General features: G+C 58.7%; 57 protein-coding genes (1 of these 57 running past the window's edge). 27 read left to right on the forward strand and 30 right to left on the reverse strand.

Annotated features, from left to right (window positions below):
• Nucleotides 1-3,399 carry a bifunctional proline dehydrogenase/L-glutamate gamma-semialdehyde dehydrogenase PutA gene (gene putA / locus AC2FND_RS03455; RefSeq protein ID WP_496767939.1) on the forward strand — a complete coding sequence of 1,133 codons (3,399 nt, stop codon included), beginning with the start codon at nt 1-3 and terminating at the stop codon, nt 3,397-3,399.
• Between the two features lie 42 nt (nt 3,400-3,441).
• On the forward strand, nt 3,442-4,185 hold the full coding sequence (locus tag AC2FND_RS03460) for a rhomboid family intramembrane serine protease (RefSeq protein WP_480519086.1): 744 nt from the start codon (nt 3,442-3,444) through the stop codon (nt 4,183-4,185).
• Nucleotides 4,186-4,203: 18 nt separating this feature from the next.
• Here the strand turns inward: AC2FND_RS03460 and AC2FND_RS03465 are convergent, their stop codons facing one another.
• Together AC2FND_RS03465 and AC2FND_RS03470 are read right to left on the reverse strand one after the other, a co-directional pair.
• A complete protein-coding gene (locus AC2FND_RS03465; RefSeq protein WP_267364343.1) occupies nt 4,204-4,989 on the reverse strand; it encodes an inositol monophosphatase family protein in 786 nt (261 codons plus the stop codon).
• 97 nt (nt 4,990-5,086) lie between these two features.
• Nucleotides 5,087-5,992, reverse strand: a complete 906-nt coding sequence (locus AC2FND_RS03470) for a LysR family transcriptional regulator (protein WP_209504725.1) — start codon at nt 5,990-5,992, stop codon at nt 5,087-5,089.
• A 94-nt stretch (nt 5,993-6,086) separates the two neighbouring features.
• Here AC2FND_RS03470 and metF point away from each other — a divergent pair, with 94 nt between their 5' ends.
• Nucleotides 6,087-6,953 carry a methylenetetrahydrofolate reductase [NAD(P)H] gene (metF, locus tag AC2FND_RS03475; RefSeq protein ID WP_480482176.1) on the forward strand — a complete coding sequence of 289 codons (867 nt, stop codon included), beginning with the start codon at nt 6,087-6,089 and terminating at the stop codon, nt 6,951-6,953.
• A 229-nt stretch (nt 6,954-7,182) separates the two neighbouring features.
• A complete protein-coding gene (locus tag AC2FND_RS03480; RefSeq protein ID WP_480493651.1) occupies nt 7,183-7,848 on the forward strand; it encodes a DnaJ domain-containing protein in 666 nt (221 codons plus the stop codon).
• Nucleotides 7,849-7,897: 49 nt separating this feature from the next.
• Here AC2FND_RS03480 and AC2FND_RS03485 read toward each other — a convergent pair whose 3' ends face one another.
• Nucleotides 7,898-8,416, reverse strand: coding sequence for a YHS domain-containing (seleno)protein (locus AC2FND_RS03485; RefSeq protein ID WP_480475567.1), 519 nt, complete (start codon nt 8,414-8,416; stop codon nt 7,898-7,900).
• Between the two features lie 248 nt (nt 8,417-8,664).
• On the opposite strand from AC2FND_RS03485, the gene yghU reads away from it, so the two are divergent.
• Nucleotides 8,665-9,543 (forward strand): glutathione-dependent disulfide-bond oxidoreductase, encoded by an 879-nt coding sequence (yghU, locus tag AC2FND_RS03490; protein WP_496767943.1) that lies wholly within the window; start codon nt 8,665-8,667, stop codon nt 9,541-9,543.
• Nucleotides 9,544-9,602: 59 nt separating this feature from the next.
• Here yghU and AC2FND_RS03495 read toward each other — a convergent pair whose 3' ends face one another.
• Both AC2FND_RS03495 and AC2FND_RS03500 read right to left on the reverse strand, forming a co-directional pair.
• Nucleotides 9,603-10,391, reverse strand: a complete 789-nt coding sequence (locus AC2FND_RS03495; RefSeq protein WP_496767944.1) for an SseB family protein — start codon at nt 10,389-10,391, stop codon at nt 9,603-9,605.
• Complete coding sequence (locus AC2FND_RS03500; protein ID WP_496767946.1) at nt 10,384-10,971, reverse strand: uracil-DNA glycosylase family protein; 588 nt, start codon at nt 10,969-10,971, stop codon at nt 10,384-10,386. The genes AC2FND_RS03495 and AC2FND_RS03500 overlap by 8 nt, the downstream gene beginning before the upstream one ends.
• Nucleotides 10,972-11,219: 248 nt before the next feature.
• Between AC2FND_RS03500 and AC2FND_RS03505 the strand changes: the two genes are divergently transcribed.
• The 4 genes from AC2FND_RS03505 to AC2FND_RS03520 are packed head-to-tail and all read left to right on the forward strand — an operon-like array spanning nt 11,220 to nt 15,791.
• Nucleotides 11,220-11,879: an ABC transporter ATP-binding protein gene (locus AC2FND_RS03505; protein ID WP_209504732.1), complete on the forward strand. Its 660-nt coding sequence runs from the start codon at nt 11,220-11,222 to the stop codon at nt 11,877-11,879.
• Nucleotides 11,857-13,440, forward strand: coding sequence for a capsule biosynthesis protein (locus AC2FND_RS03510; RefSeq protein WP_496767948.1), 1,584 nt, complete (start codon nt 11,857-11,859; stop codon nt 13,438-13,440). The genes AC2FND_RS03505 and AC2FND_RS03510 overlap by 23 nt, the downstream gene beginning before the upstream one ends.
• A 5-nt stretch (nt 13,441-13,445) precedes the next feature.
• Nucleotides 13,446-14,279 carry a 3-deoxy-8-phosphooctulonate synthase gene (kdsA, locus tag AC2FND_RS03515; protein WP_480487624.1) on the forward strand — a complete coding sequence of 278 codons (834 nt, stop codon included), beginning with the start codon at nt 13,446-13,448 and terminating at the stop codon, nt 14,277-14,279.
• 15 nt (nt 14,280-14,294) lie between these two features.
• Nucleotides 14,295-15,791 carry a phosphomannomutase/phosphoglucomutase gene (locus tag AC2FND_RS03520; protein ID WP_480505968.1) on the forward strand — a complete coding sequence of 499 codons (1,497 nt, stop codon included), beginning with the start codon at nt 14,295-14,297 and terminating at the stop codon, nt 15,789-15,791.
• A gap of 47 nt (nt 15,792-15,838) precedes the next feature.
• Here the strand turns inward: AC2FND_RS03520 and AC2FND_RS03525 are convergent, their stop codons facing one another.
• A complete protein-coding gene (locus tag AC2FND_RS03525) occupies nt 15,839-17,794 on the reverse strand; it encodes an AsmA family protein (protein ID WP_496767950.1) in 1,956 nt (651 codons plus the stop codon).
• Between the two features lie 95 nt (nt 17,795-17,889).
• Between AC2FND_RS03525 and rimO the strand changes: the two genes are divergently transcribed.
• Nucleotides 17,890-19,278, forward strand: coding sequence for a 30S ribosomal protein S12 methylthiotransferase RimO (rimO, locus tag AC2FND_RS03530; RefSeq protein WP_496767952.1), 1,389 nt, complete (start codon nt 17,890-17,892; stop codon nt 19,276-19,278).
• Nucleotides 19,279-19,415: 137 nt separating this feature from the next.
• Here rimO and AC2FND_RS03535 read toward each other — a convergent pair whose 3' ends face one another.
• Nucleotides 19,416-19,604: a hypothetical protein gene (locus AC2FND_RS03535; protein ID WP_209504738.1), complete on the reverse strand. Its 189-nt coding sequence runs from the start codon at nt 19,602-19,604 to the stop codon at nt 19,416-19,418.
• A 227-nt stretch (nt 19,605-19,831) separates the two neighbouring features.
• Between AC2FND_RS03535 and AC2FND_RS03540 the strand changes: the two genes are divergently transcribed.
• Nucleotides 19,832-20,086: a CDGSH iron-sulfur domain-containing protein gene (locus AC2FND_RS03540; RefSeq protein ID WP_209504739.1), complete on the forward strand. Its 255-nt coding sequence runs from the start codon at nt 19,832-19,834 to the stop codon at nt 20,084-20,086.
• Here the strand turns inward: AC2FND_RS03540 and AC2FND_RS03545 are convergent.
• The 5 genes from AC2FND_RS03545 to AC2FND_RS03565 all read right to left on the reverse strand — a co-directional run bounded on the left by AC2FND_RS03545 (nt 20,075) and on the right by AC2FND_RS03565 (nt 22,011).
• Entirely contained in the window at nt 20,075-20,335 is a 261-nt protein-coding gene (locus tag AC2FND_RS03545) for a DUF6455 family protein (RefSeq protein WP_209504740.1), read from the reverse strand. The genes AC2FND_RS03540 and AC2FND_RS03545 overlap by 12 nt on opposite strands.
• Nucleotides 20,335-20,604 carry a DUF6455 family protein gene (locus AC2FND_RS03550; protein WP_209598012.1) on the reverse strand — a complete coding sequence of 90 codons (270 nt, stop codon included), beginning with the start codon at nt 20,602-20,604 and terminating at the stop codon, nt 20,335-20,337. Before AC2FND_RS03550 ends, AC2FND_RS03545 begins: the two co-directional genes overlap by 1 nt.
• Nucleotides 20,605-20,618: 14 nt before the next feature.
• On the reverse strand, nt 20,619-20,870 hold the full coding sequence (locus tag AC2FND_RS03555; protein ID WP_209504742.1) for a DUF6455 family protein: 252 nt from the start codon (nt 20,868-20,870) through the stop codon (nt 20,619-20,621).
• 68 nt (nt 20,871-20,938) lie between these two features.
• Nucleotides 20,939-21,307, reverse strand: a complete 369-nt coding sequence (locus tag AC2FND_RS03560) for a YigZ family protein (RefSeq protein ID WP_480919174.1) — start codon at nt 21,305-21,307, stop codon at nt 20,939-20,941.
• Nucleotides 21,304-22,011 (reverse strand): M48 family metallopeptidase, encoded by a 708-nt coding sequence (locus AC2FND_RS03565; protein WP_496767954.1) that lies wholly within the window; start codon nt 22,009-22,011, stop codon nt 21,304-21,306. The genes AC2FND_RS03560 and AC2FND_RS03565 overlap by 4 nt, the downstream gene beginning before the upstream one ends.
• 121 nt (nt 22,012-22,132) lie before the next feature.
• Here AC2FND_RS03565 and AC2FND_RS03570 point away from each other — a divergent pair, with 121 nt between their 5' ends.
• Nucleotides 22,133-22,372: a DUF8831 family protein gene (locus AC2FND_RS03570; protein WP_480539288.1), complete on the forward strand. Its 240-nt coding sequence runs from the start codon at nt 22,133-22,135 to the stop codon at nt 22,370-22,372.
• Here the strand turns inward: AC2FND_RS03570 and AC2FND_RS03575 are convergent.
• Nucleotides 22,369-22,644: a DUF167 domain-containing protein gene (locus AC2FND_RS03575; protein ID WP_480482204.1), complete on the reverse strand. Its 276-nt coding sequence runs from the start codon at nt 22,642-22,644 to the stop codon at nt 22,369-22,371. The genes AC2FND_RS03570 and AC2FND_RS03575 overlap by 4 nt on opposite strands.
• A gap of 134 nt (nt 22,645-22,778) precedes the next feature.
• On the opposite strand from AC2FND_RS03575, the gene AC2FND_RS03580 reads away from it, so the two are divergent.
• Both AC2FND_RS03580 and AC2FND_RS03585 read left to right on the forward strand, forming a co-directional pair.
• Nucleotides 22,779-23,357, forward strand: coding sequence for a nitroreductase family protein (locus AC2FND_RS03580; RefSeq protein WP_496767957.1), 579 nt, complete (start codon nt 22,779-22,781; stop codon nt 23,355-23,357).
• Nucleotides 23,354-24,052 (forward strand): EI24 domain-containing protein, encoded by a 699-nt coding sequence (locus AC2FND_RS03585; RefSeq protein ID WP_496767959.1) that lies wholly within the window; start codon nt 23,354-23,356, stop codon nt 24,050-24,052. Before AC2FND_RS03580 ends, AC2FND_RS03585 begins: the two co-directional genes overlap by 4 nt.
• A gap of 6 nt (nt 24,053-24,058) precedes the next feature.
• Here AC2FND_RS03585 and AC2FND_RS03590 read toward each other — a convergent pair whose 3' ends face one another.
• Nucleotides 24,059-24,331, reverse strand: a complete 273-nt coding sequence (locus AC2FND_RS03590) for a DUF1467 family protein (protein ID WP_496767961.1) — start codon at nt 24,329-24,331, stop codon at nt 24,059-24,061.
• A 24-nt stretch (nt 24,332-24,355) separates the two neighbouring features.
• Nucleotides 24,356-24,760, reverse strand: coding sequence for a methylmalonyl-CoA epimerase (mce, locus tag AC2FND_RS03595; RefSeq protein ID WP_496767963.1), 405 nt, complete (start codon nt 24,758-24,760; stop codon nt 24,356-24,358).
• Nucleotides 24,761-24,896: 136 nt separating this feature from the next.
• On the opposite strand from mce, the gene AC2FND_RS03600 reads away from it, so the two are divergent.
• A complete protein-coding gene (locus AC2FND_RS03600) occupies nt 24,897-25,616 on the forward strand; it encodes a response regulator (RefSeq protein WP_496767965.1) in 720 nt (239 codons plus the stop codon).
• A gap of 180 nt (nt 25,617-25,796) precedes the next feature.
• Here the strand turns inward: AC2FND_RS03600 and aspS are convergent, their stop codons facing one another.
• The 4 genes from aspS to AC2FND_RS03620 form a co-directional block, all read right to left on the reverse strand.
• Nucleotides 25,797-27,572 carry an aspartate--tRNA ligase gene (gene aspS, locus AC2FND_RS03605; protein ID WP_496767967.1) on the reverse strand — a complete coding sequence of 592 codons (1,776 nt, stop codon included), beginning with the start codon at nt 27,570-27,572 and terminating at the stop codon, nt 25,797-25,799.
• Nucleotides 27,573-27,651: 79 nt separating this feature from the next.
• The gene (locus AC2FND_RS03610) at nt 27,652-28,323 is read right to left on the reverse strand and encodes a CPBP family intramembrane glutamic endopeptidase (RefSeq protein ID WP_496767969.1); all 672 of its coding nucleotides are present in this window, start codon (nt 28,321-28,323) and stop codon (nt 27,652-27,654) included.
• Complete coding sequence (locus tag AC2FND_RS03615) at nt 28,320-28,967, reverse strand: aminotransferase class IV family protein (protein WP_496767971.1); 648 nt, start codon at nt 28,965-28,967, stop codon at nt 28,320-28,322. The genes AC2FND_RS03610 and AC2FND_RS03615 overlap by 4 nt, the downstream gene beginning before the upstream one ends.
• The gene (locus tag AC2FND_RS03620; protein WP_496767973.1) at nt 28,922-30,049 is read right to left on the reverse strand and encodes an aminodeoxychorismate synthase component I; all 1,128 of its coding nucleotides are present in this window, start codon (nt 30,047-30,049) and stop codon (nt 28,922-28,924) included. The genes AC2FND_RS03615 and AC2FND_RS03620 overlap by 46 nt, the downstream gene beginning before the upstream one ends.
• A 178-nt stretch (nt 30,050-30,227) precedes the next feature.
• On the opposite strand from AC2FND_RS03620, the gene carB reads away from it, so the two are divergent.
• The gene (carB, locus tag AC2FND_RS03625; protein ID WP_480487596.1) at nt 30,228-33,581 is read left to right on the forward strand and encodes a carbamoyl-phosphate synthase large subunit; all 3,354 of its coding nucleotides are present in this window, start codon (nt 30,228-30,230) and stop codon (nt 33,579-33,581) included.
• Nucleotides 33,582-33,646: 65 nt separating this feature from the next.
• Here carB and AC2FND_RS03630 read toward each other — a convergent pair whose 3' ends face one another.
• Genes AC2FND_RS03630 through AC2FND_RS03640 form a run of 3 tightly spaced genes read right to left on the reverse strand, consistent with a single transcriptional unit; the run spans nt 33,647 to nt 38,207 of the window.
• Nucleotides 33,647-36,694 carry an efflux RND transporter permease subunit gene (locus AC2FND_RS03630; protein ID WP_496767975.1) on the reverse strand — a complete coding sequence of 1,016 codons (3,048 nt, stop codon included), beginning with the start codon at nt 36,692-36,694 and terminating at the stop codon, nt 33,647-33,649.
• Between the two features lie 11 nt (nt 36,695-36,705).
• Nucleotides 36,706-37,743 (reverse strand): efflux RND transporter periplasmic adaptor subunit, encoded by a 1,038-nt coding sequence (locus AC2FND_RS03635; protein ID WP_209504756.1) that lies wholly within the window; start codon nt 37,741-37,743, stop codon nt 36,706-36,708.
• Nucleotides 37,740-38,207, reverse strand: a complete 468-nt coding sequence (locus AC2FND_RS03640) for a MarR family winged helix-turn-helix transcriptional regulator (RefSeq protein WP_267364261.1) — start codon at nt 38,205-38,207, stop codon at nt 37,740-37,742. Before AC2FND_RS03640 ends, AC2FND_RS03635 begins: the two co-directional genes overlap by 4 nt.
• Nucleotides 38,208-38,366: 159 nt before the next feature.
• Between AC2FND_RS03640 and AC2FND_RS03645 the strand changes: the two genes are divergently transcribed.
• Nucleotides 38,367-39,491 carry a beta-ketoacyl-ACP synthase III gene (locus AC2FND_RS03645; protein ID WP_480505938.1) on the forward strand — a complete coding sequence of 375 codons (1,125 nt, stop codon included), beginning with the start codon at nt 38,367-38,369 and terminating at the stop codon, nt 39,489-39,491.
• A 26-nt stretch (nt 39,492-39,517) separates the two neighbouring features.
• Here the strand turns inward: AC2FND_RS03645 and AC2FND_RS03650 are convergent, their stop codons facing one another.
• A complete protein-coding gene (locus AC2FND_RS03650) occupies nt 39,518-41,320 on the reverse strand; it encodes a hypothetical protein (RefSeq protein ID WP_496767978.1) in 1,803 nt (600 codons plus the stop codon).
• A gap of 159 nt (nt 41,321-41,479) precedes the next feature.
• Nucleotides 41,480-41,941, reverse strand: coding sequence for a hypothetical protein (locus AC2FND_RS03655; RefSeq protein ID WP_209504760.1), 462 nt, complete (start codon nt 41,939-41,941; stop codon nt 41,480-41,482).
• A 355-nt stretch (nt 41,942-42,296) separates the two neighbouring features.
• Here AC2FND_RS03655 and AC2FND_RS03660 point away from each other — a divergent pair, with 355 nt between their 5' ends.
• Nucleotides 42,297-42,875: a thymidine kinase gene (locus AC2FND_RS03660; RefSeq protein WP_496767980.1), complete on the forward strand. Its 579-nt coding sequence runs from the start codon at nt 42,297-42,299 to the stop codon at nt 42,873-42,875.
• On the opposite strand, the gene AC2FND_RS03665 is transcribed toward AC2FND_RS03660, so the two are convergent.
• From AC2FND_RS03665 to AC2FND_RS03685, 5 genes are all read right to left on the reverse strand, one after another.
• The gene (locus AC2FND_RS03665) at nt 42,872-43,822 is read right to left on the reverse strand and encodes a 2-hydroxyacid dehydrogenase (RefSeq protein ID WP_496767982.1); all 951 of its coding nucleotides are present in this window, start codon (nt 43,820-43,822) and stop codon (nt 42,872-42,874) included. The two genes, AC2FND_RS03660 and AC2FND_RS03665, sit on opposite strands and share 4 nt — an antisense overlap.
• A complete protein-coding gene (locus tag AC2FND_RS03670) occupies nt 43,822-44,160 on the reverse strand; it encodes a tRNA-binding protein (protein ID WP_209504763.1) in 339 nt (112 codons plus the stop codon). Before AC2FND_RS03670 ends, AC2FND_RS03665 begins: the two co-directional genes overlap by 1 nt.
• Nucleotides 44,153-44,968, reverse strand: coding sequence for a pyrroline-5-carboxylate reductase (proC, locus tag AC2FND_RS03675; protein WP_496767984.1), 816 nt, complete (start codon nt 44,966-44,968; stop codon nt 44,153-44,155). The genes AC2FND_RS03670 and proC overlap by 8 nt, the downstream gene beginning before the upstream one ends.
• Nucleotides 44,969-45,007: 39 nt before the next feature.
• The gene (locus AC2FND_RS03680; protein ID WP_209598027.1) at nt 45,008-45,508 is read right to left on the reverse strand and encodes a type III secretion system chaperone family protein; all 501 of its coding nucleotides are present in this window, start codon (nt 45,506-45,508) and stop codon (nt 45,008-45,010) included.
• 321 nt (nt 45,509-45,829) lie between these two features.
• A complete protein-coding gene (locus AC2FND_RS03685) occupies nt 45,830-46,078 on the reverse strand; it encodes an accessory factor UbiK family protein (protein WP_050604795.1) in 249 nt (82 codons plus the stop codon).
• Between the two features lie 97 nt (nt 46,079-46,175).
• Here AC2FND_RS03685 and lgt point away from each other — a divergent pair, with 97 nt between their 5' ends.
• From lgt to AC2FND_RS03710, 5 genes are all read left to right on the forward strand, one after another.
• A complete protein-coding gene (gene lgt, locus AC2FND_RS03690) occupies nt 46,176-47,066 on the forward strand; it encodes a prolipoprotein diacylglyceryl transferase (protein WP_496767986.1) in 891 nt (296 codons plus the stop codon).
• A complete protein-coding gene (locus tag AC2FND_RS03695) occupies nt 47,063-48,130 on the forward strand; it encodes a class I SAM-dependent methyltransferase (protein ID WP_496767988.1) in 1,068 nt (355 codons plus the stop codon). Before lgt ends, AC2FND_RS03695 begins: the two co-directional genes overlap by 4 nt.
• Nucleotides 48,127-48,885, forward strand: coding sequence for a peptidoglycan editing factor PgeF (gene pgeF, locus AC2FND_RS03700; RefSeq protein WP_480475491.1), 759 nt, complete (start codon nt 48,127-48,129; stop codon nt 48,883-48,885). Before AC2FND_RS03695 ends, pgeF begins: the two co-directional genes overlap by 4 nt.
• A 270-nt stretch (nt 48,886-49,155) precedes the next feature.
• Nucleotides 49,156-49,284: a hypothetical protein gene (locus AC2FND_RS03705; protein WP_267362961.1), complete on the forward strand. Its 129-nt coding sequence runs from the start codon at nt 49,156-49,158 to the stop codon at nt 49,282-49,284.
• 331 nt (nt 49,285-49,615) lie between these two features.
• Nucleotides 49,616-50,398, forward strand: a complete 783-nt coding sequence (locus tag AC2FND_RS03710) for a Hint domain-containing protein (protein WP_496767990.1) — start codon at nt 49,616-49,618, stop codon at nt 50,396-50,398.
• A gap of 119 nt (nt 50,399-50,517) precedes the next feature.
• Here the strand turns inward: AC2FND_RS03710 and AC2FND_RS03715 are convergent, their stop codons facing one another.
• Nucleotides 50,518-51,018: an Lrp/AsnC family transcriptional regulator gene (locus AC2FND_RS03715; protein ID WP_209504770.1), complete on the reverse strand. Its 501-nt coding sequence runs from the start codon at nt 51,016-51,018 to the stop codon at nt 50,518-50,520.
• Between the two features lie 227 nt (nt 51,019-51,245).
• Between AC2FND_RS03715 and trxB the strand changes: the two genes are divergently transcribed.
• From trxB to AC2FND_RS03735, 4 genes are all read left to right on the forward strand, one after another.
• Entirely contained in the window at nt 51,246-52,187 is a 942-nt protein-coding gene (gene trxB, locus AC2FND_RS03720; RefSeq protein ID WP_496767992.1) for a thioredoxin-disulfide reductase, read from the forward strand.
• Nucleotides 52,188-52,190: 3 nt separating this feature from the next.
• Nucleotides 52,191-52,640, forward strand: a complete 450-nt coding sequence (locus AC2FND_RS03725) for an RES family NAD+ phosphorylase (RefSeq protein ID WP_496767994.1) — start codon at nt 52,191-52,193, stop codon at nt 52,638-52,640.
• 80 nt (nt 52,641-52,720) lie between these two features.
• Complete coding sequence (locus AC2FND_RS03730) at nt 52,721-54,412, forward strand: adenylate/guanylate cyclase domain-containing protein (RefSeq protein WP_496767995.1); 1,692 nt, start codon at nt 52,721-52,723, stop codon at nt 54,410-54,412.
• 196 nt (nt 54,413-54,608) lie between these two features.
• Nucleotides 54,609-55,469, forward strand: the 5' portion of a protein-coding gene (locus AC2FND_RS03735) for a bifunctional sulfate adenylyltransferase/adenylylsulfate kinase (RefSeq protein WP_267362968.1). It continues 858 nt past the right edge of the window; the window shows 861 of its 1,719 coding nt (coding positions 1-861); its start codon is at nt 54,609-54,611; its stop codon lies off the right edge, out of view.

A 55,469-nucleotide genomic window follows, 5' to 3' on the forward strand; every position in this document is an offset into this window, starting at 1 on the left:
ATGTCTCATTCCCTGCGTACATTAATCGACACCTCAACCTATGCTGACCAGTCGGCGATCCTTGAAACCCTGATCTCTCAGGCCAGCCTGAGCGCTGCGGACCGCAGCGCTATCAGCGCAGCTGCCGCGCAGCTTGTGCGCGACATCCGCTCCAGCACGTCTCCGGGGTTGATGGAGGTGTTTCTTGCCGAATACGGTCTGTCTACCGACGAAGGCGTCGCGCTGATGTGCCTGGCCGAAGCGCTGTTGCGCGTGCCGGATGCAGACACGATTGACGCGTTGATTGAAGACAAAATCGCCCCTTCGGATTGGGGTAAGCATCTTGGGCACTCGTCTTCATCCTTGGTGAACGCCTCGACATGGGCACTGATGCTGACGGGCAAGGTTCTGGACGAAGGCAAGACCTCGCCCGTTGGTGCCCTGCGCGGGGCCATCAAGCGATTGGGTGAACCCGTGATCCGTACCGCTGTGTCGCGGGCGATGAAGGAAATGGGGCGGCAATTCGTGTTGGGTGAATCCATTCACGCCGCGATGGAACGCGCGCGCGGGATGGAAAGCAAGGGGTATACCTACTCCTACGACATGCTGGGAGAAGCAGCCCGGACCGAAGGGGATGCCGCGCGATATCACCTGTCCTACTCACGCGCCATTTCGGCCATCGCTGAGGCCTGTACCCATGATGATATCCGCGTCAACCCCGGCATTTCGGTCAAGTTGTCGGCCCTGCACCCCCGCTATGAACTGGAACAAGAAAAGCGGGTGATGGATGAACTGGTTCCGCGCCTGCGGGCGCTGGCCCTTTTGGCCAAGGCCGCTGGCATGGGGTTGAACGTCGACGCCGAAGAGGCGGATCGCCTGTCTTTGTCATTGCAGGTGATAGAGGCAGTGATGTCCGATCCGGCTCTGGCTGGCTGGGATGGGTTCGGCATCGTGGTTCAGGCTTATGGGCCACGCGCTTCGCTGGTTCTGGACACACTCTATGACATGGCTGAACGCCACGATCGCAAGCTGATGGTGCGTCTGGTCAAAGGCGCCTATTGGGATACCGAGATCAAACGCGCGCAGGTCGAAGGCGTGGATGGCTTTCCCGTCTTCACGCACAAGGCGGTCACCGATGTGTCCTATATCGCCAATGCGCGCAAGTTGCTGGGCATGACAGACCGGATCTACCCACAATTCGCCACCCACAACGCCCATACAGTCAGCGCCATATTGCACATGGCCGAAGGTCAGCCTTTTGAATTCCAGCGCCTGCATGGTATGGGTGAGACATTGCATCAGCTTGTGATGAACAGGCAGAAAACGCGTTGTCGCATCTACGCACCGGTTGGTGCGCATCGTGACCTGCTGGCCTACCTTGTGCGGCGTCTGCTGGAAAACGGCGCAAACTCATCCTTCGTCAACCAGATTGTCGACGAAAACGTCCCGCCGGAAGTGGTTGCCTCGGATCCGTTTGTTACGGTGCTGACACCGCCGCCCCCACTGCCCACCGGGCCCGAACTATTCAAGCCGGAACGCCCCAATTCCAAAGGTTTCGATCTACACCACACCCCGACGCTGGATAAGATTGATGCAGCGCGGGATCAGTTCCGTGCGTATCACTGGTATGCACAGCCGTTGCTGGCTGACGCTGCCAAACCACAGGTGGATGAGCAGGTAATCAACCCGGCGAATCCTGCCGACAAGCCGGGCGCGGTCGCCTCGGCAAGTGAAGCAGATGTGGAACTGGCGCTGTCTTCGGCAAAGCCGTGGCAGGCCCCGGCAGCCGAACGTGCCCGCATCCTGAACTCTGCCGCCGATCTTTATGAAACACACTACGGCGAATTGTTCGCCCTGCTGGCGCGCGAGGCTGGCAAATCGCTACCTGACGCCGTGGCGGAACTGCGTGAAGCGGTGGATTTCCTGCGTTACTACGCCGCCAACATACCTGATGCCGAGCCCGCTGGAGTATTCACCTGCATCAGCCCGTGGAACTTCCCGCTGGCGATCTTCTCAGGGCAAATATCGGCAGCTTTGGCAACCGGGAACGCCGTTTTGGCCAAGCCTGCGCCGCAGACACCCCTGATCGCGCACCGCGCCATTCAATTGCTGCATGAGGCTGGTGTGCCGCGCCACGCGCTGCAATTGCTGCCGGGTGGTCCGACCGTGGGCGCGGCGCTGACATCGGATGCGCGCGTCTCGGGCGTGGCCTTCACCGGCTCGACAACGACCGCTCTCAGAATCCGGTCGGCAATGGCTGGGTCCATGCGCCCCGGCACGCCGCTGATTGCGGAAACTGGTGGCCTGAACGCCATGATCGTTGACAGCACCGCACTTCCCGAACAGGCCGTGCAATCGATCATTGAAAGCGCTTTTCAGTCCGCAGGCCAGCGGTGTTCCGCACTGCGATGCCTGTACCTTCAAGAGGATATCGCAAATGACGTCCTGACCATGCTCAAAGGGGCAATGGATGCCCTGCGCATCGGTGATCCGTGGCTGATCTCTACCGATTGCGGCCCGGTGATCGACGCGCAGGCCCGGCAGGTAATCGCTGATCACGTCGCCACGGCACGGGCCGAAGGGCGTGTTCTGAAAGAGCTGCCGCTACCGCCCGAAGGTATCTTTGTTGCCCCCACGTTGATCGAAATCTCGGGCATTGCCGCGCTGGAGCGCGAAATATTTGGCCCCGTATTGCACGTGGCAAGGTTCAAAGCGCAGGAGATCGACAAGGTCATCGCGGATATCAACGCAACCGGATACGGGCTGACCTTTGGCCTGCAAACCCGGATCGACGACCGAGTGCAGCATGTGACTGAAGCTATCCATGCCGGAAACATCTATGTAAACCGCAATCAGATTGGTGCCATCGTTGGCTCCCAACCTTTTGGCGGTGAAGGGCTGTCAGGCACCGGCCCGAAGGCGGGCGGCCCGAATTACATGGCCAGGTTCTGTGCACCTGATCGGCAAACCACGACAGAAACCTGGGAGCATTTGGCAGACCTACCTGCCCCTCAAGGCCAGCCTGCCCCAATCCAAACCCGTTCTCTGCCCGGCCCAACCGGAGAATCGAACCGGCTGAGCGAATATCCCCGCCCACCACTTCTGTGCATGGGGCCGGGGGAAACGGCGGCGCGCGCGCAGGCTGAAGCCGTACAGGCACTGGGTGGCACGGCCATTCAGGCAACCGGAATGCTTGACCTTCACCGGTTGGAGAACCTGACCGGTATCTCTGGTGTTCTTTGGTGGGGCGATGCTGAAACCGCGCAGCAGATCGAACTGCATCTGGCCCGTCGGGACGGCCCCATTCTTCCCCTGATTCCGGGCAGACCCGACCGCGCGCGTGTGCTGGGTGAGCGCCATGTGTGTGTCGATACGACCGCAGCTGGCGGAAACGCTGCGTTGTTGGGAGGTGCGGCATAAGCTTGCCTTGACGCTGGGCGCGCAAAAGCCCAGCGTCACCTCATGTTTCCGATACGTGACCATAACCCCTCGGGGCGCACGCCTTATGTTGTCTACGTCTTATTGGCGGCCAACATCCTGATCTTCCTCAGCTATGTGGGGATCATGAATGATGCGCCACTTATCAACCGGCTGTTCTTCGATTACGCCATCATCCCGGCGCGGGTCAGCGACGGGGTTGGTCTGGAAACCCTTGTGACATCCATGTTCCTGCATGGGGGCTGGATGCATCTGGCCGGGAACATGCTGTTCTTATGGATATTCGGCGACAATCTGGAAGACGAAATGGGCCATCTGCCCTTTTTGCTGTTCTACCTGGTCGCAGGTATCGGCGCAGGTCTGATCCATGTGGTTACAGGACCGGACTCTCAGGTGCCTACCGTCGGCGCCTCGGGCGCGATTGCGGGTGTCATGGGGGGATACCTACTGCTGTTTCCCAAGGCGCGTGTGGATATTCTGCTGATCCTGGTTGTCTATTTCAGGGTCTTTACCATCCCCGCCTTCATCATGCTGGGCGTATGGCTGGCGATTCAGTTCTTTGGCAGCGTCACCAGCAACCCGGACGAAGGCGGTATCGCCTACTGGGCCCATACCGGCGGGTTTGCCGTGGGGTTGATCTTATGCGTACCATTGTGGCTGCGGCGCGGCGGCGTGCAATTCTGGAACCGCACGCACGGGCATCCGCCCCACCCAGAGACAAAGTACAAGCTGTCGCAGTCTCGTATACCGCGCGTTCCGCGTCGATAAAGCTGGGCTAAGGGGCGATCAGCCCCGGATGACTTTGGCGAATTGATCAAAGATCGGTTCATTCGAACAGATCACTTCACCATCTTCCAGCGCGTTGCCTTCAGGGTTCAGGGCCTGCACGAAGCCGCCCGCCTCTTTCACGATGATGATACCGGCGGCGATATCCCAGGCGTTCAGGCGGCGTTCCCAGAAACCTTCGTACCTGCCCGCAGCCACATATGCCATGTCAAGCGCCGCAGCACCCCAACGGCGCACACCGGCGCAGGCGGGCATCAGACGCGCCAGATCCTGCAGGGTTGCAGGCAGGTCAGATCGACCGCCAAAAGGCAGGCCGGTTGCAAAGATCGATTCAATCATGCGGTGACGCCCCGACACACGAATTCGGGTGTCGTTCATCCACGCACCTTCGCCTTTTTCAGCAAAGAACATCTCATCCTTGGCAGCATCATAGATCACGCCGGCAACGATCTTGCCCTTATGTTCCAGTGCAATCGAAATTGCCCAATGGGGCAGGCCATGCAGAAAATTGGTGGTGCCGTCCAGCGGATCTACGATCCAGCGGCGGGTCGGGTCTTCTCCGTCGATGGAACCGCCCTCTTCGGCCAGCCAGCCATAGGTTGGGCGTGCGCCCAGCAATTCGTCCTTCAGGATGGCTTCGGCCGCGATATCGGCCTTGGAGACAAAATCGCCCGCGCCCTTCATCGACACCTGCAGATTCTCGACTTCACGAAAGTCCTTGACCAAAGAACGCCCCGCCTTGCGCGCGGCCTTGATCATGATGTTGAGATTTGCACTGCCAACCATTGTAAAAGGGCTCCTGTCCGGTCAAGCCGCGCGTATACTGCCGCAAGGCTTCCTTGCCAAGAGGAATGATCGCATAACAGACCCGCAGAAAACGCCTCTACCGGGATTGCAGCTTGCGCGCCTCTTCGCGGGCCAGTTTCACCAGTTCCTGAACATAGGGCTTGTCCAGATCTTCTGATCGGACCGCTGCATAAAGGCGACGCGTGATCCCCTCTTTGGTCAGGGGGCGTGTCACATAGTCCGAGTTGTATTTGACCTCGCGCACGACCCAATCCGGCAAAACCGAGATGCCCCGGTTTGATGCCACCAGAAGCAGGATGACAGCTGTCAATTCCACCTGCCTGATCGAGGCGGGTTCGACGCGTGCAGGGATCAACAATTGACTGAACACATCCAGACGTGTGCGCTCCACCGGGTAGGTTATCAGGGTCTGACCTCGGAAATCCTCAGCCTCGATATAGGCTTTTTCCGCCAGTGGATGGGCTGATGCAGCGACAAAGACGGGATTGTAGTCAAACAGCTCCACAAACTCGACACCCGGCAGATCTTCAGGATCGGATGAGACCACCAGATCAACCTCTTCCTTCTGCAAGGCAGGCAGGGCATCAAAGGCCAGACCGGGTCGGATATCGACATCCACGTCGCCCCAGGATTTCCTGAAGGATTCAAGAACCGGAAACAGCCATTCGAAACACGCGTGGCATTCGATGGCGATATGCATTCGCCCGGTGCGCCCATCCCGCAGCGACGAAAACTCATTTTGTGCCGCCTCGACCTGCGGCAGGATCTGCTCGGCCAACCGCAGCAGGCGCAAACCGGCGGCTGACAGCTTCATCGGCTTAGAACGTCGCAGAAACAGCTCGACCCCGGCCTGATCCTCCAACCCTTTGATCTGATGACTCAATGCGGATTGAGTGATGTTCAACTGGTCGGCAGCGCGTGCCAACCCACCGCATTCATGGATCGCCTTGATGGTACGCAGGTGCCGGAATTCAATGTGCATCTCAAGTATCGTTCATGTTGTTGTTGAATAATATGAGTTTGTCTCACAATGTCCGTCATGGCACAAGATAGTCAGTTGATCCAGTGAGGCAGCCATGTCCAAACCCGAAATTTCATTCGAGTTCTTTCCGCCCAAAACTCTGGAGGCTTCATTCCGCCTTTGGGATACGGTCCAGACATTGGCGCCACTGGAGCCCCGTTTTGTATCAGTCACCTACGGTGCAGGCGGTACGACCCGGGAACTGACGCGCGACGCGGTTGCAACCCTGCATAAATCCTCTGGCCTGAACGTCGCTGCACACCTAACCTGTGTTGACGCCTCGCGGCAGGAAACGCTGGAAATCGCCGACACATTCGCACGTGCGGGCGTGCAGGACATCGTGGCCCTGCGGGGCGACCCGCCGAAAGGGCATGATCGGTTCGTACCGCACCCCGAAGGCTTTAACAGTTCGATTGAGTTGATTGAGGCGCTGGCTGAAACCGAAATGTTCAGCATCCGTGTCGGTGCCTATCCTGACAAGCACCCTGAAGCTGCGGACATGTCAGCAGACGTGGATTGGCTGAAGGCCAAACTTGACGCGGGCGCTGACGAAGCGCTGACGCAATTCTTTTTCGAGGCCGAAACCTTCTTCCGTTTCCGTGACGCCTGCGCCAAGGCAGGTATCGACAAACCGATCGTTCCGGGCATTCTGCCTATTGAAAACTGGGCAGGTGCGCGCAAGTTCGCCAAAAGCTGCGGCACGCATATTCCCGATTGGGTCGAACACGCCTTTGAAAAGGCCGTGCGCGACGGGCGTGAGGATCTGCTGGCAACTGCGATCTGCACCGAGTTGTGCTCGGACCTGATCGAAGGTGGCGTGGACAAGCTGCATTTCTATACCCTGAACCGCCCGGAATTGACGCGCGATGTGTGCTTTGCCCTTGGGATCACGCCGCAGGTCGATCTTCAAAACGTCGCCTGACAACTGAAAAATCCAATGATTCGCCCGGGTTACTAACTTGTCCGGGCGTTTTCCTTTTCTTGTGCGTGACCTGTATCACAGTTACATCCGTGAATTCACGCCTTTGCGGAACAATGGATTCTTCGCATCGCGATTGTTGTCAGCTTCCCTCTCAATCAACAGTGAAATTTGACAAAACCATGCCCTCGGCAACACTAGGGGTGTGTAGTTTTTAATGAGTGTTTTGAGTATGGAACCTGTCGATAAGGTCAGGGCACGCACGGATGCCCTGGCAGATCTGGGCCTGAACCCGTCTGCCAATTCCAGTGAAATACGAGAGGCGTGGCGTCACATCGCCTTTCACACGCATCCTGATCACAAGGAAGGCGACAGTTCCGGGTTTTCACGCGCCAAGGCAGCCTATGATTTTCTGCGCAAAGAAGGGCTGGCGACAAAGGGCGGTGCCGCTGCTGGCCCGCCACAACCACGTCGGGCACGGTTGAAGAAACGAATCATCGAGCTTCCGCAGGAGGATATTGCCGCATGCGAGGCGATGCTGAATCCCGGGCAGGCGCTGTCGCATATGAACAGTCAGACTGGTATTCAACCCAAATGCGGCAGCGATGTCGCTGACCATGTTCCCGACGCGGTCGGATGCTATGGGCGGCACCTGACTTACTTTGTCACGACTCCGGTCAATCAGGGCGCAAATCGTGTGGCTTTGCCAACGACCGTTCTGACCAGTGCGCGGCACACCACAGCGGAAATCCTGAGCTTTCAATCCAGCGACACGGGCGCCGGGGAGGTTGTCATTCCCGATACGATCCGCGAACGCAAATTTCCGGGTGCCAAGAGCGTCAGGATCCGGTTTGACGCCGACCAGACGATACGGGATCAGTTCTGGCTTGCTGGCTGAACGAAAAAGCCCGGCTGGGTAAGCCGGGCTTTGTGCAATTTTGGCCGGGTCAGTTTTTCACCGGACCTTCCGAGGTAAATTTCGGGATCACGCTGGTCGAGGCGTCAGACGGCTCGATACCCGGCCAGTTGCCTTCAGCAAGGTTGATGTTGCCCGGAATGTCTTCTTCGAAGAACCCGACGACCACATCCGTGATGTTGAGATACAGCTTGTCGTCAACGATCCGCCACAAGTTCGGGTTTGCCGGAACCTTGCCACCGCGCGACACGCCATAGGCGCAGTGTCCATCATATTGCGGGGCATAATAGGCCGGGTTTTCCAGAAATTTGTCGCGGTTTTCCTCGGACGAGAATGCCCAGGTTGCACCATTGTATTCGGCAGTAATGCTGGCATTGCCACGCACGCCTTCGTGCTGTGGCTGACCTACCGGTACCTGATCCAGGTTGCGATAGGCGACAACATCATACCCCGAAACGGCAAACCCTGTGCCGTCAATATATTGCGGCCCGGCAAATGCCGGAACGGCCAGGGCCATGGCCGCAGCAAAGGTCAAAGCAAAGCGTTTCATGTAGTTTATCCTTTTCGTTCCAGCGGTATCGGTGACGCCGTGATGGCAGGTCTGGCAAAACAATATGCGATTCCCATTCTGTTCGTAGCCCTCCTCGCGCCGCTGTGACCCCTCTCGAGCAAACGTGAGAGTTTGGTCGCGGATTATTACAAATTATGCCGGAAAAGCTGGGTTGGACTCGGCGGATTGCAACACTACCTGTAAGACTGCATCGAACGCGGCCCGGTCAAAGGCATGAAAGGCAAGAAATGAGCGACCAATCTTCGTATACCCCACCAGCAGTCTGGACATGGGACAGTGAAAGTGGCGGACAGTTCGCCAACATTAACCGACCTATTGCCGGCGCAACCCATGACAAGGACTTGCCGGTTGGACGTCACCCATTGCAGTTGTATTCCCTTGCCACACCCAACGGTGTCAAAGTCACCGTTATGCTGGAAGAGTTGCTGGCATTGGGTCACGAAGGCGCTGAATACAACGCCTGGCTGATCAACATCGGCGAGGGCGACCAGTTCGGTTCAGGGTTTGTCGAGGTCAACCCAAACTCGAAAATCCCAGCCCTTTGGGATCACTCTGGCTACAAGCCGGTTCGGGTGTTTGAAAGTGCCTCGATCCTGTTTCATCTGGCTGAGAAGTTCGGAGAGTTTCTGCCTGCGTCCGGGCCGGAACGGACCGAAGTCATGAACTGGCTATTCTGGCAAATGGGCAGCGCCCCTTATCTGGGTGGCGGGTTTGGCCATTTCTACGCTTACGCGCCTGAAAAGTGGGAATACCCGATCAACCGCTTTGCGATGGAGGCAAAACGCCAGTTGGACGTTCTGGACAGGGAACTGGCGAACAAGACCTATATCGCGGGCGAGGAATATACCATTGCCGACATGGCGATCTGGCCGTGGTACGGTCAACTGGTTCTGGGCCGACTGTACAGCGCGGCAGAGTTCCTTGACGCAGAATCCTACAAGAACGTGGTGCGCTGGGCCAAGGCGATAGACGCGCGGCCTGCGGTTCAGCGTGGCCGTATGGTCAACCGCGCCTTTGGCGAGCCGCACACGCAGCTTCACGAGCGTCACGACGCCAGCGATTTCGAAACACGCACGCAAGACAAACTGGAAGCCGCTGCGGAATAGCAGCGTCCCATCCTAGTACCACGCGGCGCAATATGCGCCGCGTGTTTGCCTTTTGGTCGTTACTTCAGAATTGGCGGTTTCGCGGGATTGCTGCCCGGAACCTCGCGCACCAGATCTGCAACCTGCGGTTCGGGCAGGTCAAAGCGAAGCCCCGTCTTCGCCAGCAGCGCGGCAGCGACGTCTTCTGTGGCAAAGAACCCGACATCCATCGCCCCCGCTTCGATCCCCGAAAACGTCAACGCCTCAGAAGCAGCCTTGGCCAGGGCGGGCTCGCCCCCTTCGACCGCACCGACAAACCCCAGCAAATGACCCTGAGCACCCGCCTCGGATTTCGTGGCGACCAAATAGGCTGCACTGGCAAGCCCACCAGCAGTTGCCAGTTTTGCATCAAGGGCGGTCAACAGGCTGTCCGGCAAACCGGCAGGAGGCATGAACTCGGCCAGCTTTTCCTCGACCTCTTCCGGGCCATGCTGCAACGTTTCGGCCAGCCAGCCCAAGGCCTCGGCAGGCACCAGCATGGATGATGGCGCAGTTTCCAGGTTCAGGCCCAGCCCGATACCCTGCCCTGCCAGCATCCCCGACAACACGCGCCCCGACAGCGCAACATAAGGCACGGGCCGCCCGGCAAACCGCGCCAATCGTTCCTCGCGGTCGAAAGCCAACACAAAGCGCCCATCGGCCACATCGAACACTTCGGGCGAGATGTTTTCGCCCACCGCTTCCTCGGTCAGCATCAAAAACAGCTCGCTATCTGCAAGCCGTTCAAAAAACCGCAGACGGGTGGCATCGTTCTGCGGATCTGCCAGCATCGTGGCATGCGCCGTGTCCAACGCTGTGGTTTCAGTCATTCAGCACCTCTTGAACCCGCGCGCGCAGAACCGGCAGCAGTTCTGCCTCGAACCACGGGTTTTTCTTTACCCATGCCGTATTCCGCCAGGACGGATGAGGCAAGGCAAAGACCCGCGGCGCATGGTCCTGCCAGTTCCGAACGGTATCTGTCACCGACCCGCGCGCGCCCAGATGATATTTATGCGCATGACCGCCGACCAACACCGTCAACGGCACCTGCCCCAGTTCCTGCATCACCCTGTCATGCCAGGTATTGCCGCATATCACGGGCGGAGGAAGGTCCGCACCGCGGGCATCATAACCAGGGAAACAGAATGCCATGGGCACAATCGACACAAGGTCACGATCATAAAAAACAGGTTCATCGACCCCAAGCCAGTGGCGCAGCCTGTCGCCTGACGGGTCTGTAAAGGGCCGTCCTGACTCGTGCACGCGCGCACCCGGTGCCTGCCCCGCGATCAGGATTGGTGTTCCGCGCCGAAACCAGACCACCGGGCGGGGTTCATGAGCAGTTCTCGTTTGCGCGAAAGACGCGGCGCACAGGCGACACGCGCGGATTTCGCCATCTAAATCTTTCATCTGGTTGCGAAACCTCCCAAAGCTGTTTTGCAAAGATCAGGCCTGAAACCACATAATATAGGTGCGGCAGATTACCAGAAGTGCAGCGGAATTGCCGACAACCGATCAGTTGTTTGCGGGTTCGGCAGCAACGCATTGAACATTTGTTTCATAATTCGACATAATGTAGCCAACATGGATCGGTAAAAACCATCCTTTCTGACCGCCAAAACCGCGGCAACACAACGGAAACGAGCAGCAGGCTGCGAATGCTAGAATTCGACAATGTCAGCAAGTCCTTCTGGACCGGGACGCGCCGTAAGGTGATCCTGGACAGGGTCTCATTCCGTGTCGAACTGGGCACGTCGCTGGGCGTTCTGGCCCCGAATGGTACTGGCAAAACCACACTGATCAACATGATGGCCGGTCTGGAAAAACCCGACGAGGGTGTAATCCGCCGCGAATGCCGGGTCTCGTTTCCAATGGGATTCACCGGGGGTGTAACCGGCAAGTTGTCAGCGCTTGAGAACGCGCGATACATCGCCAAGATTTACGGTATGGACCCGGACTATGTTGAGGCGTATTGCAAATGGCTCTGCGGTTTGGGTGAATATTTCGAACAGCCGCTGTCCACCTATTCTTCGGGAATGCGGTCACGATTCACGTTTTCTTTGATGCTAGCGCTGGATTTCGACATGTATCTTGTCGATGAAGGGATGCCAGCATCTACAGATGTTGAATTCAACGAAAAGGCAGGGGCTATCCTGAAGGAAAGGTTGCGCACTACGACATTGGTGATCGTGTCGCACAGCCCGACTGTATTGGAAAAATTCGCGCAGCAGGCCGCCGTTCTGCTGGACGGGCAATTGTACATGTTTGACTCCTTGGAAGAGGCAAAGCAGCTATATGACTACGAAACCCAAGGTTAGAAAGTACACCTGGCGCAGCAATCGCCCGGTGGACGATTCGGCCGAGGCGCGTGCGGATGCAATCTCGCGCATACGAGGCGCGACGCAAGGCCAGGCACCGGCGGCCGAGGCCCAGCCAGGCACGCAAATTGACGACATCAAGCGCGAAGGTCTGACAGGTCGCCAGTTGCGCATTGCGCGAAAACTGGCGCAGAAACACGGACTGGCAGCAACATCGGACTATGATGCGGTGCGCTTGCTGCGCAAGAAAGGCATTGATCCGTTTCAGCGCACGAACCTTCTTGATCTTGCCGCGGCAAAGCCCTCGGCACAGGGCGACAGCTCGAAGGTCAAAGACAAGATCAGCATTCAGTTGCCGCAATCCATAGGCGCAAGCACGCCAAACCTTCCGGGACCCGAGCTCAGCCCGGCTGAGCGGCGCAACCTTGAAATCGGTCAGATTCAGAAGGACATCGCGCGTCGACGCAGGCGTAAGCTGTTTGGCCTTTTCGCGCGTCTGGCCGCCTTTGTGTTCCTACCGACCTTTGTTGTGGGGTTCTATTTCTATCGCATCGCCACCCCGATGTATGCCAGCGATTCCGAGTTTCTGATCCTGCAAGCCGATGGCGGGCCGGGTTCCATCGGCGGGCTGCTTGCCGGGACGCAATTCGCCACCACACAGGATTCAATCTCGGTTCAGTCTTTCCTGGAATCGAAAGAGGCTTTGTTGCTGCTGGATCGGGACGCAGGGTTTTCTGATGTCTTCAAGCAGGAATCGATTGATCCGATTCAAAGGCTATCACCCGACGCCACGCTGGAAGACGCATACAAGCTGTTCAAACGCATGATCACCATCGGGTATGACCCAACCGAAGGGGTCATTCGGATGGAAGTTGTTGCACCAGATGCACAGACATCGACCGAGTTCTCGGAGCGTTTGATCTCTTACGCCGAAGCCCGGGTGAATGCCCTGTCCGGCAAGAAGCGCGAAGACCAGATGCGCGACGCATTGGAAAGCTTTGAAGCGGCGCAGGAGGCGCGGCGGCAGGCGCAGGAGGAATTGATCGAACTTCAGCTTCAAGGGGCAGTGCTGGACCCCGAGAATGTCATTGCCAGCCTGCGCGCACGCATCAACGAGATCGAGATATTGGTGCAGGACAAAGAGCTTGAACTTGCCGCCCTGCAAGACAACCTGCGCCCGAACAAAGCCAAGGTCGACGGCGTCAAGGCTGACATTGCCCGGCTTGAAAAGGTGCTGGAACAACTGAATGCCGAGATGCAGGATGCTTCCGATGGCGAAAATTCGCTGGCGCGGTTGAGTGTGCGCATCCAGATCGCTCAGGCGGATCTGGCGGCGCGGGACATGATGCTGCAAACGGCAATGCAGCAAATGGAATCGACCCGATCCGAAGCCAACCGACAGGTGCGTTACCTGACCGTCTCGGTGAACCCGATACCCAGTCAGGAACCCAGCTATCCGCGCAAGTTCGAAAATACGATTTTGGCATTCCTGTTGTTTGCTGGTATCTACCTCATGATCTCGCTTACCGCGTCGGTCCTTCGTGAACAGGTATCCTCATAAGACTCATGAAACATGTAAAAATCTCCGACCTGACAGTCGGCAACGACCTTCCGCTGACTATCATTGCGGGCCCCTGCCAGCTTGAAACGGCAGACCACGCACAAATGATTGCGGGCAAGATGAAAGAGGCCTGCGATGCAGCCGGTGCGCAATATGTCTTCAAGGCGTCTTATGACAAGGCAAACCGGACCTCACTGTCCGGCAAGCGCGGCATGGGCATTGATGCCGGGTTGCAGGTTCTGGATAGCATCCGCAAGACAATGGGCATTCCGGTCCTGACCGATGTTCATACCGAAGCGCAGTGCGCCATAGCTGCCGAGGCGGTAGACGTCCTGCAAATCCCGGCGTTCTTGTGCCGCCAGACGGATATGCTGCTGGCTGCGGGCAATACGGGCGCTGTGGTCAATGTGAAAAAGGGTCAGTTTCTCGCGCCGTGGGAGATGCCCAATATCGTGTCCAAGATCGAAAGCACGGGGAATCATAATATCCTGCTGACCGAACGTGGCACTTCGTTCGGCTATAACACACTGGTGGCTGATATGCGGTCCCTGCCGCAAATGGCCCAGACCGGGTATCCAGTAGTGATGGATGCGACCCATTCCGTGCAGCAACCGGGCGGAAAAGGTGGCTCCTCGGGTGGGCAACGCGAATTTGCTCCGGTCATGGCGCGCGCCGCCGTGTCGCTGGGTATTGGCGCGGTGTTCATTGAAACACACCAGGATCCGGACAATGCTCCTTCGGACGGGCCCAACATGATTCCGTTGGATCAGATGCCCCAACTCATTGACACTTTGATGCGCTTTGATGCGCTGGCCAAAGCTGATCCTATTCAGATTTAACGACTGAGACTTGTTATGACCAAACCAATTCCCGAGGTAACACCAAATACCTGGAGCTTTCTGCGTGACGCGATGATCAAACCCACCGGGTTTCGCGAATATGACGCCCGCTGGAAATATCCGGAAGAGATCAACCTGCCGGGCATGACGGCGCTTGGCCTTGGACTGGGTACTCAAATGCGCAGGCGCGGGATCGAGCCCGTGATCGCTGTCGGCAATGACTACCGTGATTACTCTTTGGCGATCAAAAACGCCCTGATCCTGGGATTGATGCAGGCCGGTATCCGCGTGAAAGACATTGGCCCTGCGCTTAGCCCAATGGCCTATTTCGCACAGTTTCATCTGGATGTACCGGCCGTGGCGATGGTTACGGCCAGCCACAATCCAAACGGCTGGACCGGTGTAAAAATGGGCTTTGACCGTCCTTTGACACACGGCCCCGACGAGATGTCTGAATTGCGCGACATCGTTCTGAACGGCGAAGGTCAGACGCATGAGGGTGGATCTTGGGAATTCGTCGAGGGCGTGAAAGAAGCCTATATTGACGACCTCGTCGGCGATTTCAAAATGTCCCGCCCGCTAAAGGTTGTCTGCGCAACCGGAAACGGCACCGCTTCGGCCTTTGCGCCCGAAATCTTCGAACGGATGGGGGTTGAAGTCGTCTCCAGCCATAACCGGCTGGATTACACCTTCCCAAACTACAACCCGAACCCCGAAGCGATGGAAATGCTGCATGACATGGCGGCAACGGTAAAATCCAGCGGTGCCGATCTGGCACTTGGGTTTGATGGTGACGGTGATCGCTGCGGCGTCGTCGATGATGAAGGCGAAGAGATCTTTGCCGACAAGGTGGGTGTGATCATGGCCCGCGATCTGGCCAAGCTGCACCCCGGATCGACCTTTGTCGCTGATGTGAAATCCACCGGCCTGTTTGCCAGCGATCCCGAGTTGCAGGCCCTTGGCGTCAAAGCAGATTACTGGAAAACCGGCCACAGCCACATGAAACGGCGCGTCAAGGAAATCGGTGCGCTGGCTGGGTTCGAAAAGTCAGGTCACTACTTTTTAGCCGAACCGGTGGGGCGCGGTTATGACTGCGGAATGCGCGTCGCGGTCGAGATCTGCAAGCTGATGGACCGCAACCCGGATCAAAGCATGTCAGACCTGCGCAAGGCGCTGCCCAAGACCTGGTCGACGCCCACGATGTCACCTTATGCAGCAGATACCGAAAAATACGATATCCTGCAGCGTCTGGTCGACAAGTTGGTTGCCAAAAGCGAGGCTAATGAGACTTTCGCTGGTCGTGCGATCAAAGAGGTCGTTACGGTGAACGGCGCACGTGTCATTCTGGACAATGGCAGCTGGGGGCTGGTGCGGGCTTCATCCAACACACCCAATCTGGTGGTCGTCTGTGAAAGCAGCGAAAGCGAGGCTGAGATGCGGGCGATCTTTGTCGATATCGATGCGGTGATCAGAACCGAACCCGGTGTTGGAGATTACGACCAGACCATCTGAAGAAAACTGCTTGGGGCATATCTGATTGTCCCAAGCGCAACACTTGCTCAGTTTCCGCCAAACAGTTTGAGCAGCCCTTTCTTCGCCTCTTCTTCCAGCTTGTTCTTGAGCGCATCTTCGATCTGATCGCTGTCCGTGATGGTGGTATCCAGCTCGTTTCCAACCTTCTCGAAAACTTTCTGTTTCGCGTCGTTTTCCAGCTCTTTGACCTTCACATCTGCCGCTGCTTCGATGACCTTGGTCAGGTCCGGCTTGATTGATGGGTTGCTCCACGGGCCAACGATGCGCACAGGCACCGAGATGCCCTGCCCCGAATTGGCACGCAAAGCTACGGGCGTGAACAGATAATCGATATTGCGCACACCCAGACCCACGACCCCCTGACCATCGGCGCGGAAATTCTTGAGCGACATGAGCAGATCGTTATTCGTCAACACACCCTGATCGATGGTGAAGCTGGCCGACAGGCTGTTGAACACAGTTGTCCCGCCCGATCCGGTCCCCTGCCCCATAAGTCGATCCAGATCGAAACCGGATATTACCCCCGTCCCGACATCCAGATTTCCCTTACCGCTGAGAGACCGCATGATCTGATCCTCAGACCGACCGACACCCAGAAACTCAATGGTTCCTGCCGCGGTTCCCGACAGGCGTTCGACACCGGCCAGTGTCGACAACGCCTGTTTCAGATCAATCTCACTTGCCGTTACCTTGCCGCCCACGGACAAGCCATTGCGATTGTTGGCAACCACCTGTCCGTTCAACTGACCCGAAAACAACGTCGCCGGATGCATCGCAAGAACCGCCCGCGCGCGATCCAGTGTCAGTGTCAGGTCACTTTTCCCAAACGTCATGCCGGGAACGGCGATTGAGTTGGCCGTCAGGCGAATATTGCCATTTGCCAAAGCCAGAGCGGATGCGTCGATTGGGTCTTTTGACCAGCCTTCTTGCACTGGTGAGGCAGGTTGAGACGCGCCACCCGGCCCGGAGCTGGTTTCGGCTATCTTCGACAGGTCCAGATCGCCCGCATCCAGGCGTGCGACGATCTGAGGAGGATCAGAAATGGTGATATCCGCCTCTCCGACAAACCGGTTGCCATCCAACTGCGCTGTCATGTTCCGCAGGGAAATCCGACCGTCCCGCGTATAGGTCATTCGCGCAGAGATATCGGCAACGTTACCCAATCCCGACGGCACAACCACACCAGCCTGACCGAAGGCCGCCAGCATCTTTTCCGTATCTCGGGTGATGATCTTTGTGGTCCCGTCCATTTCTCCGGCCAGATTGACTTGGCCGTCAAATCCGATCTTGCCGCCCGGCGCAGCCAGAGCCAGTTCAAGCGCGGTTGCGGATCCCGCGGCAAAAGCTGGCAAGTCCGGGATCTTCAGATCGACCTGAACAGCACCTCCGGGTACAGGCATTGATGCCTCCATTACCATCGGTGCAGTGACCTGCGGCCAACTGGCCGACAAGGTTACATCCGGAAAATCCATCTGCGTGGCGCCATCTTCCACATAAATCAACCGCGCGTTCGTAAGCTGCAACTCTTCCAAAGTTACGACCGACGATGCGCCGCCCGGAACCGTCCCCGCAGACGGTGTGGCAGTGGCGGTGGTCACAGGCGCGCTCAGCTCCCAGTTTCCGCGCCCTTGCGAACGCTCCAACCGCAGCACCGGGTTGTCCGCGAAAACGCGTTTGATCCGCAGATCCCCATTCAAAAGCGCAGCAGCATCCACGCCCACGGCAAGGCTATCAGCGCTCAGCATCGGCTCTGGCCCGGCCCAGCTGGCGTTCCCGAAACGCACGGGCCCGGTTTCCATCCCAAGCACCGGCCAGAACGACAGGCGCACATCGCCGCTCAATGTCAGTTCGCGCCCGGTCTGAGCTTTGACCTGCTCGGCCAAAATCGCGCCAAGCTTGTCTCCGGGCATCAGCAATAGCGCGCCGATCACCAGCCCAAACACCGCCACGACAATAAACAGGATGCGTATCAGCCATTTCATGGTCTGCTCTCCGCCTTTTGGCTTGTCTTTGCCGCGATCATTAAAATCACACGTCACATTTGCAAGGGGAAGCTTTCCCCACTATACGCCGCGCCATGACAACGAACCCGCCAAACCTCCGCCCTGACCTGGCTCCGGCTGCCCGGATCACCGAGACACCCCGTTCGAACCAGCCGACGATCGGCATGGTTTCGCTGGGCTGTCCAAAAGCTTTGGTCGACAGCGAACGCATTCTGACCCGGCTTCGTTCTGAAGGATACGGCATTTCTCCGGATTATGCCGGGGCCGATGCCGTTATTGTGAACACTTGCGGGTTCCTCGACAGCGCCAAGGCAGAATCGCTGGATGCGATCGGAGAGGCGCTGGTTGAAAACGGCAAGGTTATCGTCACCGGCTGCCTGGGGGCCGAACCGGATTACATCCGTGAACACCACCCCCGCATCATGGCGGTCACCGGTCCGCATCAGTACGAGCAGATTCTGGATGCGGTTCACGCCGCCGTTCCCCCTGACCCTGACCCGTTCGTCGATCTGCTGCCCGCCAGCAGTGTGCGACTGACCCCCCGCCACTACAGCTATCTGAAGATTTCCGAGGGCTGTAACCACAAATGCAAGTTCTGCATCATCCCCGATATGCGAGGAAAACTGGCCAGCCGTCCGGCCCATGCGGTTCTGCGCGAGGCGGAAAAGCTGGTCGATAGCGGCGTGCGCGAACTGTTGGTAATCTCACAGGACACGTCTGCCTATGGGCTGGACCGGAAATACGATGTGAACCCGTGGAAAGACCGCCATGTGCGCAGCCACATCACCGATCTGGCCCGAGAACTGGGTCAGTTGGATGCCTGGGTGCGGCTGCACTATGTCTATCCCTATCCTCATGTGCGCGAGTTGATCCCCCTGATGGCGGATGCCGGGTTCAACATACTGCCGTATCTGGATATCCCATTCCAGCACGCCCACCCGGATGTTCTGAAACGGATGGCACGCCCCGCCGCAGCGGCCAAAACTCTGGACGAAATTCAGGCCTGGCGCGCAATCTGCCCCGATATCACCCTGCGCTCGACCTTTATCGTTGGCTATCCGGGTGAATCCGAGGCCGAATTCCAAACCCTGCTGGACTGGATGGACGAGGCGCAACTGGATCGTGTCGGCTGTTTTCAATACGAAAACGTGGATGGTGCGCGCTCAAACGACCTGCCCGATCACGTCCCGGCCGAAATCAAGCAAGAGCGGTGGGATCGCTTCATGGAAAAGGCCCAGGCCATTTCAGAAGCCAAGTTGCAGGCGAAGGTCGGACAAACGCTTCAAGTAATCGTCGACGAAGTGGATGACGAAGCCGCCACCTGCCGCACCAAGTCGGACGCACCCGAGATCGACGGCAACCTGTTCATTGACGAAGGTTTCGAAGACCTCAAACCCGGTGATATCGTCACGGTCGAAGTGGACGAGGCGGGGGAATACGATCTGTGGGGGAAACCCGCTTAACTCCAATAGCCTGCCCTACAAAGCTCTCGGGTGAATAGCTACGTGGTAATGCGCAGGTAGAAAAAAACCGCCGTGAATGGCGGCGGTATTTCCTGAAAAAGTGCAGGCGGTCCGAAACCAGACCGCCTGCGAAAAGCTTACTGAGAAACCGGGTTGCAGACGGTTTGACCTGCTTCGGTTGTTGCCAGTTCATAGCCTGCCGAGCAGCTGGCCGAACCATACTTGTCATAGTCAGGCTGTACGTAAACAGGTGTTGGTTCTTCCTGCTGCGCACAAGCAGTCAGGACCAGGGCAAATGCGCCAACGGCTGCAAGTTTCAGTTTCATGTCCGTCAATCCTCTATTACTTTTCTGATATTGCCCAGCTTTTCGGGGCCGCCACCAGAATACGGGTTGAACGGCAATCTGGCAACAGCATCAATCACATCATTGTGAGACAGAGCGATTACATGCCAGTTGGAAACCCAAATAACGATCCTAGCGGCATTATTGCTACCCTTTTGTCTGCATCGTCTTAAACTGTGTAACGTTTCAGCCAAAGACGGAGAAGCCACATGCCTGACACGCCAGTTATAGCCCAGAGAACTCCTTTTCCAATCGAGGTTGTCGAAGGCAAAACCTATTTCTGGTGCGCATGTGGAAAGTCGAACCGGCAACCCTTTTGCGATGGATCACATAAGGGCAGCGGGCTCGAACCTGTGAAATACACAGCTGAAACCAACAAGAAGGTCTTCTTTTGCGGTTGCAAACATAGTGCGAACCCGCCGTTGTGTGATGGAACCCACAAAGACCTTAAATCAGACCTTTAATCTGTTCAGCGTCTCTGAATTTGCGCAAAAATCCGGGGCCACATCCGCCGGGCTCTGTCGCTGAGCCAGCCAGTTGGCGCATTGCGTGTCACAGCCTGAGGCCCGGCAGCGCGTGACCAATTCGGCGTATCCTTCGGGCGACAGCCGCCCTTCGGCCATGGCTTCGCTCAGTGAAATTCCCATGCTTCGGGAAACAGAACGCGTCAACCAAAAGTGCTTTTCGACCTCGCCCAAGATGTCCCGAGGCATCACGCGTCCTCCGCTTGCAACGACTTGAGAGCCGTGAATCGCTCGCGATTCGGGCACGTGCATGGGGCTTGATCAATCTGTTCGCGTTGCTCCAACCATTCCGGGCAGTTTCTGGCCCACGCACAGCCACGGCATTGCTGCACGATCTCGGCCCAATCCTCATGTTTCAGGTGACCATCCCGATAGGCTGCGGCCAGGTCGGTTCCTGTGACCTCGCCCATCCGCAGTACGAGGCGAAGATGGGCCATGATTTCACCGAGTCGTGGCATGGCGAACCTGACAGTTAAGGCATTAGTTTGTGCAACAATTCCTGGTTACGGCAATATTCCGGTGTCCGCCCGGCGGTCGCCATTTTCTTGAGCAGGTCCTGACAATGATCCGGGTTCGGACAGTCAGTACATCGCAGAACTGCCTCGGAAATCTGGTCGACAGATACTTTGCCACCAATGGCTGCTTCCTCAAGATCGATGTCCAGCATTCTGGCCATATCGTCCACCAATCCGGCATGAAGCCGCAAGGACTCTCGGGTGGGCATACTGTATCCTTTCACTTTCGCGCTTTGCGAAATCGTAGCGCATCCGGGGCGTCAGACTTTGACACAGGTCAAGATTGGATGCCGATGTGATCCAGATAGGCCCGGGTTGCATCCTGAACGCGGCGAAAGCGGTCCCCGCCCAGCTTTTTGCCTCCGTACCATCGGGTGACGATGATCACGTGATTGTCCAGCCCTGCACGTTCGATCATCCGCAGGATTACCATACCAGCGCCGCTCTCCCCGTCATCAGCCTTCAGCGCGCCGGTCGGCAAAAAGGCGGCCCAGGTGTTATGTGTGGCCTTGGCATAGGATTTATCGGACTTCAGTTGGTCCAAAACCGCGTCAACGTCCGCGCGTGACGCCACAGGCGCGCCAGATACCGCATATTTCGACCCGCGATCCGTCAAAATCACGCCAAGGCGCACAAGATCGGTCATTGCGTCAGTCCCAGTTGCATCGCGGTTTCAATCACGATGTGCACGCGCTGTGCGTTTGGCGGGTGGGTGCCAAGAAACCTGTCGCCGGGATCCGGAATCCGATCAAAGAACTTTGCCCCAATCAGCGGGTTGTAGCCCGCGTTATGCGTAATGATCGTGCCCATCTCGTCAGCTTCAAGCTCAAAAGCCTTTACATAAGCCTGAACACCAACTTGCGCACCCACTTTCTGAGCCTCTTCTATGTCGGCGGCGTCGCCCCCGCGCAGCTTCTCGGCCTTTCCGAACTCGGTGGCGCTTGCGCTGGCATTTTCGCTTTGCCGTGCGATGTGCCCCAGCACGTGATGGGCCGCCTCATGCCCCATGACAAAAGCCAGTTCATCTGCGTTTTGCGCGGAACGGATCATCGCAAGGGTAAAAATGATGGTGGGTTGCCGCTGGTCGTCCAACGTCTGAAACGCATTGGCTGGCGCACGTGGGTTCAGATCAACGAGAATCCGGAAATCGCATCTCTGAGGTCTTGATTGCTTCAAGCACTGGCTACGGGCCTCGGCCCCGATGTTCTGACTGACTTCGCGAAAGGTCTGGGCAACATCCTCAGAACCCGGCCCTTCACCCAGCCAATCCGCAGCAGGTTGCACGCGCAATCCACCTTCCGCACAGGCCGCAAGAAGCAGGGGAAGCACCAAAACAAAGCGTCTGCGCATGTTACATCCTTCGGCTCGGTCTGACCGTGATTTCAACATAGTACGTGCCGTTCGGCGTGACCACACAAGGCTTTGAAACGAACGTCTTGCATTGCGCGTCGACGGCTTGCACTCTGTCGTTATGTTTTCGATTGAGCATGAATTCGACTCGACGGTCATAACGCTTGTGGACGAAGGTGAAAAACCTTTGCAGGAAGATGTTGTGATCAACAATTTCGCCGAATGCGTCACGCTGGAACAGTTTGATCCGCGAACCGAACAGGTGCAAAAGATCACCTTGTCGCCGGAACAGGTCCGCGATCTGGCCGCAGCGCTGGACCTGCCCGAGGGAGTTTACCAGATCCGTGAAACGGGATCTTAGGGCGCATAGACAAAAACCTTGCTGCGCGAAGTTTGCCCCTGCTTGAGTGACAGTGTCGAAGGCGCGACGCCAAGACATTTCGCAAGAATTACCTGAACCGCATGGTTGGCTTTACCACTGTCAGGCGGTGCCGTGACAAATACCCTGATCTGCCCGTCTTCCACAACCACCCGGTCGCGTGCAGCCTTGGGAGTTACTTTCAGATGAAACGTTGTCCCGGCGTGCGCCTGCGCGCTGAGATCCGGCAGATCTCGTAGTTTGGATTTCGCCATTGTCGCCCTTTCCCTCAATAGTCTTGCATGATGGGCGGTGGAATGAAATTGATCCACGCGATCCGTCGCCGCGCCCTTGAAACCCTCGGCATGCCGACCAAGATACAGAGACGTGATGTAAAGGAAGTTAACATATGTCCATGAAAAACCCCGCTGCTCTGGAGTTTTTGCAGGCGCGCCGGTCCCGACCTGCCAAGACACTGGTTGCCCCGGCCCCGACACCGGACGAGTTGCGCCCCTTGTTGATCGCAGCTGCACGCAGCCCCGATCACGGAAAACTGGAACCCTGGCGATTTATCGTTCTGGAACAGGGGGCCATGGCAAGACTGGCAACCCTGACCGAAACCTGCGGGCAAAGGCTGAAGAAAAGTCCGGAAGATATTGCAAAAGCACGCAGCCAATTTGACATGGGACATCTGGCCGTAGCGGTGATCGAAGTACAAAAACCGTCCGAAAAAATACCTGCAATCGAACAAACCTATTCTGCGGGCGCGGTCTGTCTTGCCTTGCTGAATGCCGCGCTGGCCGCAGGCTGGGGTGCAAACTGGCTATCGGGTTGGCAAACCCATGACCACGACTTCTGCGTCGACGCCTTTGGACTTGCTGACAACGAACGTGTCGCCGGGCTGATACATATCGCCACCGAGGGAACAGCACCACCCGAACGCCCGCGGCCCGATGTGGCAGCCTTGACGGAATGGATCACAGAATGATCATCCTGAACGCCTTTTTCAGCGCGCTCGGCCAGATCGGAGACCCCAAATTCCGCGCCGTTCTGCTGCGCGGTGTAGGTTTGACCATCCTGTTGCTGGGTCTTGCCTGTGCGGGTGCGATCAGTTTGATCAACTGGTTGTCGGGCAGTGAAATCTCTCTGCCGTTCGTCGGCGCAGTTCCATGGCTGAACGACGTTCTGAACTATTCAGGTATCGTTCTCGTCCTGATCTTGCCTGTTTTCCTGATGGTGCCGGTGGCGTCAGCCATCACATCGATCTTTCTGGACGAAGTGGCACAGGCGGTCGAGGACAAGCATTTTCCAGCCTTGCCACCTGCACGACGCATCCCGGTGTCAGAGGCCCTGATGGACGGCCTCAGCTTTCTTGGCGTGCTGATTGTCGCAAACCTGCTGGCGCTGATCCTTTATGCGATCTTCACCCCGTTTGCACCCTTCATCTTCTGGGCCATGAACGGGTTCCTATTGGGGCGAGAATACTTCACGCTGGCTGCAATGCGCCGGATCGGGCGGGATGGCGCACGCCAGTTGCGGGCCAGGCATTCGACCACGATCTGGGTCGCTGGAACGCTGATGGCCATTCCGCTGTCGATACCGCTGTTAAATCTGGTGATCCCGATCCTTGGCGCGGCGACATTCACCCATATTTTTCATACTGTGTCAGGCCAAAAGGTCTGACACAGATTAGCGCGGCTCCAGTTGGCTCAACCAGTCGAAGTCCCGCACTGAAATTGCACCAGATATGATGATCCCGGCAATGATAGCCCACAAAACCACTGCAATGGCGGTGGTGATCCACATCTTGGCCTTCAGATGATGGACTTCCGGCGCGCCCGCATGGGTGCCCGGAACGATATCGTTCAGGTCACCCTGAGTTTTGATGCGAATGGGCAGAACCACAAGCAACGTCATGAACCAGATGACGGCGAACAGCACCAATGCAGCGGTAATGGTCACTTCAGCCCCTCCGGGTTTTGCGGATCATACCTGTTCCAGCTCGACAAGGCAGCCGTTGAAGTCCTTGGGATGCAGGAACAGCACCGGCTTGCCATGCGCGCCGATCTTGGGCTCACCCGACCCCAGAACACGGGCACCGGTCGCTTTTAAATGATCACGGGCGGCGATGATGTCTTCGACCTCATAGCATACGTGATGAATACCGCCTGCCGGGTTCTTTTCCAGAAACCCGTTGATAGGGCTGTCGTCGCCCAGCGGGTACAAAAGTTCGATCTTGGTGTTGGGCAGTTCGATGAACACAACCGTGACGCCATGATCCGGTTCGTCCTGCGGCCCGCCAACCTTGGCGCCCAGCGCATTGCGGTATTGCTCGGATGCCGCCTCAAGGTCGGGTACGGCGATGGCAACGTGGTTCAGACGTCCAATCATGTCTCACTCCTGATGTCCTGCGTTGCGTGGGTTATGGGGGCTGCTCTGCGAAAGAACAAGTGCGCCAAATCGCGCGTTAACGTCGTGTTAGCCAGAAGTTCCTAGCGTGAAGCATCTGCTGGATAGGAGAGCTGCCATGGACGATTCGGGCCTCATTGCCACCACCGCCGCCACGCCCACCGCAACGCGGCCCTTGCTGGGACAGACAATTCTGGTTGTTGAAGACAGCCGATATGCCTGCGATGCGATCCGCCTGATGTGCCTGCATAGCGGCGCACGTATCCGACGCGCTGACTGCCTGAAATCGGCACGGCGACACCTGCAGATCTATCGCCCTTCGGTCATTCTGGTCGATATGGGCCTGCCCGACGGTTCCGGAGCTGACCTGATCGCCGAACTGGCCGACGCTTCACCACGGATCAGCGTGATCATGGGCCTGTCGGGCGATGACGCTACCGAAGGTCTGGCGTACGCAGCCGGGGCGGATGGATTTCTGTCCAAGCCGATAAAATCATTGTCTTATTTTCAGAAGTCCATCCTGGAGCGCCTGCCCGAAGATCGACGCCCAAGCGGGCTCCGCTCGGTTCGAGATGAAGTCATCCGCCCCGACCCGATGGCCTATCAGGACGACATGGCGCACATCGCCGATGTCCTTACCGGGCTCAACGATCATCGCACATGGGATTACGCCGCCCAGTTCCTGCAAGGGGTCGCACGGGAAGCCGATGACAGACCCTTGGCAGAAGCCGCCCGAAAGCTGGCGCTGTCACGAGCGAACGGTGCACCAATCACGGCGCAGGCAGCGCAGGTCGCCGGCATGGTGCAGAACCGTTTGGAACAAAGAAAGGCGATTTGACGTGATTGCAGCCTACTTCATCACCGCGACGCTTCTGTGCATCTGGGCCTATCGCCAAACACGGCAGACTGCGCGCTCTATTCGGGTCAACCGGGGCGATCTGAACAACCCGCTGGACTGACCCGCGAGTATTCGCTGGCATCAAAATGAAACCGCCCGCTTGATGCGGGCGGCTCTCGTTCAGTCCTGCGGGATGAGGCGCAAACCCAGTTCCATCAGCTGATCTGATGTCGGGTCCGACGGCGCATGCATCATCAGGTCTTCGGCCCGCTGGTTCATCGGGAACATCATGACCTCGCGGATATTGGCCTCATCCGCCAGCAACATCACGATCCGGTCGATCCCAGCAGCGCATCCACCGTGTGGCGGCGCACCGTAGTGGAAGGCATTGAACAGGGCCCCAAAGCGGGATTTCACTTCGTCCTCGCCATAGCCCGCCAGTTCAAAGGCTTTCAACATGATCTCCGGCTTGTGGTTCCGGATCGCGCCCGAGACCAGCTCATATCCATTGCACGCCAGATCATACTGGTATCCACGTACGTCCAGCGGATTGCCCTGCAGCGCTTCCATGCCGCCCTGCGGCATCGAAAACGGGTTGTGCTCAAAGTCGATCGCGCCGGTTTCTTCGTCTTGCTCATAGATCGGGAAATCAACGATCCAGGCAAAGGCAAAGCGGTCTTTCTCGGTCAGACCAAGCTCATCCCCGATCACGTCGCGCGCCTTGCCTGCAACCTTTTCAAAGGCTTTCGGCTTGCCGCCCAGGAAAAACGCCGCATCGCCGACACCCAGACCCAATTGCTGACGGATAGCCTCGGTCCGCTCGGGGCCGATGTTCTTGGCCAGCGGGCCTGCGGCTTCCATCCCTTCGCCCTGATCGCGCCAGAAGATGTAGCCCATCCCTGGCAGACCCTCTTTCTGGGCAAATGCGTTCATGCGATCACAGAACTTGCGGCTGCCACCGGTTGGCGCGGGGATAGCGCGAATTTCGGTGCCTTCCTGTTCGAGCAGCTTTGCAAAAATCGCAAAACCAGACCCACGGAAGTGGTCAGAGACCACTTGCATTTTGATAGGGTTACGCAGGTCGGGCTTGTCCGTGCCGTACCACAGCGCCGAATCCTTGTAGGAAATCTGGGGCCACTCCTGATCGACCTTGCGGCCACCGCCAAACTCTTCGAACACGCCGGTCAGAACGGGCTGGATCGTGTCGAACACGTCCTGCTGCTCGACAAACGACATCTCGAGGTCAAGCTGGTAGAAATCGGTGGGTGAGCGGTCGGCGCGCGGGTCTTCGTCACGAAAGCAGGGCGCAATCTGGAAATACTTGTCGAAACCCGACACCATGATCAGCTGCTTGAACTGCTGCGGGGCTTGCGGCAACGCGTAGAACTTGCCCGGATGCAGACGCGACGGCACCAGAAAGTCGCGCGCGCCTTCGGGCGAGGATGCGGTGATGATCGGCGTCTGATACTCGCGGAACCCCTGATCCCACATACGCTTGCGCATGGAGGCCACCACGTCCGACCGCAAGGTCATGTTGCGCTGCATCGCCTCGCGTCGCAGGTCGAGGTAACGATAACGCAGGCGGGTTTCCTCGGGGTATTCCTGATCACCGAACACCATCAGCGGCAGTTCCTCGGCGGCCCCCAGAACTTCCAGTTCGCGCACGTAAACCTCAATCTCGCCGGTGGGCAGTTTCGGGTTCACCAGTTCGGCGGCACGCGCCTTGACGGTTCCGTCGATGCGGATGCACCATTCCGAGCGCACTTTCTCAAGCTCGGCAAAAGCCGCGCTGTCGCCGTCGCACAGAACTTGTGTCACACCGAAATGGTCGCGCAGGTCGATGAACAGGACGCCCCCGTGATCTCGGACCCGATGCACCCAACCGGACAGGCGAACGGTTTCACCGACATTAGCGGCGGTCAGTGCGGCGCAGGTGTGGCTGCGATAGGCGTGCATGGATCATATCCCTTCGGGCGCAGAATTCGTCGCGCCGATACACCCTGTCAGGCCCGGAAAGTCAAGGCGGGTCGCCCTGTCAAAACGGCCTTTGCACGTTGCCTGAGTAGAAATAGACACCCAGCCCGACCGCAAAGATGATATTGCCCGCAATCGCGTGCAGCAGCACCGCGTAGAAGAACGAACCGCGCTGCCTGTAGGCCCATGTAAACAGCAGCCCGCCCGCAAACGTCATGAGGGCGACAATCCAACTCCAATACATCAGATGCGCGAACGAGAAGATGGCAGCATTCAGCACATAAGCCGCGCGCCCTTCTGGCAGGATCGCGTGATAGCGACGGAAGAACAGTGGGCGGAACAGAAGTTCCTGTGGCAGGGCAGACAAAACAGGATAACCGATCCAGATAAACGCCAGCATCTCAGGGCGGTGTACTAGCAGAAAAAACGCGGCGTCGGGGCGTGTCACCTGAATCAGCCCAACGCAAAACACGGACATGAAAGCGGTAAACAGCACAACTTCGCGAAGCGACCAGTTGGCCCAATCATAGCGCAACTCGGCCCATTGAAAGCCCGGTGTCCAATGCAGCAGCATGATCCCCAGCCCGGTCAGGGCAAACAGAGCCGGAAACATCCAGTTCGGTGGAAACAAAACCGCGATGATCAGCGGCAGGACAACATAGAACAGGCCGAACTCAACTCTTAACCGCGGCAATGCAACCGGCGGTCCGACCATCGCGCTGTCTTTGGTCACGTGTCTATCAGCTCCACCCGGATCAGCCCGCGCAATGAATTGCCCATGTAGGCAGTTTGTGCGTTTTTTAGATCGCTCAAGGTCAGCACGGCCTCAGACACCGTTCCTTTATCCAGTAATTCTTCGCGCAATATGCCAGGCAACAGACCGCTGGACAGCGCAGGTGTCAGAATACGACCGTCCTGTTTTTCGACGAAAAGGTTGCTGATGGTGCCCTCACACAGCTCATCAAGCTCATTCAGGAATAACACCTCGTCTATGCCATCCGTCAGCGCGGCGCGAGTATTGTCATAAAGGGCGCGGCGGCTTGTCTTGTGACGCAGCCAAAGATCATTGGAAGCCAGTCGCTGATCAGACAGGGCGATGCGCCAGACCGGAGGGTTGCTGGCCAGAACCCCGGTTGTCAATTCGAACGCACCCGATGCGTCCAGTGTCAGACGGCACCGCAAGGGGGTGTCGCCCAACGCGCTATCCAGCGCGGCGGTCGCTAAATCCGGGTTGAAGGGAAGGCCAAAGGCCGCAGCGGTTCGGGCCATGCGCGCAAGGTGACGGTCTTTTCGGACAAAGCCCTGACCTGGCCGAAACGCCAGTGTTTCGATCAGGCGGAAATCAGGCTCAGCTGGCGGGCGAAGCGGGCTTTCCATAGCGCCTCCTCATATTCTGCCGGGGCGGTGCTGTCCCAGACAAGGCCCCCGCCCACGTTCAGGGTGGCCTGATCGTCTTCCAGCATCAGCGTACGGATGGCCACGTTGAACTCGGACCGGCCATCAGGCGCGGCCCAGCCGATGGTGCCACAATAGATGTCACGCGGCCAGGGTTCCAGCCCGGCCAGAATTTCCATGGCGCGAATTTTGGGGGCGCCCGTGATTGAACCGCAAGGAAACAGAGCCGTTAGTATATCGCTGAGCCCGGCGCATTTGAGCAGCTGGGCACGGACAAGCGAAACCATCTGATGCACGGTCGCATAGGTTTCGACCTTGAACAGTTCCGGGACATGAACTGAACCGGGCAGCGCAACACGGCTGATATCGTTGCGCAGTAGATCGACGATCATCAGGTTTTCCGCCCGGTTCTTTTCATCCGTGGTCAGAAACGCCCGACGCCGCACATCCTCATCCGGGTCCTCGCTGCGCGGCTGGGTACCCTTCATCGGTCGTGTTTCGATCTTTCCATCCGCGTCTGTGCGGAAGAACAACTCTGGCGAGCGGCTGAGCAAATCCGGCAACCCGACCTGCTGCACCAGCGCGCCATGCCCAACAGGCTGCCCCGCTGCCAGCGCCGCATAAAGGGCTTCACTGCTGCCCGAGACGGTCAGATCAATCGGAAAGGTCAGGTTCGCCTGATAGATATCGCCTGCACCGATGGCATCATGCACCACTTGAAAGGCTTCGCCATAGCGCGCCTCGTCCCAGCGCGGCTGAAACGCGCGCACCTCGCCTGCGGGCGTCGGTAAAGAAACCCGATCCGGCGCGCCGTAAACTCCAAAGCACAGCAAGGGCAGCCGACGCGATTCCGGCAAAAGTTTGATCAGCCGGGATTCAAGCACATATCCCAGTTCATAACTGGCATAGCCAGCCAGCCAGGCTCCGCCCGCGCGCGCCTCATCCAGCGCCGCCAGAGCCTGGGGCACGTCCTCCGCCGTATCCGCGCGGATAATCCGAGACGGGCGCTGAAACCGGGTTCCGCGACCGGCTGGTCCCTGATCAAAACGAATACGCAACTGCATCCTCTTTTGCCGTGAAGGGCGATATAGAGAATACTCTGGCAGGGGAAAGGGGGGAAAGCGGCAATTTCGCTTCTGTTTCCGATACCCCTTGAACCTTTCTGCGTGGTCCCTATAACGCACGACAATTTGGGCGCTTGGGCGGCGCCCGCGACTCGTGCAAAATCGAAGGGGCTAGGCCATGCCGAAGAGAACCGACATCAAGTCGATCATGATCATCGGGGCTGGTCCCATTGTTATCGGTCAGGCCTGCGAGTTCGATTATTCCGGCGCTCAGGCCTGCAAGGCCCTGCGCGAAGAAGGTTACCGGGTTATTCTGGTCAACTCGAACCCGGCGACGATCATGACAGACCCCGGACTTGCCGATGCCACCTATATCGAGCCGATCACGCCCGAGGTCGTCGCCAAGATCATCGAAAAGGAACGCCCGGACGCCCTGCTGCCCACAATGGGCGGGCAAACCGGTCTGAACACCTCGCTCGCGCTGGAAGAGATGGGAGTGTTGGACAAGTTCGGTGTCGAGATGATCGGCGCCAAACGCGACGCCATTGAGATGGCCGAAGACCGCAAATTGTTCCGCGAGGCGATGGACCGGCTAGGGCTGGAAAACCCCAAAGCTACCATCGTGACCGCCCCCAAGAAGGCCGACGGCTCTGCCGATCTGGACGCAGGTGTGCAGATCGCTCTGGACGAGTTGGAGGAAATCGGCCTGCCCGCCATCATCCGCCCCGCCTTTACGCTTGGCGGCACCGGTGGGGGTGTGGCCTACAACCGTGAGGATTATATCCATTTCTGCCGCTCGGGCATGGATGCCTCGCCCGTCAACCAGATCCTCGTCGATGAAAGCCTGCTGGGCTGGAAAGAATACGAGATGGAAGTGGTGCGCGACACTGCCGACAACGCCATCATCGTCTGTTCCATCGAAAACGTCGATCCAATGGGCGTGCACACGGGTGACTCGATCACGGTGGCCCCTGCCCTGACGCTGACCGACAAGGAATACCAGATCATGCGCAACGGCTCGATCGCCGTGCTGCGCGAGATCGGGGTGGAAACCGGTGGCTCGAACGTGCAATGGGCGATCAACCCCGATGATGGCCGCATGGTTGTGATCGAAATGAACCCGCGCGTGTCGCGTTCATCGGCGCTGGCCTCGAAAGCGACGGGTTTCCCGATTGCCAAAATTGCCGCGAAACTGGCCGTTGGTTACACGCTGGACGAGTTGGACAACGACATCACCAAGGTCACGCCTGCGTCGTTCGAACCTACCATCGACTATGTCGTCACCAAGATCCCGAAATTCGCGTTTGAGAAGTTCCCCGGCTCTGAACCCTATCTGACCACTGCAATGAAGTCGGTGGGTGAGGCGATGTCCATCGGCCGCACCATCCACGAATCCATGCAGAAGGCGCTGGCCTCGATGGAATCCGGCCTGACCGGGTTTGATGAGATCGAAATTCCGGGGCTGAGCATCGGCCTGTGGGATGAGGTCGAAAGCAGCGACGACAAAGCGCATGTCATCAAAGCGATCAGCAAGCAGACCCCTGACCGCCTGCGCACCATCGCCCAAGCCATGCGTCATGGCCTGAGCGACGACGAAATCTTTGGCGTCACCAAGTTTGACCCCTGGTTCCTGGCCCGCATTCGCGAGATCATCGAAGCCGAACGCACCGTGCGTAAGGATGGTCTGCCAGTGACCGAAGAAGGCATCCGCAAGCTCAAGATGCTGGGCTTCACCGATGCGCGTCTGGGCAACCTGTCAGGCCGCAGCGAAGATAACGTGCGCCGCGCCCGCCACAATCTGGGCGTCACCGCGGTCTTCAAACGCATTGATACCTGCGCCGCCGAGTTCGAAGCGCAGACACCCTATATGTACTCGACTTACGAAGCCCCGATGATGGGCGATGTCGAATGCGAGGCACGCCCAAGCGACCGCAAGAAGGTCGTTATTCTTGGTGGTGGTCCGAACCGGATCGGTCAGGGGATCGAGTTCGATTATTGCTGCTGCCACGCCTGCTATGCGCTGACCGAGGCCGGGTACGAGACCATCATGGTCAACTGCAACCCCGAGACGGTCTCGACCGACTATGACACCTCGGACCGTCTGTATTTTGAGCCGCTGACCTTTGAACACGTCATGGAAATCCTGACGAAAGAACAGGAAAACGGCACGCTGCACGGCGTGATCGTTCAGTTCGGTGGGCAAACTCCGTTGAAGCTGGCCAACGCGCTTGAGGCCGAAGGTATTCCGATTCTGGGTACCACACCGGACGCAATTGATCTGGCCGAAGACCGTGAACGGTTCCAGGCGCTGGTCAATGAACTAGGTCTGAAACAGCCCAGAAACGGTATTGCCTCGACCGATGAAAAGGCGCTGGAGATTGCCGAAGAGATCGGTTTCCCGCTGGTCATCCGCCCCTCTTACGTTCTGGGCGGTCGTGCGATGGAAATCGTGCGCGATATGGATCAGCTACGACGCTATATCAACGAGGCCGTTGTGGTCTCGGGCGACAGCCCCGTACTGCTGGACAGCTATCTGGCGGGCGCGGTCGAGCTGGACGTAGATGCACTGTGTGACGGCACCGACGTTCACGTGGCGGGCATCATGCAGCACATCGAAGAAGCGGGTGTTCACTCCGGCGATTCCGCCTGTTCGCTGCCGCCCTATTCGCTGTCGAAAGAGATCATCGGGCAGATCAAGGAACAGGCATTCAAGCTGGCCAAGGCGCTGAATGTTGTTGGCCTGATGAATGTGCAATTCGCGATCAAGGATGATGAGATCTATCTGATCGAAGTGAACCCGCGCGCCTCGCGCACCGTGCCGTTTGTTGCCAAGGCCACCGACAGTGCAATTGCGTCGATTGCGGCGCGCGTCATGGCGGGCGAGAAACTGGCCGATTTCCCGATGCGCCCGCCCTATCAGGAAGGCAAGGACACCAAGATCGCGGACCAGATGACGTTGGCCGATCCGGACATGCCGTGGTTCTCGGTGAAAGAAGCTGTCATGCCATTCGCCCGTTTCCCCGGCGTCGACACCATCCTTGGCCCGGAAATGCGCTCGACCGGCGAGGTGATGGGCTGGGACCGTGACTTCCCACGCGCGTTCCTCAAGGCGCAGATGGGCGCGGGCATGGTGCTGCCGTCCTCTGGCCGCGCGTTCATTTCGATCAAGGATGCCGACAAGGGCAAAGCCATGCTGGAAGCGGCGCAGGTTCTGGTTGATCAGGGCTTCACGCTTGTGGCCACGCGCGGCACCCAAAGCTGGCTGGACGAACAGGGTGTTGCCTGTGACGTGGTGAACAAGGTGTACGAAGGCCGCCCGGATGTGGTGGACATGCTGAAAGACGGTCAGGTGCAGCTGGTGATGAACACCACCGAAGGTGCGCAGGCGGTTGAGGACAGCAAGGCCATCCGCTCGATCGCGCTGTACGACAAGATCCCGTATTTCACCACCGCAGCTGGGGCCAATGCCGCAGCACTGGCGATCAAGGCACAAGCTGAGGGCGACGTTGAGGTGAAATCGCTACAGGGGTAAAGACCCCTGAACCAAACGGAAAAGCCCCAGAGGAAACTCTGGGGCTTTTCTTTATTTCCAATGCCTTACGCAGGCGTTTCCATCGTTTTCTTTCGTTCGTCACGGGCGAAGAACAGCAGATAGAACACCGGTGCCGCGACCATTGTCAGCACGGTGGCAAATGCCAGACCGCCCATGATCGTCACTGCCATCGAGACGAAGAACGCATCCGTCAGCAGCGGCGCCATGCCCAGAATGGTCGTGACAGCCGCCAGCATGACGGGCCGCAAACGCGACACGGATGCTTCGATGATTGACTCGCGCAGGGGCTTTCCTGTGGCGCGGACCAGATCGATTTCCTCAACCAGAACAATGCCGTTCTTGATCAGCATACCCGACAGGCTGAGCAGGCCCAGAAGTGCCGTAAAGGTGAAGGGCAACCCTGTTCCCAGCAGGCCGATTACCACGCCGTTCACGGACATCGGCACCAGCAGCCAGATGATGATCGGCTGGCGGATCGCGTTGAACAACAGGACCGAAATCAACACCATGATCAGCAGGCTCAATGGCAATTGTCTGCCCAGGCTTGCCTGCGCTTTGCGCGAGTTTTCGAACTCTCCACCCCATTCCATCTTGTAGCCGGGTGGCAGGTCGATGGCCTCGATGGCGTCGCGCACTTCGGCGTGGACCTGTGCCGCTGTCAGGTCGGGCGGGATATCGGCGCCGACGGTGATGGTCAGAACCCGATCACGGCGATGAACCAGTGTATTGAGCGTTTTGTACTCGAATCCATCCACCATTTGTTCAATTGGTACAAACTTTTCCGACTGGTCCGAGTACACGACCTGATCGACGATCGAGTAATCTCCGTCCGCGGGTCGGCGCAGGATGATCGGGATCAGGCGGTCGCGCTCGCGGAACACACCACCCGTGATGCCGTCGGTCGAGAATTGCAGCGTGGCCGCAATGTCTTCGCGTGTGACACCCGCGGTCTGCGCCCGTTCAGTGGCATAGATCGGTTGCAGCGCCAGTTCCTGTTCGCGCCAATCGTGGTGAACCAGCAGCGCGTTCGGGGATGCGGCTGCCATGCGCTGCACCGCCTCATCAGCAAGCTGGCGCAGCACGACCGGATCGCTGCCCGAGAAGCGGGCCTGAATCGGATCACCACCGCCGGGGCCAAAGACCAGACGCTTGGTGCCGAACTCACCTTCGGGGAACTGGACGGACCCAAACGCCTCAAGGTCCGCTTGCAGCGCCGGGATGTCGTCCAGGCTTGCTGTGCGGATGACCATGTGCCCATAGCTGGGATTCGGCTTTTCGGCTGAATAGGTCAGCATGAAACGGGTAGCCCCCTGGCCGACAAAGGTCGTGACCGAGACCACGTCGTCGCGTGCTGCCAGCCACTCTTCGAACACCGCCATGTCTTCGGCGGTTCGTGCAATCGGTGTGCCCTGCGGCAGTTTGTAGTGCACAAAGAACAAAGGCGTGTTGGAGTTGGGGAAGAACTGCTGTTTCATCAGCCCAAACCCGGCATAGCACACGACGGTTACGCCGACGAGACCAGCAACAACCAGCCAGCGGAAGCGCAGCGCAAAGCGCAGGATCGCACCATAGGTGCGGAACAGGAGGCCGCCGTAAGCGTCGATCTCGCCTGCTTTGCCCTGTTTGAAGAAGTAGTGCCCCAAAAGCGGCGTGACGGTGATCGCCAATACCCAGCTGAGCAACAGTGAAATACCAATCACGGCGAACAGAGAGAACAGGAATTCTCCGGTTGCGTCAGGGCTGAGGCCAATGCCCGCAAAGGCCATGATGCCAATCACGGTCGCACCCAGCAGCGGGATCTGGGTTTTTGACGCCACATCCTCGGCCGCATCTCGCGAGGACTGGCCGCGCAGCATGGATATCTGCATCCCTTCGGCCACGACGATGGCGTTGTCCACCAGCATCCCCATGGCGATGATCAGGGCACCCAATGAGATTCGTTCCATCTCGATTGAGAAGAGCGACATGAACAGAAGCGTGCCGACCACGGTCAGCAGCAGGGTCGAGCCGACGACAATGGCCGCGCGCCAGCCCATGAAGATGCCCAGCACGGCGACCACGATGGCCACCGACATGGCAAGGTTCACGAGAAAGTCGTTCGAGGCCTGCTCGACCACCACATGTTGCTGATAGATCGGCAGGATTTCGACACCGAAGGGAATGCTTGTGTTCAACTCCGCGAATTTGGCGTCAGCGCGTTTGCCGACTTCGACAATGTTTTCGGTGGCCAGACCCGCGATGCCCAAGGTGAAGGCCTCGGTCCCGTTGTAGCGGATAATGATGTCGGGGTCGTTCTGACGGGCACGATAGACATCGGACATGTCAAAGAGGTTGATCACCTGCCCTTGCGAACCGACAGACAGGCCCGCAATGGCCGACACACTGTCCGACCCTTCGGCCGTCAGAATGGTGGTGCGCTCGTTATCAGAGCGCAAGGACCCTGAGGAATTGACCGAATCCGCATTGGCGATGGCCTGGTTGATCGCTTGCAGCGGGACATTCTGGTTCACGGAAATCGCCAGATCGGGTTCGACAAAGATCGCCTCGTCCGGCAGGCCCTGAACCTCGACATCCGCAACGCCGTCAACAGTCAGCAGTTCCCGCCGCAAGAAGGTTGCCAGTTCGTGCTTTTCGGCGTCCGAGAACCCTTGGGCGGTCACCGCATAGAACAGGCCGAACACGTCGCCGAACCCGTCATTCACAAACGGCTGGCCGACGCCCGAAGGCAGGCCGCGCGCGGCGTCACGCACCTTGGCCCTGAGCCGGGTCCAGATGGCAGGCAGTTCTGTGCCGTCATATGTCGACTTGATCTCGACCTCGATCAGGGACCGTCCGGGTTGATTGACCGAGGTGATGACATCCACCTCGCCCATCTGCTGTATGGCGGATTCCAGCGGTTCCGATACTTCCAGCGCCACCTGCTCGGCGGTGGCACCGGGGTATTGCGTGGCGATGACCGCGTTTTTGATTGTAAAGGCCGGGTCTTCCAGACGGCCAAGCGATGTGAACCCCCAGATGCCCCCAATGAGGGCAATGAGGATGACCAGCCATGTGTAAAGCGGCCGGTCGATTGAGGCGCGGGCGATATTCATCTGTCAGCCCCTCAGTTCGCGAAACCGGCAAACCGGCGCACCGTCTGACCATCCGTCAGCACAGCGCCCCCGGCCACAACGACCTCATCCCCGTCAGACAGGCCCGTCAGCACCCGGACATCGCCGGTTTGCGTGGGCTCGATGGTCACCGGGACGCGGCGCACGGTGCCCTCATCCGCCCCGACCGGGGAAAACACCATGACGTTCAGCGCGCCGTTTGCGTCGGCGATCACAGCGGTTGCTGGCACGATGATGCCAATGCGGTTGTCCTGCACCTGAACGTTGACGGTAACAGAGGAACCGGGAAGGATCAGCAACCCCTCGGGCGGGGTCAGGCCGAACTGGATGCGGAAGGTTTGACCGACGCTGGAGGTTTCAGCGTCGAATTCCCGGATTTCCAGCGGGAAGACTTCGTCACTGGCAGGGAATTTGGCGGTGATCGTTCTTTGATCAGTCTGGCCAGAGCGTTGAAACAGGATCTCGGGCACGTCGACCACGATGCGAAGTTCGGACATGTCGTGGATGCGGACGATGGGCGTGCCCGCCGAGACGGTGGTAAACGCCTCGACCGAGCGGCTGGAGACCAGCGCGTCAAAGGGCGCGGTCAGCGTGGCGTGTTCCAGTTCATATTCCGCGTCGCGCAGGGCGATTGCGGCCAGTTGCGCCTCGGTCTCGGCATCGTCCACGGCCACCTGGCTGGCGGTTGTACCGCGCAGGCGCGACAGGCGCGCAACGGTGCGGTCGGCCTGCTCCTTTTGCAACCGCGCCCGATCAAGGCGCAGCTCGAACGGTTCCTGATCCAGACGGGCAATCAGGCCATCCTTGGGAATCACGAAGCCTTCGTTGATGGGCATCTCGACAATCTGGCCCGCAACCTGAAAGGCCAGATCAACGGTCTGGCGCGCGGCGACGCGGCCGAAAAACTGCCGCGTGAAACCGGGCGCGGTTTCGCGCACCTGCATGAGTTTCACTGGTTTCGGGGTCTCTTGAGCGGCAATCGGGGTTGCCAGAATGGCCAGTGCAAGGCCCAGAGAGGTCAGGAGTTTCATTTCTTCAATCCCTCGGGAATTCCCGTTTTCAATACGTTGTCGCGGATTTTGCGCGCCAGTCGCGCGAATTCGGCAGTTTCTTGTTCGTTGAGGCCCGAGGCCCGGTGAAACAGATCTCCGGCGGCGGCAACCAGCATGTTGCGGGCCTCTTCGCCCTGCTTTGTCAGCACCAGCAACCAGGCGCGGCGGTCTTCGGGGTCACGCCGCCGCATCAGATAGCCCGCTTTTTCAAGGGCATCAGCTGTGGCGGTGATCGTTGATGGTACGCTTAACATATCGGCGGCCAGAACGCCCATGCGCTTGGGCTGATCCAGCTTGATCAGCATGTGGCATTCCGGGTGGCTCAGGTCTGTTTCGATACAGTCGAAGGTCTCTTCCAGTTTCCAGTACAGGGCATAGACGCCCATGATCGCCTGAATCTCGGGGCTGAGGCGGCCCAGTCTGGCACTGATATCGTCGGGCATTGAGGGTCTCCGCGCGGGTTACGGGGCGATATACTTCAATTTCTGAACTATTCAAGATATGAAACTGCGCCCAGGAACGAATTCCCTTAGGTCAACATATCTTGATCAAATCACGCCATGACTGCATTTTGGGCGAATCCGAAACATTCAGGACCCGCCATGTATACCCCCGCCATCACCGGTACCGGTGTCTTCACCCCGGAAAACGTCATCACCAACGCCGAGCTTGTTGAAGCGTTCAACGCCTATGCCGACAAGCAGAACGCGAAGAATGCCGAGGCCATCGCAGCCGGGCAGATGGAGGCGATGCAGCATTCCTCGGAAGAGTTCATCGTCAAGGCGTCGGGCATTCAGAACCGGTACGTGATGGACAAGGCCGGGGTGCTGAACCCGGACGTGATGCACCCGACGCTGCGCCAGCGCAGCGATGACGAGCCCGGGATCATGACCGAGATGGCAGTGGATGCCTGCAGGAAGGCGCTGGCGCAGGCGGGGCGTTCGGCGGCGGATGTCGATCTGGTGATCTGCGCGGCCTCGAACCATGAACGCGCCTATCCGGCGATTGCAATCGAGATTCAGCAGGAACTGGGCATCGACGGGTTTGGCTTTGACATGAATGTCGCCTGTTCTTCGGCCACGTTCGGCATTCAGGCGGCGGCGGATATGGTGCGGTCCGGTTCGGTGCGCGCGGCGTTGGTGGTGAACCCTGAAATCTGCTCGGGCCATCTGGAATGGCGCGACCGGGATTGTCACTTTATCTTTGGCGATGTGGCAACGGCAACGTTGATCGAGCGGATCGAAGACGCCAAAGGCCCGCATTTCGAAATCCTGTCGACCCGCTGTGCCACCGCCTTTTCCAACAATATCCGCAACAATAACGGGTTCCTGCGCCGGTCGCGCCCCGATGGTGTGATTGACCGCCGCGACATGCAGTTCATGCAGAACGGCCGGAAGGTGTTCAAGGAAGTGTTGCCGATGGTCAGCAAGCATATCAGCGACCATATGGAGGCCGAAGGGGTCAGCAATACCGACCTCAAACGCCTGTGGCTGCATCAGGCCAACAAGACGATGAACGACTTCATCGGCAAGAAAGTTCTGGGCCGCGAACCCGAGGCGGGCGAGCAACCCAATATCCTTCAGGATTATGCGAACACCTCATCCGCAGGGTCGATCATTGCGTTTTCGAAATACTCTGACGATCTGCAAGAGGGTGATCTGGGGCTGATCTGTTCTTTTGGGGCCGGGTATTCGGTTGGATCGGTGATCGTGAAGCGTCACGCCTGATCAGCATTCCGCAAAGCGCGGACGGCCTAGAAATCGGCCGCCAACTGAAAAACCTGAAACGCGGCCCCTTCCCCACCATCAATCCGTTTGAGATAGGCGGGGGTTTCACCCTTTGCCAATTGGGATTGCAGCCCGCGCCCCTGAGACGCCCAGTCCCAGAATTCAGTACGGGGCGCAGCGGTGCAAAGCAGCACATAGCTTACACCCAGCGCAGCAAGACGCGGACCGGCCTGGGACGCATCCATACGCAAAACCGCAATCTGCGCCTGAATTCCGGCCCGGTTGCGGTGATAATTGCCCGCCAGAACCGAATGATCGGTATAGCGCAGCACCTCTGCCGCATAATCAAAATCGACCAGAACCATGCCGGTTGGCAGGTTTTTCAGGGCCGCGTAAGCCTCGGGCGCCTTACAGGCGGCGCCGTCGTTTTGCGAATCCTGCGCGACCTCGGCGGCGGGTGCCGCAAGGGAGGGGCGCGCAAATCGTCCCAGCTGTTTTTCCACGCTGATGCCGATCTTTGGCGAGACGCAGACAACAAAGCCTACCATAGCCAAGCCGGAAAGCGTGCGACCATGGGTTCTGTAACTGATGTAAAGGGCGCGCAGCATTTGAGCCTGAACAGCCACAAGGGACACGCCCAGAAACGTCATCATCCGGGACTGGTACAGAAACATGGAAAACCCGGTCACAATCAGCGCCAGAAACAGAAGATAGTCCATTTTGTCTTGTGACTGTCGGACAAAGAACAACGCTGCAACCGCTGTGATGACGGACATGGCGATCAGGGCCGCAGCCTCGCCCAAATGCAGTTCCAGCACAACGGTGATATTCTGCGCTTCGGCAACCTGGCTGAGCCAGAAGTCACGCATGTCCTGAGGCAGGTCCGCAATCGGGTTTTCAAGGCAGTAGGGCGCAAATGCGTAAGCGCAGCCAAGTGTTACAGCGCCTGTCGCAAGACACGCGCCGAAGCGCCCCCAATAGGACCAGCCCGACCCGACCCAGGCTGCTGCACACAGGCACAGCGCTGCGATCCCCGCCGGCAGGGCCACACTGATCGTCAGGGCATCGCAGCTTGGGAACAGAAAGCCCTGACGCCCTGTTGTTGCAACGCTGACCAGAAACAGGATCAGCGCCAGCCCGGTTCCAAACACCATGGTGCGGCGGCGGGCGGCTGCGCCGGTCACGATCCAGTCAATCGTAAGGAACACCGCGATAATCGCGACCTGCACGATTGATTCGGTTCCGATGGACACCGAAAGGGCCAGACAGACACCCAGCCACCCCGCAGCAGAGGGTTTGGCCTTGCGCAGGACAAAGAACATGAGGGCCGCTGCAAACAGCAGAATCTGAACATTGTGGTGGTCAAACGAGAAATAGTCGAACTTCCGATAATGTTCGAGCGTCAGCACACCGACGACCAATGCCGAAATCGCGCCATTGCGCCCGCCCAAAGCGCCGCCAGTGACGGCAAAGGTCCACAGGGTCAGCCCCGCCAGCAGCACTGGCCAGATAAACGCGGTCACTTGCAAGGCGCTGTCAGGTGGCACGACCGTCGCGGACAACGCGTAGATCCCGGCGATCGGCGCGTCGACAAGCCGGGACCAGTGCATCAGCGTGCCGTCACCGGGCCCCAGCCGATGCTGATAGGCGTCAAACCAGCCCTGCCCCGCCAGCAGGTCCTGTACCATGACCCAGCGCATCGCGTCATCAGGGCCTTCCTGATAAGCGCCAAACAGCACCGTGGCCAGAAAAAGCGCATAGACGAACAGGAACGACCGCCAAACCATGCGGTCTGCGAGAACGCTGTAATGTCCCTGCATTTTCTGCATGGTTTACTGCCCTTGACGATCTTGCCTGCGCTGCAGCTTATCGGAAAGACGTGACTGAATTGAGGCACAGGGTCCGGTTGGTGATCATGCCGCAAAGCGCACGACATCTGCTGCAATCCGGGCAGGCGGAATTTGGCCGGTTACGGACCGCAGTCAAGACTAGCTGACGCTTTCTTCTTCCAGGTGCAGTTTCATTTCAATCAGGACCTGCTGAAGCAAACTAGTTTCTTTCAGCAGCCTTTTGGCTTCGTTCACCGTGATGATGCCATCTTCGATTGCGGCCTGATATTCCGTCATCAGCATTGCAAATCGCTGGCTGAGCGCGATGACATCCGAATTCACACCGCCTGTGCGTGATTCCTCGGTGTTGCGTTCGCTGTAGGACAGGGTGATGTTTTTCAGATCCGCCAGCGCGGATGTCACATGCGGATAAGTTGCTGCGTTTTCAAGCCGGGCCACCGCATCCACGGGCATGAACCTGTCCGCGTGTTCTGCGTTGTCCGAGTAATACCGACCCAGAGTCGCCTTGGATTTTCCTGTAATTTCACAAGCAGCTTCTATTCCGACATCTTTGACCAGCGCTTCTGTGTGTTTCTTCAGATAGGCCCCGATATCTGCCATTGATTTACCTTTGTTACCTGCAAACGCCCACCCGATGTCCAAACCGGGGAAAGCGTCGGGAAATTTCCCATACCTGAGTCATAATTGAAATGTCATACATTGACTATCCCTCAGATAAGCGGGGGATTTTGTGAGTGAGTGGCGGCAGTTCAAGCCGGTAAAGAGTGATTGCAGGGCAGTATTGTTGGGCCTTGCTTTGTTTTGGCCACATGTTGGCCGACGGCGTCGCTGTTGCAGACGCGGGGGTTCCATCCCCTACGAGCCCAGCTCGGCCTCTGCACACGCAATGGCGACGTCGCTTCTTACATCCCTTTGCTCTCTTGTTCCTTTTCGTCAGGCGTTTTAGACCCGCGCCATGGCAAAGCTGTATTTCAACTATTCCACCATGAACGCGGGCAAGTCGACCGTGTTGCTACAGGCCTCGCACAACTATCGCGAGCGCGGAATGCAGACCTATCTGATGACCGCCGCCATTGACGGGCGGGCCGGTGCAGGGCGGATTGCATCGCGCATCGGCATATCGGAGCAGGCTGACACTTTCACACCCGAAGATGATGTCTTCGCCATGATCCGGTCCCGGCTGGACAAGGGTTTAGTGGCCTGCGTTTTCATCGACGAGGCACAGTTCCTGTCCGAGGCGCAGGTCTGGCAACTGGCCCGTGCGGTGGACGATCTGGATGTGCCGGTGCTGGCCTATGGTCTGCGCGTGGATTTTCAGGGCAAGCTGTTCCCCGGTTCCGCCACCCTGCTGGCCCTTGCCGACGAAATGCGCGAAGTGCGCACGATCTGTGAATGCGGCCGCAAGGCCACGATGGTGATTCGTCGCGACGAGACCGGCAAGGCCATCACTGAAGGGGCACAGGTACAGATCGGTGGCAACGAGACCTATGTCTCGCTCTGCCGCAAACACTGGCGTGAGGCGGTGGGCGACTAGACCGGGTTGGGCAGCGCCCTGCCCGCGACAAAGGCCGCCACGTTATCCAGCGCCATGTGCCCCATGCTGCTGCGCACCTCTTCGGTGGCGGTGCCCAGGTGGGGCAGCAGGGTTACGTTTTCCATATCGCACAGGGCTTGTGGTACTTTGGGTTCGAATTCGTAGACGTCAAGCCCCGCCCCCGCGATCTGACCGGTTTGCAGCGCCGTGATCAGCGCGACCTCGTCCACCACCTCGCCACGGGCGATGTTGACCAGAATAGCCGAGGGGTTCATCGCCTCAAGAATCTGCGCATTGATCAGGTGGCGGGTTTCCGCACCGCCGGGAACCGCAAGCACAAGGAAATCGACCGAAGCGGCGAGTGTTTCAAGGTCAGGTGTGAATTCCGCCGGGAAATCCAGTTGCTTGGCGCTGCGGGACTGATAGGCCACCTGCATGGCAAACCCGAAATGACAGCGGCGCGCGATGGCCTGCCCGATGCGGCCCATACCGACGATGCCCACGCGCTTGCCGGTCACGTGATGGCCCAGCATCTGCGTCGGGTGCCAGCCCTGCCACTGACCCGATCGCACCAGCCGTTCACCCTCACCGGCGCGCCGGGCTGTGGTCAGCAGCAGGGTCATGGCGATATCAGCCGTGGCATCGGTGACGGCGCCGGGGGTGTTGGTTACGTCAATCCCGGCCGCGCGTGCGGCATCCACGTCGATATGGTTGAAGCCAACACCGAAATTGGCCAGCAGCTTGCAGCGCGGCGGACCGGCATCCGCAAAGACCTGAGCCGAGAACTGATCGCCCAATGTCGGCACAACAACGTCGTATCCGGCCAGAGCGGCCAGCATCTCCTGCCGCGCCATGGGCAGGGTGTTTTCCCGGATGGTTACATCGAAATCGGCGCGGGCGCGCGATTCGACTGCCGGTGTCATCGGGCGCGTGATCAGCAGTTTCATCAGTGCATCCGCCCGCCGGTTGGTACCTTGCCGTCAGGGCCGATCAAAACGATCTCGCCGTTGTCATCGGGCAGACCCAGCACCAGAACCTCGGACATGAACTTGCCGATCTGGCGTGGAGGGAAGTTGACGACGGCCATGACCTGTTTGCCGACCAGAGTGGCCGGATCGTAATGCGCGGTGATCTGGGCCGAGGTCTTGCGCTCGCCAATCTCGTCCCCAAAGTCGATCCACATCTTGATCGCGGGTTTGCGGGCCTCGGGATAGGGTTCGGCGCGGATCACCTCGCCCACGCGAATATCGACCTTGAGAAAGTCGTCGAACGAAATTTCACTCACGCGAGAGCTCCTTGGATCGGTCGGTTGCGGCCTTGACGGCACGGTGCAGCAGGTCGGGAAAGCCGGTTTCCTGATGCATCAGCACCTCAAGCGCGGCCTGTGTGGTGCCGTTCGGAGAGGTCACGTTGATGCGCAGCTGCGCCGGGTCTTCGTCGGACGCCATGGCCAGCGCCCCGGCACCGGCCACTGTGGACTTGGCCAGTTTCATCGCAAGCTCGGCAGGCAGGCCATGCGCCGCGCCCGCAGCAGCCAGGGTTTCGATCAGATGGAACACGTAGGCCGGGCCGGACCCGCTGAGCCCGGTGACGGCGTCCATCTGTGCCTCATCCTCAAGGCGAACAGTCTGGCCCACTGCCGCCAGCAGGTTTTCGGCCTGCTCCATGTCGGTCTCGGAGGTGTGTGCGTTGCCGATCAGTGCCGTGATGCCCTGACGGATGGCGGCGGGCGTGTTGGGCATGGCGCGAATGATCGGGGTGTCACGGCCCAGAACGGATTCGAAGGCCGCAATCGAGGTGCCAGCCGCAACCGAAATAAACAGGCTGGACCCGCCGCCCAGCGCCTGAATGGCAGGCAGGGCTTCGCCCATCATCTGCGGTTTGACCGCAACCAGCACCACGGCGGGGGATTCAGGTAACGGTGCGTTGATATTGACGCCCCGCGCCTTCAGCCAATCTGACGGAAAGGGATCGATGACCCAAACGGAAGCTGGCGGAAGGCCGTGTTCCAGCCATCCCGCCAGCATTGCGGACCCCATCTTTCCGCACCCCAGAAGCACAAGCCCCTGTTCGGCCACTCGCGTCATGTCCATTTGCCCCTCCCGCTTTACATATCGGTTCGGGGCAAAGGTTTACGCGCGGCCGTAGGCCTCTGCAATGGCCACTTGCATGGCTTCTTCTGGCCCTCTGTTGCCCCAGGTCACCAATTGGATCGCGGGGTAGTACCGCTCGGCGCTCATGACGGCGGCATTGATCATCGTGTCGATCTGGTCAGCGCTGGCCGTTTGCCCGCCTGCAAGGACCAGACCATAGCGATAGACCATCAGCTTCTGGTTTGCCCAATAGGTAAACGCGCCTGCCCAGCACTGGTCGTTCATCTTGTTGAGCAGCTCATAGAGCTGCATTTCACGCTCGGCCGGTGGTTCCATTTCGAAGCTGCACACCATGCGTAGCGTTTCGTCATAGTTGGACCAGGCCAGCGTGATCGAATAGGTGCGCCACTGCCCTTCAACGGCCATGGCAATCTGATCGTCCCCAATGCGATCAAAATCCCAGTCGTGATGTTCGGCCAGATGCTCAACAATGTCGATCGGATGAATGTCTTCTTCGAGATACTGCTCGGAAAGGGCCATAATGCCACCTCACTAATCTCTAGCATTTCGGGGCTGGCAGCGCCCCAGTGCTAGTTGCCTGCTCTACAAACCGGGCTTCCCCCATGGGCCTGTACTAAATATGGTGCGATGTGGCGTAAGTTCTGGCAACCCTAATTATTGGGGATAACAGCAATAAGTTGTGGACAGAAGGCAACGGCGATCAAAATATTGGCGACAGAGTCAGCTTTGTCTTGAATAAATTCTGCGACACGTCAGAATACACAGCACCGCACAATCCGGGCTGGATTGCGCGGCGGAATGCTTTGTCCGAAAATTGTGAAAAAAGGGAACGCCGGGGCGTTATTTGTCCAGTTTCGCCTCGAGCGCGGCGATGCGGGCTTCGAGTGCCGCGTTTTCTTCGCGCGCCTTCTGAGCCATGGCGCGCACGGCGTCAAATTCTTCACGGGTGACGAAATCGCGGTCGGCCAGCCAGCGGTCGATCATCGACTTCATCGCGTTTTCAGCCTCTTCCCGCGCGCCCTGCGCCACGCCCATGGCGTTGGTCATCAGCTGGGACACGTCATCCAGGATTTTGTTGCGGGTTTGCATATCTGTTCTCCGATCTCGCGGTTTACCTGTATATGGGCAAAGAATGGCGCGGGCTCAAGGTTGACTTGACCTGCAAACCCCGGGCAATGAGACGCACATGCAGGCTGTTCTGAATTTCCCCGATCTGTCGCCCGAACTGTTCTCGATCCCGCTGTTCGGGATGGAGTTCGCGCTAAGGTGGTATGCGCTGGCCTATATCGCGGGCATCCTGATCGCGTGGCGGCTGGCTGTTGTGGCGTTGCGCCGCCCAGCGCTCTGGCCTGCGGATGGCCCGCCGATGAAGCCCGAGCAGCTGGAGGATCTGGTCACCTGGATCATTCTGGGTGTGATTCTGGGTGGGCGGCTGGGCTTTGTGCTGTTCTATCAACCGGCTTATTACCTGTCGCACCCGCTGGAGATCGTGAAGGTCTGGCAAGGCGGCATGGCCTTTCATGGCGGATTGCTGGGCGTGATCCTTGCGTCGTACCTGTTTGCACGACGGCACCGTATCCCTGCCCTGTCGCTGGGAGATCTGGTCGCCTACACCGTTCCGCCCGGATTGCTGCTGGGGCGGCTGGCCAATTTCGTCAATGCCGAGCTGTGGGGCCGCCCGAGTGAGCTGCCCTGGGCTGTCATCTTTCCCGGATTTGCGGCGCAGGATTGCCCCGGCGTGGTCGCAGGCACGTGTGCCCGGCACCCGTCGCAGCTGTACGAGGCCGCGCTGGAGGGGGTGTTGCTTGGGGCGGTATTGCTGTGGCTGGTCTATCGGCGCGGCGGTTTTCGCACACCGGGTCTTGCCATGGGGACGTTCCTTGCGGGCTACGGCGCGTCGCGCTTTATCGTCGAGTTCTTTCGCCAACCGGATGCGCAGTTCGTATCGCCCGGCAATCCGCTGGGGCTGGCCTGGCATGTGGGCGGGTACGGGCTGACCATGGGGCAGTTCCTGTCGCTGCCGATGATCGCGCTTGGATTGTGGTTTGCCCTGCGCGCGCGGCGGCAGGCAGTATGAGCCTGACCGATCATCTGGTCGCCCGCATCCGGCAGGATGGGCCGATGAGCGTGGCAGATTTCATGGGTGAATGCCTGCTGCATCCGACGCTGGGCTATTACACGACCCGTGATCCGCTGGGGGTTGCGGGGGATTTCACCACAGCGCCGGAAATCAGCCAGATGTTCGGGGAGCTGGTCGGGCTGTCTCTGGCGCAAAGCTGGATGGATCAGGGACGGCCCGCACCGTTTACCCTGTGTGAGCTGGGGCCGGGGCGTGGTACCCTGATGGCCGATATTCTGCGCGCCACACGGTCAGTACCCGGATTTCACGAGGCAGCGCAGGTTGTACTGGTTGAAGCATCGCCTGTATTGAAACAGGTGCAGGCTGCAACGCTGAAGGATTACGAGGCGGTCTGGATTGCAACGATCGCCGACCTGCCCGACCAGCCGCTGTTGCTGGTGGCCAACGAATTCTTTGATGCCCTGCCCATCCGCCAGTTTCAGCGTGACGGTACGGGCTGGCGCGAGCGTCTGGTGGGTGAGCGTGACGGCGGGTTGACGTTCGGACTGGGCGCAATCGGGCCGCAGGTGGCGTTGAATGACAGGCTGTCGGACACCAAGGACGGTGATCTGGTCGAACTGTGTGCTGCTGCGATTCCCGTTTTGACCGTGATCGCGGGGCGGGTCGCCAGTCATGGCGGCGCGGCATTGATTGTGGATTATGGCGACTGGCATTCGCTGGGCGATACCTTGCAGGCTCTGCAAAGCCACGAGCATGCCGATCCTCTGGCATCGCCCGGTCAGGCCGATTTGACCGCGCATGTGGATTTTGAGCCTTTGGCCGTTGCGACCCGCGCCTGTGGGTGCAGGCATACGCGCCTGACACCGCAGGGCGTCTTCCTTGAACGGCTGGGGATCACCGCCCGCGCGCAAGCCCTGTCCAAGGCGCTGAGCGGTTCCGAGCTGGATGCGCTGATTGCCGCGCATCGGCGGTTGACGCATCCTGATGAAATGGGAAATCTGTTCAAGGTGATGGGCCTTTTCCCGGCCTATGCCGCCCCACCACCAGGATTGGAACCATGACGCTGGAAATTCTGACCTCGGACCTGCTGTCGCCATTTCGCCATGGGTTCTTTACCCGTCGCGGCGGCGCGTCTTCAGGAATTTTCAGCGGGTTGAACTGTGGTCAGGGGTCCTCGGATCAAACCGAGATTGTCGCGCTGAACCGGCGGCGAGTGGCCGACGCGATGGAGGTTGAACCCGAGGCAATGGTCGCGGTGCATCAGGTTCATTCCCCAACGGTTCTGACAGTCAAAGCCCCGGTTGACGGTGAAAAGCCCAAAGCGGATGCCATTGTCACGGCAACACCCGGTCTGGCCCTGACGATCCTGACGGCCGATTGCCAGCCGGTTCTGTTCGCCGATCCCGACGCGCATGTGATCGGTGCGGCCCATGCCGGGTGGCGCGGCGCGCTGGACGGTGTTCTGGAGGCAACGCTGGACGCGATGGAGGCGCTGGGAGCCGACCGCAGCAATATCTGCGCCGTGATCGGACCCAGTATTTCCCAGCGCGCGTACGAGGTGGGGCCAGAGTTTCTGGACGCGTTCCTTGCGGATTCGCCGGACAACAGCCGCTTTTTTGCCAATGGTGAAAGTGACCGCCTGCAATTTGATCTGCCCGCCTTCGGGCTGCACCGGCTGCGGCAGGCGGGAATCGGACAGGCCGAGTGGACCCGGCACTGCACATATTCCGACCCCGACAGGTTCTATTCCTATCGCCGGTCAACACACGCGAACGAGGTTGATTACGGGCGGCTGATTTCTGTCATAAGATTGTGATCTTCGTCCAGATTTAGGTGCCCTGCCACTTTTCCGCCACATTTTTTGTGTTGATTGGGCATCAGAATCGTAACGAGTTTTTGCCAGTAATCAGATCGGTATCTGACGTTCGAAAATCGGGCGCTGGCGTGTTGAGTGGGAGGTCCGTCTGACTTCATTTTTCTGTCCGCAAATCATCCCGGATAAGCCTTATCCCTGCCGCAAACCCGCGTCACAAAAGGTTTACAGAGGATACGGGGAAATACACCCCGTTCAGAGCAGGACCAAAAAATGAAAACCAAATCACGCTTTCTGAAAGCCATGGTCGAGGCCACTCGGGACCAGAACCTGGAAATGCCGTGGAAGCGGGTAACAAGCAATTCTGTCAGGGTCGCCAGTCGCATCGCGGCACGACGCTGAGACAGAAAAACCCAGAGACCAAGCTGCCGGTCTTATTTGGGTCAACGCGTATCAGGTTTGCTCCGGCCTGATGTATCGCGCGTCACGAGCGAGGGGTTCGTGACTTTTTAGGAGTTGTGTGTGTGCGGGCAATTTCGCCCGTGAAGTACGAGTTTGTCTGGGGGGTCAATGTGTTGACCATTGGAAAGCGAGATTTAGTCGCGTTGCGGGACCGTACCGGTCGCCGCCCGAGGGTCACCCATTTGTTTCAAGACAAAGAACCAGTTCGCCGGGCGGGTCTGTACGGGGGTACGCCGCGCCTGCCCGAACATTTTGAGGGGACGGAATATTAATGACTATTCCTAATTCACTGGCCCGCGCGGCCAGAAATGCTATCGAAACGTCTGTTATGCTGCGGGACGCGCCGCGGCCGGTTTCCAAGCCAAAAGCCCAGCTGCGCCGCTATGAGGTCAGCAGCCTGTTGAAGAACGGAGATGTGGTTCAGACCCGCCATATCGCACCCGCCTTGCCAATGTTTGAAGACGCGTTTTGCGCCTTCACACGTGGATCTTTGGTAGAAACGGAACATGGACCGATGGCAATCGAGGATCTGATGCCGGGGGATACGGTCCTGACGCAGGATGGCGCATCGGAAACCGTGTTGTGGAAGGGATCTGTCACTCTGATCCCCGGACGCGTGGATTCGCGGGGCCGGACGCGGCCGCTGACGCGGATCATGGCGGATACGTTCGGGATGCAAAAGCCAATGTCGGGTGTCATTGCCGGCCCGGCGGCGCGAATCGTGGGAACACCCGCGCATTTGCGGCACCTGCATGGGGGGCAGCCGATTCTTACACCCGTGTCCGAATTTCAGGACGGAATGGGTGTCATTGAAACAATGCCGCCGACCCCCGTTGAACTGTTTCACATTTGCTTAAAACGCCATTCCGTTATTCGCGTAGATGGATTACAGTTCGAAACATATCATCCAGGTGTGAATGCGGTTCGCATGATCAGCCACTCGCTTCGGTCGATCTATCTGAACCTGTTCGCGCATATTGAGTCGCTGAACGATTTCGGCCCGCTGCTGATGCCGCGCGCCGGAGATGGTGAGATCGACGCGATGACGGCCTGAGCATGATTGTGATTACTGCATTATGGGGGGCATCATGCAGCTGGTAATAAGTTGGGTTCTATCCCTTGCGGTGGCAGCACTGTTGCCACCAATCACCGCGCAACCAAAACGTGTTGGCGTTACGCCGTCCGGTTCATACGTTCTTCCAGAACGTCGAACGGTACGCCTGGCTCGTCTTTTGCGCCGCGAATAACGAGCGATGTCTTGACGCTGGCCACGTTTGGCGTGGTCAGCAACTCGCCCGTCAGAAACTGCTGAAAGCTGCTCAGGTCAGGTGCGACGCATTTCAGGATGAAGTCCACTTCGCCGTTCAGCATGTGGCATTCGCGGACCAATGGCCACTCGCGGCAGCGGCCTTCGAATGCGCGCAGTTCGACTTCGGCCTGGCTGTCCAGACCGACCATGGCAAATACCTGGACCTCGAACCCCAACTCGCGTGAGTTGACCTCGGCGTGATAGCCGGTGATGAAGCCGGATTCTTCGAGTGTGCGCACCCGGCGCAGACAGGGCGGGGCCGAGATTCCGACCCGTTTTGCCAGCTCGACATTGGTCATACGACCGTCCGCCTGCAGTTCCGCCAGAATCTTGCGATCGATATCATCCAGCCGAGTCGTGACCATCAAATGCTCCTGATTTTTTCGGTTCTTATATCAGCACCCCACACGCGCGCAATAATGTTTCGCAGATGCGCAATTTTCTTTGTTTCCTTTTCGCCTTCTCCTGGTGAATCCGGGGCGCCCCTGCCCGAGAGGGCCTGAACAGTAAGGGGCTTTAAGCCGGGCCGGTCGATCGCTATATCGGGGCGACGGGCCGCGGGCCCAATTCAGGCAATTCGAGCGGGGGCACCATGGCCGACACACGACACACCAAGGTTCTGATCATCGGGTCGGGGCCCGCAGGATACACCGCAGGCGTATATGCAAGCCGCGCCATGCTGGAACCCATTCTGGTACAGGGAATCGAACCCGGTGGTCAGCTGACAACGACGACCGAGGTCGAAAACTGGCCCGGTGACACCGAGGTGCAGGGCCCGGACCTGATGGTACGGATGCAGGACCATGCCAAGGCCATGGGATGTGAGGTGATCGGCGATATCATCAGCGATCTGGACCTCAGCAAGCGCCCCTTCACCGCCAAGGGCGACAGCGGCACCACATACACGGCGGACGCCGTCATTCTGGCCACCGGCGCGCGTGCGAAATGGCTGGGTCTGCCGTCGGAAGAGAAGTTCAAGGGCTTTGGCGTCTCGGCTTGCGCCACCTGTGACGGGTTCTTCTATCGCGGGCAGGAAATCGTGGTGATTGGCGGCGGCAACACAGCCGTGGAAGAGGCCCTGTTCCTGACCAATTTCGCCAGCAAGGTGACCCTGATCCACCGCCGCGATGAGTTGCGGGCGGAAAGGATCCTTCAGGATCGCCTGTTGAAGAATGAAAAGATCGAACCGCTGTGGTTCCACCAACTGGAAGAAGTGATCGGCACCGATGCGCCTTTGGGTGTTGAAGGTGTTCGGGTCAAACATGTCAAAACCGGCGAGATCACCGAGATCCCGTGCAAGGGCGTCTTTGTCGCCATCGGCCACGCCCCTGCGAACGAGTTGGTCAAGGACACGCTGGAAACCCATATGGGTGGTTATGTCGTCACCAAACCGGGCAGCACCGAAACGTCGATTCCCGGCGTGTTCGCAGCAGGCGATCTGACCGACCATGTCTATCGTCAGGCGGTAACAAGCGCCGGAATGGGCTGTATGGCGGCACTGGAAGCCGAACGGTTCCTGGCCGAACAGGACTGATACATGCTTGAATTCTCTGGCCCTGTCTGGAGAATTCTGTTTGCGTCGCAGGCAGCGACCCCATTGCTGCCTGCCCGCGCACCCGAGGGGCGCTTTCACCATTCCGGACAGTTCGGGCTTTATGCCTCGCTCAGCGCCGAGGGCGCTTCGGTCGCCATCCGCCGCTACATCTCGGGTGATGATCCCGACCGGGTGGTTCAAAGGTTTCTGGTGGAAAACGCGCGATTGGTGGACTACCGCGGGCAGACGGCTGCATCGGTGATCTGGCAGGACATTCGCGCGACGGGGGCCCCTTCCCCGACATGGTCTTTTTCAGATAAAGCGCGGGCACTGGGGGCGGACGGCTTGATCTACAGCTCGCGCTCGCGCCCTGACCTCAGCCATCTGGTGCTGTTTTGTGCGGACAAGATATCAATTCAATCCCAACACCCCGCCACCCATTGGCAGGCCTAGATTTGCACCCGAAGCCTTGACCTGACCGCGAACGTCCTCGCAAAGTCCAACCACGGCGAACAGCGATACAGGTGGTATTCTTGAAGAGCGCTTTGTGGCGTGGCGGTTGGGCAACCCGGCTTCGGATCGGCAGCGGGTTGGTTCTGTTTGCTTTCGCTTTCTTCCATTTTATCAACATCGGGATGGGCCTGTTTCACACCGATTATCTGCACGGGATGCAGGACGGTCGAACAGCGGTGACGCGACACATCCTTTTGAGCGTGCTGCTTTATGCAGCGCTGTTCACCCATGCTGGTCTGGCGCTGGCCTCAATCGCACAGCGCCGGACCCTGCGCATGCCGTTCAGCACGGCGTTGCAGGTGGTTCTGGGTCTGCTGATACCATTGCAGCTGATCTCGCATGTCATCCAGACGCGGGTCGCGCACGAGATCTATGACGTCAATGACGAGATGGGGTATATCATCATCCTGATGTGGCCCAGCACCGTGATTTGGATGCAAAGCGCACTGTTGCTGATCGTCTGGGTGCATGGCTGCATCGGACTGCATATGTGGTTACGGCTGACAAAATGGTGGTCCAGCGCCGTACCCTATCTGATCGGTGTCGCCGTCTTCATCCCCATGTTCGCTTTGGCCGGTCTGCTAACCGAGGGTCGCCGCATCTGGTTGGATTTCGCGGATGAGTTTTTGCGGGAACAATATATCGAGCATTACAACTGGCCCTCGCCCGAGGCGTTTCAGACCATGTTCACCGTCAAGGATAATGCCCTTCTGGCGTTCTGGCTTGCCCTGGCGGCCACGGGTCTTGTGTATATCGGGCGCAAGCTGTGGCGGCGCAGGCATGCGGTGCGGGTGAGTTACAGCAGCGGACCCGAGGTGGATGCGGAAAAGGGCATGACCCTGCTTGAGATTTCGCAGGCACACGGTGTGCCCCATGCGGCCTTGTGCGGCGGGAAGGGCCGTTGCACCACCTGCCGCGTCATCGTTGAAGAGGGCTCCAGCGCCCTGCCCCCACCCGGCGATGTCGAGGCCCGCAGTCTGGCCGCTGTTGGCGCCTCGCCACAGACACGGCTGGCGTGCCAAATCCGCCCGACGGAACCGACCACCGTTTTCCGCGTTTTTCAACCGGATGGCGGGCGCATTCGCGGACATGCCAGTCAGGGGCAGGAACGAAAACTGGCCGTACTGTTTCTGGACATGCGCGGATTTACCGCCCGCACGACGGGTCAGCTGCCCTATGATATCGTGTTCCTGCTGAACCGGTTCTTCGACGCCGTCGTGCCTGCCATCACCAAGGACGGCGGTGTCGTGGACAAGTATATGGGCGACGGGTTGCTGGCGGTTTTCGAAAAACCCGATGCAGCCGCATCCGCCCGCGCCGGGTTGAAGGCTGCGATAGATATCAGCCATGCCCTCGACCGGTTCAACGAGCAGCTTGAGGCCGAAGGCAGCCCTGGCATTCGGATCGGAATGGGCCTGCACCTTGGGGATCTGGTGCTGGGTGAGATTGGCGCGCAGGGACATGCCGCGAGAACGATCATTGGCGACGCCGTCAATGTGGCCAGCCGACTGGAAAGCGAAACCAAGGCGTTGGGGGTCGAACTGCTGGTCTCGCAAGAAGTGTTGAAGGCCGCGGGCATGGACCTGCCGTCGGAGGGTATACGGTTGTTCCAATTGCGCGGCGTTGCCGATCCGATTCCCGCCCTGCCAGTCACCCGTGCGTCCGGGCTTACGCCGCACACGCAAAAACAGGAACAGTCATACTTTGCATGATCGGATTATCTACGCCCCAAGGAACCAGATCGTCATTTTAGTTTCGGAGTTGGAAATTTCTTCCAATCCGCGAGAAATCAGCGCATATCGTCCTTTGTTTCATTGACGCCAGTGGACTTCGCCCAACAGTCGGTGCAAATGCCCCGAAAATGCCCTTGAATCACTGGCAACACAACACTGCGATAAGAGTATTCAGATGACGATGTTAAGCAATCTGGCCCCCATTCCCGAACTTTACGTGTCGTATGACTCGGCCCAGAAACTGAAGGTCGAAGCCGCCGACCTGACCAGTTGGGATCTGAGCCCGCGCCAGATCTGCGATCTGGAGCTGCTGATGAACGGCGGTTTCAACCCGCTCAAAGGTTTCCTGAGCGAGGCCGATTACGACAATGTCGTCGAAAACATGCGTCTGGCTGATGGCACGCTATGGCCGATGCCCATAACGCTGGACGTCAGCGAAGACTTTGCGGACAAGATCGAACTGGGTCAGGATATCGCGCTGCGCGATCAGGAAGGCGTGATTCTGGGCACCATGACGGTGACTGACCGCTGGACACCGAACAAAGCCCGCGAGGCCGAGAAGGTTTTTGGTGCCGATGACGATGCCCACCCGGCTGTGAACTATCTGCACAATGTGGCGGGCAAGGTCTATCTGGGTGGCCCTGTCGTGGGCATCCAGCAGCCTGTTCACTATGACTTCCGCGGTCGCCGCGACACGCCGAACGAGCTGCGCGCCTATTTCCGCAAGCTGGGCTGGCGCCGGATCGTGGCCTTCCAGACCCGCAACCCCCTGCACCGTGCGCATCAGGAACTGACTTTCCGCGCCGCCAAGGAAGCGCAGGCCAACCTGCTGATCCACCCGGTCGTGGGCATGACCAAGCCGGGCGACGTAGACCACTTTACCCGCGTGCGCTGCTATGAGGCGGTGCTGGACAAGTATCCCGCATCCACCACCTCGATGAGCCTGCTGAATCTGGCCATGCGTATGGCTGGCCCGCGCGAGGCGGTCTGGCACGGGCTGATCCGTGCCAACCATGGCTGCACTCATTTCATCGTT

The organism is Ruegeria sp. BHSB056, from assembly GCF_059613305.1.

Excerpts from the sequence above, each read along its gene's own strand:
- putA (WP_496767939.1), top strand. The coding sequence starts at position 1 with ATGTCTCATTCCCTGCGTACATTAATCGACACCTCAACCTATGCTGAC.
- AC2FND_RS03460 (WP_480519086.1), top strand. The coding sequence starts at position 3,442 with ATGTTTCCGATACGTGACCATAACCCCTCGGGGCGCACGCCTTATGTT.
- AC2FND_RS03465 (WP_267364343.1), bottom strand. The coding sequence starts at position 4,989 with ATGGTTGGCAGTGCAAATCTCAACATCATGATCAAGGCCGCGCGCAAG.
- AC2FND_RS03470 (WP_209504725.1), bottom strand. The coding sequence starts at position 5,992 with ATGCACATTGAATTCCGGCACCTGCGTACCATCAAGGCGATCCATGAA.
- metF (WP_480482176.1), top strand. The coding sequence starts at position 6,087 with ATGTCCAAACCCGAAATTTCATTCGAGTTCTTTCCGCCCAAAACTCTG.
- AC2FND_RS03480 (WP_480493651.1), top strand. The coding sequence starts at position 7,183 with ATGGAACCTGTCGATAAGGTCAGGGCACGCACGGATGCCCTGGCAGAT.
- AC2FND_RS03485 (WP_480475567.1), bottom strand. The coding sequence starts at position 8,416 with ATGAAACGCTTTGCTTTGACCTTTGCTGCGGCCATGGCCCTGGCCGTT.
- yghU (WP_496767943.1), top strand. The coding sequence starts at position 8,665 with ATGAGCGACCAATCTTCGTATACCCCACCAGCAGTCTGGACATGGGAC.
- AC2FND_RS03495 (WP_496767944.1), bottom strand. The coding sequence starts at position 10,391 with ATGACTGAAACCACAGCGTTGGACACGGCGCATGCCACGATGCTGGCA.
- AC2FND_RS03500 (WP_496767946.1), bottom strand. The coding sequence starts at position 10,971 with ATGAAAGATTTAGATGGCGAAATCCGCGCGTGTCGCCTGTGCGCCGCG.
- AC2FND_RS03505 (WP_209504732.1), top strand. The coding sequence starts at position 11,220 with ATGCTAGAATTCGACAATGTCAGCAAGTCCTTCTGGACCGGGACGCGC.
- AC2FND_RS03510 (WP_496767948.1), top strand. The coding sequence starts at position 11,857 with ATGACTACGAAACCCAAGGTTAGAAAGTACACCTGGCGCAGCAATCGC.
- kdsA (WP_480487624.1), top strand. The coding sequence starts at position 13,446 with ATGAAACATGTAAAAATCTCCGACCTGACAGTCGGCAACGACCTTCCG.
- AC2FND_RS03520 (WP_480505968.1), top strand. The coding sequence starts at position 14,295 with ATGACCAAACCAATTCCCGAGGTAACACCAAATACCTGGAGCTTTCTG.
- AC2FND_RS03525 (WP_496767950.1), bottom strand. The coding sequence starts at position 17,794 with ATGAAATGGCTGATACGCATCCTGTTTATTGTCGTGGCGGTGTTTGGG.
- rimO (WP_496767952.1), top strand. The coding sequence starts at position 17,890 with ATGACAACGAACCCGCCAAACCTCCGCCCTGACCTGGCTCCGGCTGCC.
- AC2FND_RS03535 (WP_209504738.1), bottom strand. The coding sequence starts at position 19,604 with ATGAAACTGAAACTTGCAGCCGTTGGCGCATTTGCCCTGGTCCTGACT.
- AC2FND_RS03540 (WP_209504739.1), top strand. The coding sequence starts at position 19,832 with ATGCCTGACACGCCAGTTATAGCCCAGAGAACTCCTTTTCCAATCGAG.
- AC2FND_RS03545 (WP_209504740.1), bottom strand. The coding sequence starts at position 20,335 with ATGCCTCGGGACATCTTGGGCGAGGTCGAAAAGCACTTTTGGTTGACG.
- AC2FND_RS03550 (WP_209598012.1), bottom strand. The coding sequence starts at position 20,604 with ATGCCACGACTCGGTGAAATCATGGCCCATCTTCGCCTCGTACTGCGG.
- AC2FND_RS03555 (WP_209504742.1), bottom strand. The coding sequence starts at position 20,870 with ATGCCCACCCGAGAGTCCTTGCGGCTTCATGCCGGATTGGTGGACGAT.
- AC2FND_RS03560 (WP_480919174.1), bottom strand. The coding sequence starts at position 21,307 with ATGACCGATCTTGTGCGCCTTGGCGTGATTTTGACGGATCGCGGGTCG.
- AC2FND_RS03565 (WP_496767954.1), bottom strand. The coding sequence starts at position 22,011 with ATGCGCAGACGCTTTGTTTTGGTGCTTCCCCTGCTTCTTGCGGCCTGT.
- AC2FND_RS03570 (WP_480539288.1), top strand. The coding sequence starts at position 22,133 with ATGTTTTCGATTGAGCATGAATTCGACTCGACGGTCATAACGCTTGTG.
- AC2FND_RS03575 (WP_480482204.1), bottom strand. The coding sequence starts at position 22,644 with ATGGCGAAATCCAAACTACGAGATCTGCCGGATCTCAGCGCGCAGGCG.
- AC2FND_RS03580 (WP_496767957.1), top strand. The coding sequence starts at position 22,779 with ATGTCCATGAAAAACCCCGCTGCTCTGGAGTTTTTGCAGGCGCGCCGG.
- AC2FND_RS03585 (WP_496767959.1), top strand. The coding sequence starts at position 23,354 with ATGATCATCCTGAACGCCTTTTTCAGCGCGCTCGGCCAGATCGGAGAC.
- mce (WP_496767963.1), bottom strand. The coding sequence starts at position 24,760 with ATGATTGGACGTCTGAACCACGTTGCCATCGCCGTACCCGACCTTGAG.
- AC2FND_RS03600 (WP_496767965.1), top strand. The coding sequence starts at position 24,897 with ATGGACGATTCGGGCCTCATTGCCACCACCGCCGCCACGCCCACCGCA.
- aspS (WP_496767967.1), bottom strand. The coding sequence starts at position 27,572 with ATGCACGCCTATCGCAGCCACACCTGCGCCGCACTGACCGCCGCTAAT.
- AC2FND_RS03615 (WP_496767971.1), bottom strand. The coding sequence starts at position 28,967 with ATGGAAAGCCCGCTTCGCCCGCCAGCTGAGCCTGATTTCCGCCTGATC.
- AC2FND_RS03620 (WP_496767973.1), bottom strand. The coding sequence starts at position 30,049 with ATGCAGTTGCGTATTCGTTTTGATCAGGGACCAGCCGGTCGCGGAACC.
- carB (WP_480487596.1), top strand. The coding sequence starts at position 30,228 with ATGCCGAAGAGAACCGACATCAAGTCGATCATGATCATCGGGGCTGGT.
- AC2FND_RS03630 (WP_496767975.1), bottom strand. The coding sequence starts at position 36,694 with ATGAATATCGCCCGCGCCTCAATCGACCGGCCGCTTTACACATGGCTG.
- AC2FND_RS03635 (WP_209504756.1), bottom strand. The coding sequence starts at position 37,743 with ATGAAACTCCTGACCTCTCTGGGCCTTGCACTGGCCATTCTGGCAACC.
- AC2FND_RS03640 (WP_267364261.1), bottom strand. The coding sequence starts at position 38,207 with ATGCCCGACGATATCAGTGCCAGACTGGGCCGCCTCAGCCCCGAGATT.
- AC2FND_RS03645 (WP_480505938.1), top strand. The coding sequence starts at position 38,367 with ATGTATACCCCCGCCATCACCGGTACCGGTGTCTTCACCCCGGAAAAC.
- AC2FND_RS03650 (WP_496767978.1), bottom strand. The coding sequence starts at position 41,320 with ATGCAGAAAATGCAGGGACATTACAGCGTTCTCGCAGACCGCATGGTT.
- AC2FND_RS03655 (WP_209504760.1), bottom strand. The coding sequence starts at position 41,941 with ATGGCAGATATCGGGGCCTATCTGAAGAAACACACAGAAGCGCTGGTC.
- AC2FND_RS03660 (WP_496767980.1), top strand. The coding sequence starts at position 42,297 with ATGGCAAAGCTGTATTTCAACTATTCCACCATGAACGCGGGCAAGTCG.
- AC2FND_RS03665 (WP_496767982.1), bottom strand. The coding sequence starts at position 43,822 with ATGAAACTGCTGATCACGCGCCCGATGACACCGGCAGTCGAATCGCGC.
- proC (WP_496767984.1), bottom strand. The coding sequence starts at position 44,968 with ATGGACATGACGCGAGTGGCCGAACAGGGGCTTGTGCTTCTGGGGTGC.
- AC2FND_RS03680 (WP_209598027.1), bottom strand. The coding sequence starts at position 45,508 with ATGGCCCTTTCCGAGCAGTATCTCGAAGAAGACATTCATCCGATCGAC.
- AC2FND_RS03685 (WP_050604795.1), bottom strand. The coding sequence starts at position 46,078 with ATGCAAACCCGCAACAAAATCCTGGATGACGTGTCCCAGCTGATGACC.
- lgt (WP_496767986.1), top strand. The coding sequence starts at position 46,176 with ATGCAGGCTGTTCTGAATTTCCCCGATCTGTCGCCCGAACTGTTCTCG.
- AC2FND_RS03695 (WP_496767988.1), top strand. The coding sequence starts at position 47,063 with ATGAGCCTGACCGATCATCTGGTCGCCCGCATCCGGCAGGATGGGCCG.
- pgeF (WP_480475491.1), top strand. The coding sequence starts at position 48,127 with ATGACGCTGGAAATTCTGACCTCGGACCTGCTGTCGCCATTTCGCCAT.
- AC2FND_RS03705 (WP_267362961.1), top strand. The coding sequence starts at position 49,156 with ATGAAAACCAAATCACGCTTTCTGAAAGCCATGGTCGAGGCCACTCGG.
- AC2FND_RS03710 (WP_496767990.1), top strand. The coding sequence starts at position 49,616 with ATGACTATTCCTAATTCACTGGCCCGCGCGGCCAGAAATGCTATCGAA.
- AC2FND_RS03715 (WP_209504770.1), bottom strand. The coding sequence starts at position 51,018 with ATGGTCACGACTCGGCTGGATGATATCGATCGCAAGATTCTGGCGGAA.
- trxB (WP_496767992.1), top strand. The coding sequence starts at position 51,246 with ATGGCCGACACACGACACACCAAGGTTCTGATCATCGGGTCGGGGCCC.
- AC2FND_RS03725 (WP_496767994.1), top strand. The coding sequence starts at position 52,191 with ATGCTTGAATTCTCTGGCCCTGTCTGGAGAATTCTGTTTGCGTCGCAG.